This is a genomic window from Streptococcus mitis (assembly GCF_001579045.1).
Classification (GTDB): Bacteria; Bacillota; Bacilli; order Lactobacillales; family Streptococcaceae; genus Streptococcus; species Streptococcus mitis_D.
The window spans coordinates 57,184-111,855 of sequence record NZ_KQ970263.1 but is presented as its reverse complement, the minus strand read 5'-3'; the positions used below and the strand labels follow the sequence as shown (position 1 = coordinate 111,855).

Here is a 54,672-nt window from a genome sequence, read left to right as displayed (position 1 = left end):
TGATGAGACAGGCTGGGTGGAATATTCCTCTTCAGATTTTATCAATGAGTTAGAGAAAGAAGTCTCTTTTTTGATAAAAAATCAGATGAAGTTTTCTTTTGAACAAAATGTGAAAGGAACTGAAAACTATTATATAAATCCATCTCTTCTGATTCGTGCCATACAAAATATTTTAACAAATGCTTTGGAGTATGCAGATAAACAGAATCCTAAAATTAACATTAGGGTAGAGCAAGAGGGGAAAGAATTGAAAATAGGTATATGGAATAATGGTTCGGAATTTCCAGATGAAGTTTTAACTCATTTTGGAAAGCTATTTTATCGTATGGATAAAGCTAGATCGGTTAAAGAGCAACATTATGGTATTGGACTTAGTTTTGTATGTAGAGTTGCAAAACTACACAAAGGCCGAGTTGAGCTTAGAAATAGAGACGCGGGAGCAGAAGTTTTAATAACTGTGAATTGTATTAAGTCATAGTGATTTACTTGTTAATTTATGATTGAATAGTTTTTAGAATATTTAACTTTTTCGACTATAGTATAAGATGTAACGGTAGATAATAAAAACGAATGATGATATCTAGTTGATGAAAACTATTTATCATTCATTCGTTTTTTTTTAATTATTGGATAATAGACGCAGCTTTATCTCGAACGTTGTTTTCCAGCGTTTCGATTTTTGTGTTTTTTCTTGCTTGTGATAGCAGTTGGTTGTTCAGGGGTAACATCTTTTCGTCCACTTGGTGTAGAGAAAGAACTTGCTTTTGGTGGGTTCTTTGCCAGTTCTTCACGGACTTTTTTGCGAAGTTTTGGACGAACGATATAGTTGACGATAAACTGTTGGAGAATCATCATGAAACCACCGACAACCCAGTAAAGTGTGACACTGGCTGGTGAAATGAGGGAGAAGCCGACAATCGTGACTGGGCTCACGTAAGCCATTTTCTTGATTTGTTCTCTTTGCGTTTCGTCTTCTACTCCGTGAAGTGAAAGGAGTGATTGAAGATAGTAAAGGACACCAGCGCAGGCAGCTAAAATCATACTTGGAGAGCCTAGAGGAATTCCTAGGTAACTTGCTTGAGCAACACCTTCAGTATGTTGGGCAGCAAAGTAAATTGCAGAGAAGAAAGGCATTTGAAGGAGGATAGGGAAGCATCCTACACCACCAAACATGCTGATGCCGTGTTCTTTTTGAGCGGCAAAGAGAGCTTGTTGGGCTTCGAGTTTTTCTTCTTGAGTAGTCGCTTCCTTGAGACGAGTTTGATGTGGCTCAAGGACGTGCTTGAGAGCGTTCATCTTCTCAGAGTGAAGCGTTGCCTTCCATGATTGGTAGATACCAAGTGGCAAGATAATCAAGCGCACGATAATAGTTACGATGATGATAGCAACCCCAAAACCAAGTCCCTTGTCATTGGCGAAGTATTTAATGGCTTCAGCCATAGGCGCTCCGATAGTATTCCAAATAAATCCTATTGGCTGTCCTGTGGCTTTATCGACGCTAACACAGCCAGTCAAGACTAGCAACATAGCCGCTCCCATAGCTGAGAGTGCAAAACGTTTAATAGATTTCACTGTTTTTATTCCTTCTTTAAAAATTATACCTTTCTATTCTACTGTTTTTTTACAAAATATACAATAGTTCTAGAGACCTAATTTGCGATTTTGAAGTCAGGGTAAGGAGGAAAGTTGCTTAGTTTGACATCTAAGTAGCTGACTTTTGAAAAAGGTGTGGGTCCTTTTCGGATTTCTTGGATAAATTTTGCCATGGTAGCAGATGAATCTGCTTGGGCTAAGATTTCGACTGTGCCATCGTCGTTATTCCATACCCGACCTGTGATGCCACCAATTTCAAGTGCCAAGCTGTAAACACCCCAACGAAAGCCGACTCCCTGCACTCTACCTTGGGCAATCATTCTAACCTTTTGCATACCAAACTCCTTTGATTGTGTTATAATATTTCTATGACTATTATAACCTCAAAAGCCAATTCTGTGGTAAAAAATGCCAAGAAATTACACAAAAAAAATACCGCAAGTCTGCCTATTTGATTGAAGGCTGGCACTTGTTTGAAGAAGCTGTTCAAGCTGGAGTGACGATTGAGAAAATCTTTGCCCTAGAAACTTACCGAGATCAGTTAGTTGCTTTTCCGCAAACTGTCTGGGTGTCAGAGGATATTTTGCTAGATTTGGCGGATTCTAAGACTCCACAGGGCATTGTTGCTGTCGTTCAAAAAGTAGAAGTAGGGCAAGCTGACTTTAGTCAGGGTAAGTTCTTATTTTTGGAAGATGTGCAAGATCCTGGTAATGTGGGAACCATCATTCGAACTGCGGATGCAGCAGGTTTTACAGGAGTGATTGTTTCAGATAAGTCGGCAGACATCTATAGTCTTAAGACATTGCGTTCTATGCAAGGCAGTCATTTTCATCTGCCCATTTATCGGATGTCGAGCCAAGCGCTTCTCGAGGAAGCTAAAAAAGCGGGTATTTCAGTCCTAGCGACCACTCTTTCCAAGGATTCTAAAGACTATCGTGACTTGCCTCATTTTGACCAGTTTGTCTTGGTTATGGGAAATGAAGGTCAAGGAATTAGTCCCCTCACGGCTAAAAGTGCAGACCAGTTGGTCCATATTAGCATGAAGGGTCAGGCGGAGAGTCTCAATGTTGCAGTGGCAGCAGGTATTTTGATTTTCCATTTAAGCTAATTTTAATTTTCTTTGTTATAATCAAGGAAAGACATTCATAGAAAAGGAGAAAAGATGAATTATACTATTATACAAGACCGTACTGGTCTCAATCAATTTTACGCTAAGGTTTATGCCTTTGTTGGGCTAGGAATCGGGCTATCCGCTTTGGTATCTGGCCTCATGTTGACAGTCTTTCAGTCTCAGTTGGTTTACTTTTTGATGCAGGGGCGTCTCTGGTTGACCATTGCAACCTTTGCAGAGCTAGCACTAGTCTTCGTTGCTAGTAACATGGCCTTAAGGAATAGTCCAGCTGCTCTTCCAGTATTTTTACTTTACTCTGTTTTAAACGGCTTTACCCTCAGTTTTGTGGTGGCCTTCTATACTCCAGGTACAGTTTTATCAGCCTTTGTATCGAGCGCCCTTCTCTTCTTTGTCATGGCGGCAGTTGGTATCTTCACCAAGAAAGATTTGAGTGGCCTTGGTCGGGCTATGATGGCGGCTCTTATCGGTTTGCTGATTGCTATGGTAGTCAATATTTTCTTGGCTAGCGGTTTCTTTGATTATATGATTAGCGTAGCCATGGTTTTGGTTTTCTCAGGGTTGATTGCTTGGGACAATCAAAGAATTCGTCTCGCTTATGAACAATCACAAGGTCGTGTAGCGACAGGTTGGGTTGTGTCAATGGCTCTCAGTATCTATCTTGATTTTATCAATCTCTTCCTAAGTATTCTCCGTATTTTCGGTCGCAATGACTAAAAGGTCTATGAAATCAGTGTTTTGAGTAACACTGATTTTTTTAAATTTTCTCTTTTCTTTTCTTGAAAATAGGTGTATAATACGTTTATTAAATTTTTGAGGAGTAGCCTATGAAGAAAAGTTTTATTCATCAACAAGAAGAAATTTCCTTTGTCAAAAATACTTTTACCCAGTATTTGAAAGATAAGCTAGAAGTCGTCGAAGTTCAAGGTCCTATCTTGAGCAAGGTCGGTGACGGGATGCAGGACAACCTATCTGGTGTGGAAAATCCAGTATCTGTCAAGGTTTTGCAGATTCCTGATGAAACCTATGAAGTGGTTCATTCGCTTGCTAAATGGAAACGCCATACTCTAGCTCGTTTTGGTTTCGGTGAAGGTGAAGGTCTTTTCGTCCACATGAAGGCCCTTCGTCCAGACGAAGACTCGCTGGATGCAACCCACTCTGTCTTTGTGGATCAGTGGGACTGGGAAAAGGTCATTCCAAATGGTCAACGAAACATTGCTTACCTAAAAGAAACCGTTGAGAAGATTTACAAGGCTATTCGCCTGACTGAGCTAGCAGTAGAAGCCCGCTATGACATCGAGTCTATCTTGCCAAAACAAATCACTTTTATCCATACAGAAGAGTTAGTAGAGCGCTACCCAGACTTGACACCAAAAGAGCGTGAAAATGCGATCTGTAAAGAATTTGGCGCTGTCTTCTTGATCGGTATCGGTGGTGAATTACCAGACGGTAAACCGCACGATGGACGTGCACCAGACTACGATGACTGGACAAGCGAGTCTGAAAATGGCTACAAGGGTCTGAATGGCGATATTCTTGTTTGGAATGAGTCTTTAGGTGGAGCCTTTGAGTTGTCGTCTATGGGGATTCGCGTAGATGAAGAAACGCTTCGTCGTCAGGTTGCCATCACAGGTGATGAAGACCGCTTGGAATTGGAATGGCACAAGGCTCTATTGAATGGCCTATTCCCATTGACAATCGGTGGAGGAATTGGACAATCTCGGATGGCTATGTTCTTACTTCGTAAAAAACATATCGGAGAAGTGCAAACAAGTGTTTGGCCTCAAGAAGTCCGCGATACTTACGAAAATATTTTGTAGATAAGGATTTTAAAAGTTTCAAAATGATAAAAACGCATAATATCAGTTCAGTAAAGGTTGATATTATGCGTTTTATTGTGGGTAGATTTTACGAATCATATCCTCAGAATGAGTTTTTAGTTGGTTTCACTTGATTATAATTGGTAGTTTCAATTCGTTTAATATAATCGCTAATTATAGCTGGTAATTCTTCTTCTTGATAACCAAAGTGAGCCATGGAGAAAATGAAGTCCTTTAATTGTTTTTCTGCTAGTTATTTACGAGATTTAGAGATGAGTTCTTGATTTTCCGTTACAAAACGTCCAGCTGTTCGCTTACAAAAGACAAATCCTTCTTGTTCGAGGTTTGAAAAGGCTCTTTGGATGGTATTTGTATTGACCCCAATTTCGCTAGCTAGTTCTCTAACAGTAGGAAGTTGTTGATTGGCTTCTAGTTCATGGGAAATAATCTGAAACTTGATTTTTTCCATAATTTGTAAATAGATAGGTTTTTTATTGTCAAATGACCAGGACATCTTGTTCTCCTTTTTTTCTTATTTGTGTATTAGTTAAATAATACAACAAAACAAACAAAATGTCAAACACAATAAGTCTTGTTTAAGAAATATCTCAAAGAATGCTGGAAATTATGTTATCAATTAGTTGATTTGGGTTAAATACATTATTTTTTAGCAGATAAATAGAGATCTCTCATCAAAAATTAGTTACATAATCATATTTTTTGTGTTTGCTTTAAAAAACATAGTTTTTTACGATGATTTTCTTCAATGGCATAAGTAAAATACGAATATAAATCAATATTTTGAAAAAAATGTTATTTTTTTGAAGAAAACTCTTGACATAGATATAAAACATTGTATAATTAGAATGTAATCAAAGAGTTACAAAAAATTTGAGTTTTGCTGCACGTTATGGCTCTCAAGCAGTTCGTTGGGCTTGGGCTCATAAATGGGAACTGATAAATGCTGGAGATTTAGCATACCGTATGATTAGAGATCACTTCTCATGGTAGAAAGATAGTGTGGGATTCACTTGAATCCCACCTATTTCGTTTTTGAAAGGAAATGCCATTATATGTATATTAACCAGATTGCTCATGCTTATTCTAATTTTAGACTGCAGATTACTAACTTGAAATTACCAGAAGGAGAAATTATTGGTCTTTTAGGAGAAAATGGAGCTGGTAAAACAACCTTAATGAACATGCTGTCAGGATATTATGAAGCAAATCAAACTTTTGATGTTGAGGATTTTGATGTAGATAATATTTTATATATCCCTTCTGATTTAGAACCTTATCCATTTTTGACTGTTAGTGAGTTTGTAACTTTAATTATAAATCATACAGGGGGAATAAAAACTGCTGAGCAATTGATCAGTGAGTTGAATTTGAAGGGGAAAGAAGATACTAGGATTGAAGAATTGTCTCAAGGAATGAGAAAAAAATTATCTCTGATTAATCTATTTATTCGCGATATTGGTCTACTTATCTTAGATGAACCATTTAATAGTATTGATGTAACATATATCACACAACTTAAATCAATCTTGAAGACTTTCAAAGGTAAAACAACTATTCTAATTTCTTCTCACATTTTGGACACTTTAAACGATTTGTGTGATAGTTTTATTCTCTTAAAGAATGGAGAAGTTGCCAAAACATTTGCCAATACAGGTTCTATTCGTGAGTTGGAGGAGCAGCTCTATGACTAAACTATTTTTACTTAAATTAGAATTATTCCGAAAGAAGTTCGGGATATATGGATTGTGGAATATTTTGAGTTTGATAGCGGTTCTTTTAATTATATTTTTCTCATTAAAAATATTGTTTTTTAAGATATTACCATATGAAAATAGCATGCAATTGTTGACGTTATTACTTGTTTTATCTAATATTTTTGTAGTTACTAAAGAGAGAGAAGAATTGTCCAAGTTGGCTGTAAAATTTCAATCCTTTTTCCATAATTTTTCTCGAGTAGAAGTGTTGAAGTACTATACTTTTAGGAAATATATAATTTTGTGTATATTGTCGGTGTTGCTTCTATTTCCGTTAGATTTAGTCTTTAGATCACAAAAATACTTTCTATTTTATATGGTTCTTCTCCAAATTTTTAGTTTAGTAAGTAGCTTAGGTGGTTGTTTTTTTAAGAAAAAATATCAGGAGACTGTTAATTTAACGATTCGTATAGGGTTTGCTTTGTTTTTAGCTCTGAATGTACGAAAAGTGATGCCGTTTTATTTAAATCAAATCATTGAAGCTAGTTCTGTAAGTTTAATGTTAGTACTCTTACTCGCTTTGTGTTTAATCAATAGTTTAGTGCTTGTATTTAGTCGGGTGAAAATATGGTGAAAGTATTTTTTTTGACTGTTGTTAGGACTAAGTTAGCTTTGGAATTGTTATCTTTTTATGCATTGTCTATCATATCGTATATAGGTCAAGGTGATTTTAAAGATGTAAGTGTTTTTTCTTTTACGGTTTTATCCCTCCTCTATCTAGTGTATTATGGTATTTTAATGGTTCATGAAGGTCGTTATTACTTTTTTTATCATCCTAAGAAGATTTTAAAATTTCGTATAGATTTGATTAGATTTGCAATTGTATTTTCGCTTGTGTTTTTACCGTATTTATTATTTCTATCGATAGTGTCAGGTGTTTATTTTAACTATTTATTAGCTTATATATTTCCTGTATTGATTTTCTTTAGTGTAAACACACGCTTACCATTATATATAGAAAAAGGGAAAGATACGAAATTAGTAAATGTGAAGCAAATTTTTATGAGTTGCATTACCTCTATCGTATTATTATTTATCTTTTTAATTTTTGTTTAGATAACCACTAAAAACGCATAATATCAGGTGTAGTAAAGCTTGATGTTATGCGTTTTATTATAGACAGATTTTCTGAATTTTATCCTCGAATTTAGTACTAGCCAGCCTCTTCTTTCTCTTTTTGTCTATAATTTGGTATAATAAACGGTATGAAAATCATATCAGGAATCTATGGGGGACGTCCCCTCAAGACACTAGAGGGCAAGACGACAAGACCTACTTCAGATAAGGTTAGGGGAGCTATTTTTAACATGATTGGTCCCTACTTTGAAGGGGGGCGCGTCTTGGACCTTTATGCAGGTAGTGGTGGTTTATCTATTGAGGCAGTATCGCGTGGTATGTCCAGTGCTGTTTTAGTGGAGAGAGACCGTAAGGCTCAGACTATCGTAGCTGAAAATATCCAGATGACTAAGGAAGTTGGGAAATTTCAACTCCTCAAGATGGATGCAGAAAGGGCGTTGGAACAGCTATCTGGGGAATTTGACCTCATTTTCTTAGACCCTCCTTATGCCAAGGAACAAATCGTAGCAGATATTGAGAAAATGGCTGAGAGAGAGCTTTTTTCTGAAGATGTCATGGTCGTGTGTGAGACGGATAAGGCCGTTGAACTTCCAGAAGAAATTGCCTGTCTTGGCATCTGGAAGGAAAAAATTTATGGAATTAGTAAGGTGACAGTTTATGTCAGATAAGATTGGCTTATTTACAGGCTCATTTGATCCGATGACAAATGGGCATCTGGATATGATTGAACGGGCTAGCAAACTCTTTGATAAGCTCTATGTCGGTATTTTTTTTAATCCCCACAAGCAAGGATTTCTTCCTATCGAAAATCGTAAACGGGGGTTAGAAAAGGCTGTGAAACATTTGGGAAATGTTAAAGTCGTGTCTTCTCATGATGAATTGGTGGTCGATGTCGCAAAAAGACTGGGGGCTACTTGCCTAGTGCGAGGCTTGAGAAATGCGGCGGATTTGCAATATGAAGCCAGTTTTGATTACTACAACCATCAGCTGTCTCCTGATATAGAGACCATTTATTTACATAGCCGACCTGAACATCTCTATATTAGTTCATCAGGCGTTAGAGAGCTTTTGAAGTTTGGTCAGGATATTACCTGCTATGTTCCTGAGAGTATTTTGGAGGAAATAAGAAATGAAAAAAAAGATTAGATGGCCCTTATATGTCATTGCGGCCTTAATTGTGACTTTCTTGGCCTTTGTAGTGCCCTTGCCCTACTATATAGAAGTTCCAGGTGGTTCGGAAGATATTCGCCAAGTCCTTAAAGTCAATGACACAGAAGATAAGGAAGCTGGTGCCTATCAATTCGTTACAGTTGGTGTCCAACACGCAACTTTAGCTCATATGATTTATGCTTGGTTGACGCCTTTTACAGATATTCGCAGTGCCCAAGAGACTACAGGTGGCTCTTCCGATGTTGAATTTATGCGGATCAATCAATTCTACATGCAGACATCGCAAAATATGGCCAAGTATCAAGGACTAAAAACAGCTGGTAAGGATATTGAACTTAAATACCTTGGGGTTTATGTTTTGACTGTGACGGATAATTCGACCTTTAAAGGGATTCTCAATATCTCTGATACGGTCACCGCAGTCAATGATCAGACCTTTGATAGTTCCAAAGATTTGATTGATTACGTCAATTCTCAAAAATTAGGAGATTCCGTCAAGGTCACCTATGAAGAGGATGGGCAAACCAAGTCTGCAGAAGGTAAGATTATCACCTTGGAAAATGGCAAAAATGGGATTGGAATCGGTTTGATTGACCGTACGGAAGTGACCAGTGATGTCCCAATTCGCTTTTCAACAGCTGGTATCGGCGGACCAAGTGCTGGTCTCATGTTTAGTCTGGCCATCTATACCCAAATAGCTGACCCTGGCCTTCGTAATGGTCGTATCGTTGCCGGTACAGGAACCATTGACCGTGATGGTAATGTGGGGGACATTGGAGGTATTGATAAAAAAGTTGTAGCTTCGGCTAGAGCAGGTGCTACGATTTTCTTTGCCCCTGATAACCCTGTTAGCGAAGAAGAACAAAAAGCGCATCCAGATGCGAAAAACAACTACCAAACAGCCCTAGAAGCAGCCAAAACAATCAAGACAGATATGAAAATCGTGCCTGTTAAAACCCTACAAGATGCAATTGATTACTTGAAAAACAATCCCTAGTTTTAAGGTAAGTTTCCAAACTAGCGCACAAACAGAGAAGATGGTATAATAGTCAAATGGTTCAATTATTATTCACTCTAAGCAGTCATATGCTCTTTATTTATGTGAGTTTTTACCTTTTAAAGAATCTTGTTAGATGGGAAAAGGTTTTAAAAGTGACAGCTGAGAATACAGGAAAAGTTCGTTTATTAGTAGCCTTTTTCAGCATTGTCATGGGCTACATCATGAGTTCTTTCTTTATAAGTCTCTATCAGTTGTGGCAAGAAGCGCTTAGAGGATTATTATAAAATCAAATGTAAAGGAAATAAGTATGGAAAAAATTGTGGTTCAAGGTGGCGATAATCGTCTGGTAGGAAGTGTTACGATTGAAGGAGCAAAGAATGCAGTCTTGCCCTTGTTGGCAGCGACTATTCTAGCCAGTGAAGGAAAGACCGTCTTGCAGAATGTTCCTATCTTGTCAGATGTTTTCACTATGAATCAGGTGGTTCGTGGTTTAAATGCCAAGGTGGATTTTAATGAAGAAGACCATCTTGTTGAGGTGGACGCGACTGGCGATATCACTGAGGAAGCTCCCTACAAGTATGTCAGCAAGATGCGTGCATCTATCGTTGTCTTGGGACCAATTCTTGCCCGTGTAGGTCATGCCAAGGTATCCATGCCAGGTGGTTGTACGATTGGTAGTCGTCCTATTGATCTTCATTTGAAAGGTCTAGAAGCTATGGGGGTTAAGATTAGCCAGACAGCTGGTTATATCGAAGCCAAGGCTGATCGCTTACATGGAGCTCATATCTATATGGACTTCCCAAGTGTTGGTGCTACGCAGAACTTGATGATGGCGGCGACGCTGGCTGATGGGGTGACAGTGATTGAGAATGCTGCGCGTGAGCCTGAGATTGTGGACCTAGCCATTCTCCTCAATGAAATGGGAGCTAAGGTTAAGGGTGCTGGTACAGAGACCATTACCATTACCGGTGTTGAGAAACTTCATGGTACGACTCACAATGTAGTCCAAGACCGTATCGAAGCAGGAACCTTTATGGTAGCTGCTGCCATGACTGGTGGTGATATCTTGATTAAAGACGCTGTCTGGGAGCATAACCGTCCCTTGATTGCCAAATTGCTTGAAATGGGAGTGGAAGTGACAGAGGAGACTGAAGGAATTCGAGTTCGCTCTCAACTAGAAAATCTAAAAGCTGTTCATGTGAAAACCTTGCCTCACCCAGGATTTCCAACAGATATGCAGGCTCAATTTACAGCCTTGATGACTGTCGCAAAAGGGGAATCAACTATGGTGGAGACAGTTTTCGAAAATCGTTTCCAACATCTAGAAGAAATGCGTCGCATGGGCTTGCACTCTGAGATTATCCGTGATACAGCTCGTATTGTTGGTGGACAAGCTTTGCAGGGAGCAGAAGTTCTTTCAACTGACCTTCGTGCCAGCGCAGCCTTGATTTTGACAGGTTTGGTAGCGCAAGGAGAAACCGTTGTTGGTAAATTGGTTCACTTGGATAGAGGTTATTACCGTTTCCATGAGAAGTTGGCGCAGCTAGGTGCTAAGATTCAGCGGATTGAGGCAAGTGATGAAGATGAATAAGAAATCAGGCTACGTAGTCAAGCGTTTACTTTTAGTCATTCTAGTACTGATTTTAGGTGCACTAGCCCTAGGAATCGGTTTAATGGTCGGTTATGGAATTTTGGGCAAGGGTCAAGATCCATGGGCTATCCTGTCTCCAGCAAAATGGCAGGAATTAATTCATAAATTTACAGGAAATTAGGCTGGAAAACCAGCCTTTTTTAAAGATAAGGAGAAATATGAACAAAAAAATAAGACAGACACTGATTGGTTTACTAGTGTTATTGCTCTTATCTGCGGGGAGCTACTATATCAAGCAGATGCAGTCGACAGCTAATAGTCCTAAAACTAAGGTGAGTCAGAAAAAACAAGCGCCTGAAGCTCCTAGTCAAGCATTGGCAGAAAGTGTCTTAACAGATGCAGTTAAGAGTCAAATAAAAGGGAGTCTGGAGTGGAATGGATCCGGTGCTTTTATCGTCAATGGTAATAAAACTAATCTAGATGCCAAGGTTTCAAGTAAGCCTTACGCTGATAACAAAACAAAGACAGTTGGCAAGGAAACTGTGCCAACTGTAGCCAATGCCCTCTTGTCTAAGGCAACCCGACAGTACAAGAATCGTGAAGAAACTGGGAATGGTTCGACTTCATGGATTCCTCCAGGATGGCATCAGGTTAAGAATCTAAAGGGTACTTATACCCATGCGGTTGATAGAGGTCATTTGCTAGGCTATGCCTTAATCGGTGGTTTGGATGGTTTTGATGCCTCGACAAGCAATCCTAAAAACATTGCTGTTCAAACAGCCTGGGCAAATCAGGCGCAAGCTGAGGATTCGACAGGGCAAAACTACTATGAAAGCATGGTACGTAAGGCCTTGGATAAAAACAAGCGTGTCCGTTACCGTGTAACCCTTTATTACGCTACAAATGAGGATTTAGTTCCTTCAGCTTCACAGATTGAAGCTAAGTCTTCAGACGGAGAATTGGAATTTAATGTTCTAGTTCCCAATGTTCAAAAAGGACTTCAACTGGATTACCGAACTGGAGAAGTAACGGTTACTCAGTAAAAGATAACATAAACTCCTATGTCACTTGTGGATATAGGAGTTCTTTTTTGGACAATTTAAGTATAACTAGAATAGACACTGAGAAAAATAATATGTACTGAGCTAATTTTTGTGATATAATAAGTGACAAGATACTATTTTAGGAGAAGAACTATGGAAGACCCAAGTAGTCAGAATTTGTTGCTACAATTTGTTTTGTTGTTTATCTTGACAGTGTTAAATGCTTTTTTCTCAGCCACAGAAATGGCCATGGTTTCACTTAACCGTGCGCGGGTTGAACAAAAGGCAGAAGAAGGAGATAGACGCTATATCCGTCTGCTGAGGGTACTAGAAAATCCTAACCACTTTTTATCAACCATTCAAGTAGGGATTACCCTGATTACGATCTTATCAGGGGCGAGTTTGGCAGAAACTCTGGGACGAGAAATTGCATCTTGGCTTGGAAATGGCGAAACATCTTATGCCGTTGCAAGTTTTCTATCTTTAGCATTTTTGACTTATATTTCCATCGTTTTTGGGGAATTGTATCCTAAGAGAATCGCTCTTAATCTAAAGGATGCCTTGGCGATTCGTACAGCGCCAGTTATCATTGGGCTGGGGAAACTAGTTAGTCCTTTTGTTTGGCTTTTAGCTGCTTCGACCAATTTCTTGAGCCATTTGACTCCTATGTCATTCGATGATGCGGATGAAAAGATGACCCGTGATGAAATTGCCTATATGCTGACAAATAGTGAAGAAACACTAGATGCTGACGAAATTGAAATGTTACAAGGGATTTTTTCACTGGACGAATTAATGGCCAGAGAAGTCATGGTTCCTCGGACGGATGCCTTCATGGTCGATATTCAGGATGATAGTCAAACCATCATCCAAAGTATTTTAAAACAAAATTATTCTCGTATCCCTGTCTATGATGGGGATAAGGACAATGTGATTGGGATTATTCACACCAAGAGTCTCCTTAAGGCGGGCTTTGTGGACGGTTTTGACAATATTGTTTGGAAGAAAATCTTACAAGATCCACTTTTTGTTCCTGAAACCATTTTTGTGGATGACTTGCTAAAAGAATTGCGCAATACCCAAAGACAAATGGCAATCTTGCTGGATGAATACGGTGGGATGGCTGGTTTGGTGACCCTAGAAGACCTCTTAGAGGAAATCGTTGGCGAAATCGATGACGAAACAGATAAGGCTGAAATCGAAGTTCATCAAATTGGAGAAGATACTTATATCGTTCAAGGTACTATGAATCTCAATGATTTTAATGACTACTTTGATGTTGAACTGGCAAGTGATGACGTTGATACCATCGCTGGTTACTATTTGACAGGAGTTGGGACCATTCCAACGACTGAGAAACTTAGCTATGAATTGGTAAGCCAAAACAAACAGCTTATCCTAACCAATGATAAGGTGAAAAATGGACGTGTTACCAAGGTAAAAGTCCAAATTACCGAAGTTGAAATAGAAGAAGAAACAGAGTAAACTAGAGGCTTTTGTCACCAGGAGTGACGAAGCTTTTTCAGTTGATTTCATACTCTTCGAAAATCAAATTCAAACCGCGTCAACGTCGCCTTGCCGTACGCAAGTACAGCCTGCGGCTAGTTTCCTAGTTTGCTCTTTGATTTTCATTGAGTATCAAAAGATTGTCTCCTAAAAAGAAGTCTGTCCCAAATTCGCTCCAAAAATTTTTGTAAGTTATATGTATCCATTAGAAGAAAAAGAAAAAAGCCCTTTAAATTGGGCTTTCTGTTTAAATGAAACCTGATAAATCAAGTTATAGAAGGCGGTAGACGGATTTGAACCGACGATCAAGCTTTTGCAGAGCCGTGCCTTACCACTTGGCTATACCGCCTTAACGTTTATTATTATACCTTGAAAATCATTCTCAGTCAATAGTTTTTTCAGATTTTTTGTATCAATAAGCCTAAATATTCTGAAAATTCGTTTACTTTTCTTGAAATCTATGATATAATTGATGATGACCTATACTTTATTACGAGGAGTGAAGAAATGAAAAAAAGTCAAGTGCTTGCTGTAGCAGGAGCTACCTTATTAGCGTCAGGAGTTCTAGCTGCGTGTTCAAACACTAGTTCAAGTAATGCTAAACTAGCAAAAGATTACCAATATGTTTATCAAACAGATCCAGAAACCTTGGATTATATCGTCAGCAATATCGATTCAACATCTTTCATCACAACAAATGCTGTAGATGGTTTGTTGGCTAACGATAAATATGGTAATCTGGTTCCTTCTATTGCTGAATCATGGACAGTTTCAAAAGATGGTTTGACTTATACCTATAAAATCCGTAAGGATGCTAAATGGGTGACAGCAGAGGGTGAAGAATATGCTCCTGTCACTGCTAAAGACTTCGTTACTGGTTTGAAACATGCGGTAGATGGAAAATCAAAAGGACTTTCAATCGTTAGCTCTTCTATTAAGGGATTAGAAGCATATATCAAGGGTGAAACAAGCGATTTTTCAACCGTCGGAGTAAAAGCACTTGATGACCAAACACTAGAGTATACCTTGAACCAGCCAGAAACTTTCTGGAATGACAAGACCACTAGTGGTGTTTTGATGCCAGTTAATGAAGAATTCTTAGCTTCAAAAGGGGAAGGTTTTGGTTCTCCAACAGATGCTAACTCTATTCTTTATAACGGTCCATTTGTCTTGAAGGCTGTAACTCCTAAATCATCTATCGAGATGGCTAAAAATGACGCTTACTGGGACAAAGAAAATGTAAAAATTGAGAATGTTAAGTTCACTTTCTGGGATGGTAAGGATCAAGATGTAATTGCCAAAGGTTTTGCCGATGGTCAATATAGCAAGGCTCGTATCTTCCCTACAAGTTCTACATATGAAAAATATGCAGCTGACTTCAAAGATAACATTTACTTTAATGAACCAGGAGCGGGTGTTGCAACTGTCAGCTTGAACTATGGTCGTACAACCTATAACCACACTGCCAAAACAAGTGATGCTCAAAAGACATCTACTCAGAAAGCATTGCTAAACAAGGAATTCCGTCAAGCCTTGAACTTTGCTGTCGATCGCAATTCTTACTCAGCTCAAACAAATGGTACTGATGGAGCTGCAGTAGCCATCCGTAATACGTTTGCACCTTATAATCTTCAAGTTGGTAAGAAAACATTTGGTGAATTGGTACAAGATAGCTTGGCTAAGACAAATTCTTCTACTTGGTCAAACGTATCTCTAGCAGATTCTCAAAATGGACTCTACAATGAAGAAAAAGCTAAAGAAGTCTTTGCTAAAGCTAAATCAAGCCTACAAGCTGAGGGTGTTGAATTCCCAATCCACTTGGATGCCTTGGTTATCCAAGAATCAACAGCGGTTGTAAACCGTGTTCAATCATTGAAACAATCAATTGAAAAAGTATTGGGTTCAGATAATGTTGTTGTAGACTTACAACAAATGACTCAAGCAGAAGCTTTACCAATTTCATTTAGCGCTCCAACAGCTAAAGAGCAAGACTGGGATATCCATACCTTGCTAGGATGGAACCCTGACTATCAAGATCCTTCTACTTTCTTGGATCAATTCGTCCTTAAGGGAGGAAGCACTCGCCTTTACCTTGGTATTGACCAAAACACAGATGCATCAGTAGTAAGCAAACTTGGTTTAGCTGACTATGGAAAATTACTTGATGACGCAAACAGCGAAAACCAAGACGTTCAAAAACGTTATGAAAAATATGCAGTAGCACAAGCTTGGTTGACTGACAATGCTTTGACAATTCCAGTAATGGCTTCTCCTAAAGAAACAGCCGTTTCATATGTTTCAAAAGTTCTACCATTTAGCTCTTCATATTCAGTAGCCGGCCTTAAAGGTGAAAATGCAGGATACTTGAAGTACACTGAAGTTGGTGAAAAAGCAATCACCAAAGAAGAGTATGAAAAAGCTCGTGAAAAATGGTTGAAAGAAAAGACTGAGTCAAACGAGAAAGCTCAAAAAGAATTGGCAAGTCATGTGAAGTAAATAATTTTCAATAGAACTTTCTCTCCATGAGGAGAAGGTTCTTTTGGGATTTTTAAAGGAAATGATATGAAAAAATATATTTTTATGCGTGTTTTGCGGTCATTGGTTTCTATCTTCTTAGTAACAACCTTGACCTACACGATTATCTATACAATGGTTCCTCGAAAATTGATTTTCAAACAGGATACCAACTATAACAAGATTGCGACAACTGCTGATAAACGTGATAACTATGAGAATACCGTTTATGAGCGTATGGGTTATATCGAGTACTACGATACCAAAGAGTTGCAAGAAAAAGCTAGCCAGATGGATGCCTCTGTAACAGTTGAAGCTAATGATACCAACAAGGCTATCTATGAAAAATACATCAAACAAATCGGTCATGGTTGGACCTTGGGAGAATTTACTGAAAGCGGTCAATTCTATGCGACTCGTGAAATTCCAATTTTTGAACGTGTTTTTCACTTCTATGCTAACTTGATTGACATTGACCATACTAATAAAATTCAAGACCCTGAAAATCCAGACTTGAAACGTTACCTTCGTTTTGAAAACGATCCAGCGATCGGATGGTCATTGGTTGGTTCAGGAACTAAACATAAATATCTCTTGTACTTCAATAGTCAGTTCCCATTTGTGCATCAAAACTTTGTGAACATTAATTTAGGTGACTCTTATCCAACCTATGCTAATAGCCCTGTTTTACAGGTTATTACTCAAGGACAAGGGCAAACAAAAACATCTCAAGTTCAATTCCCAACAGGTAAGAAAACTTCTTCTGTAAATATTTACTCAAGAACCTATAAATCACCTAGTCAGGCTGATTCTCGTGAAGTAGCTAACTATGGGAAAGATGATCCTTATACAGCTACTGAAAGCAACTACCAATATCCTTCTATGATTACCAGCTCTGCTGTCGCTGGATTGATTGGTTTGGTGATTTCTTATGCGATTGCCGTGCCGCTTGGTTCAGCCATGGCTCGTTTCAAGAACACTTGGATTGATAGCTTTTCGACAGGTGCTTTGACCTTCTTGATGGCTCTTCCAACGATTGCCTTGGTTTACATCGTTCGTTTGATTGGATCATCAATTGGTCTTCCAGATTCATTCCCTATCCTGGGAGCTGGAGATTGGCGTTCTTACGTTTTACCAGCAGTTATCCTTGGTTTGTTGGGGGCTCCTTATACAGCTATTTGGATTCGTCGTTATATGATTGACTTACAGTCACAGGACTTTGTTCGTTTTGCTCGTGCAAAAGGTTTGTCTGAAAAAGAAATTTCAAACAAACACATCTTTAAAAATGCCATGGTTCCATTGGTTTCAGGAATTCCTGGTGCCGTTATCGGGGTTATCGGTGGTGCAACCCTTACTGAAACAGTCTTCGCTTTCCCGGGTATGGGTAAAATGTTGATTGACTCTGTAAAAGCATCTAATAACTCTATGGTCGTTGGTCTTGTCTTCATCTTTACATGTATTTCTATCTTCTCACTTCTTTTGGGAGATATTTGGATGACCATTATTGACCCACGTATTAAATTGACTGAGAAAGGAGGCAAATAATGTCTACAATCGATAAAGAAAAATTTCAGTTCGTAAAACGTGACGATTTTGCCTCTGAAGCCATTGATGCGCCAGCCTATTCTTACTGGAAATCAGTGTTTAGACAATTTATGAAGAAAAAATCAACTGTAGTCATGTTGGGAATCTTGGTAGCCATCATTTTGATGAGTTTCATCTACCCAATGTTTTCTAAGTTTGATTTCAATGATGTCAGCAAGGTAAACGACTTTAGTGCTCGTTATATCAAGCCAAATGCTGAGCATTGGTTCGGTACAGACAGTAATGGTAAATCTCTCTTTGACGGTGTCTGGTTCGGAGCTCGTAACTCTATCCTCATTTCTGTGATTGCGACAGTGATTAACTTGGTTATCGGTGTTTTTGTCGGTGGTATTTGGGGAATTTCAAAATCAGTTGACCGTGTGATGATGGAAGTTTATAACGTCATCTCAAACATCCCATCTCTCTTGATTGTCATTGTCTTGACTTACTCAATCGGAGCTGGATTCTGGAATCTGATTTTTGCCATGAGTGTAACAACATGGATTGGGATTGCCTTCATGATTCGTGTGCAAATCTTGCGTTATCGTGACTTGGAATACAACTTGGCGTCACGTACTCTGGGAACACCAACCTTGAAGATTGTTGCTAAAAACATCATGCCTCAATTGGTATCTGTTATTGTGACAACCATGACCCAAATGCTTCCAAGCTTTATCTCATACGAAGCCTTCTTGTCTTTCTTTGGTCTTGGATTACCGATTACAGTGCCAAGTTTGGGTCGTTTGATTTCGGATTATTCACAAAACGTAACAACCAATGCTTACTTGTTCTGGATTCCATTGACAACCCTTGTCTTGGTATCCTTATCCCTTTTCGTAGTTGGTCAAAACTTAGCGGATGCTAGTGATCCACGTACACATAGATAGGAGTAGAAATGACAAAAGAAAAAAATGTAATTTTGACTGCTCGCGATATTGTCGTGGAATTTGACGTTCGTGACAAAGTATTGACAGCCATTCGCGGTGTTTCTCTTGAACTAGTTGAAGGAGAAGTATTGGCCTTGGTAGGTGAGTCAGGATCAGGAAAATCTGTTTTGACAAAGACCTTCACAGGTATGCTTGAAGAAAATGGTCGCATTGCCCAAGGAAGCATTGACTACCGTGGTCAAGATTTGACAGCTTTATCTTCTCACAAGGATTGGGAACAAATTCGTGGTGCTAAGATTGCGACTATCTTCCAGGACCCAATGACTAGTTTGGACCCAATTAAAACAATTGGTAGTCAGATTACAGAAGTGATTGTAAAACACCAAGGCAAAACAGCTAAAGAAGCGAAAGAATTGGCCATTGACTACATGAATAAGGTTGGGATTCCAGATGCAGATAGACGTTTTGATGAATACCCATTCCAATATTCTGGAGGAATGCGTCAACGTATCGTTATTGCTATTGCTCTTGCCTGCCGACCTGATGTCTTGATCTGTGATGAGCCAACAACTGCCTTGGATGTGACTATTCAAGCTCAGATTATTGATTTGCTCAAATCTTTACAAAACGAGTATCATTTCACAACAATCTTTATCACCCACGACCTTGGTGTGGTAGCAAGTATTGCGGATAAGGTAGCGGTTATGTATGCAGGAGAAATCGTTGAGTATGGAACGGTTGAGGAAGTCTTCTATGACCCTCGCCATCCATATACATGGAGTCTCTTGTCTAGCTTGCCTCAGCTTGCTGATGATAAAGGGGATCTTTACTCAATCCCAGGAACACCTCCGTCACTTTATACTGACCTGAAAGGGGATGCCTTTGCCTTGCGTTCTGACTATGCAATGCAGATTGACTTCGAACAAAAAGCTCCTCAATTCTCAGTATCAGAGACACATTGGGCTAAAACTTGGCTTCTTCATGAGGATGCTCCAAAAGTAGAAAAACCAGCTGTGATTGCAAATCTCCATGATAAGATTCGTGAAAAAATGGGATTTGCCCATCTGGCTGACTAGGAGGAAGGAAATGTCTGAAAAATTAGTAGAAATCAAAGATTTAGAAATTTCCTTCGGTGAAGGAAGTAAGAAGTTTGTCGCGGTTAAAAATGCTAACTTCTTTATCAACAAGGGAGAAACGTTCTCGCTTGTAGGTGAGTCAGGAAGTGGGAAAACAACTATTGGTCGTGCGATAATCGGTCTCAATGATACAAGTAATGGAGATATCATTTTTGAAGGTCAAAAGATTAATGGTAAGAAATCGCGTGAACAAGCTGCGGAATTGATTCGTCGTATCCAGATGATTTTCCAAGATCCTGCGGCAAGTTTGAATGAACGTGCGACTGTTGATTATATTATTTCTGAAGGTCTTTATAATCATCATCTGTTCAAAGATGAAGAAGAACGTAAAGAGAAAGTTAAAAATATTATCCGTGAAGTGGGGCTTCTTGCTGAGCACTTGACTCGTTACCCTCATGAGTTCTCAGGTGGTCAACGTCAACGTATCGGTATTGCCCGTGCCTTGGTCATGCAACCAGATTTTGTTATTGCGGATGAGCCCATTTCAGCCTTGGACGTTTCTGTACGTGCCCAAGTCTTGAACTTGCTTAAAAAATTCCAAAAAGAGCTCGGTTTGACCTATCTCTTTATCGCCCATGACTTGTCTGTCGTTCGCTTTATTTCAGATCGTATCGCAGTTATTTACAAGGGTGTTATTGTAGAGGTTGCAGAAACAGAAGAACTGTTTAACAATCCAATTCACCCATATACTCAAGCCTTGCTTTCAGCAGTACCGATTCCAGACCCAATCTTGGAACGCAAGAAGGTCTTGAAGGTTTACGACCCAAGTCAACACGACTATGAGACTGATAAGCCATCTATGGTAGAAATCCGTCCAGGTCACTATGTTTGGGCTAACCAAGCTGAATTGGCACGTTATCAACAAGGATTAAACTAATATTGGTTTTATAATTTCCATGTCAACTTTTATGGAAATTATAAACCTTTTTTCTATCCTTAAAAGAGATAGGTTTAAAAATTTTAAAATGATAAAAACGGATAATATCAGATGTAGGTTAGCTTGATATTATCCGTTTTTATTATGTAAAGATTTGATGAATTTCTCCTAATACTCTTTGATTTTCATTGAGTATAAGCTTGAGTTTTTCTATAGCTTCAAACTTATGTATAGAGAATTTTAGAAATTGGAGTATGTTAGATTAGTGAAGTGAATATCAAATTCTAATAAGTTACTATCAATTGCTTATAATCATCTTATTTGATAATCTGTATCTGTTTCCAACTATTATACAATTGTTTATCCCATATTTTTATTTAAAATTGACCAATAACAACTGTACTAGTTTTCTCTAAGGAAATTGAAGAGAGCGCATCTAATAGTTCATTATAGTAGAATCCATTTTTCAAATCTGTTTTAGTAGCTAGAGCGAACACTTCTAGCGTATATCGATGATCTTTATCAGGAGGAGTTGGTCCAACAAACATAGAATCAATTTCAGAAAAATCAGTTTCCAATAGAGGACTTGCGAAACTATTTTTCCCTTGCGCAATAGAGTCTTTATAATCTAGACTGTAATTTTCAGGAATAATGACTGTATTATTTTTAACTTCTATATCCGTAGCAAGCCAGTGAATCCAAGGGAATGAACAAACTGGAATCGCATCATAATCAATTAAAGTAATAGCTATATATTTTGTCCCTTCTGGTAATTCGCTAATTTCAAAAGGGAAAGAGCGTATAGGATTTCCCTTAATAATGTCGGTACAATCTGCTTCTTTTCCAAATCGTTTAGGCAATAAGTTCTGGTTAAAAGGTATATTAATTTTCATCATATTGCTCCTTTCATGTAATCGAATAAATTATTCTTGATTCTATGATATAATAAATACTAACTTTTTAAAATTTGGAAAAAGTTAATAATTCATTAAATATTATTTTAGGAAGGAGAGGAGATAATGAATTTAGATTGGTATTATACATTCTTAGTATTATCTAAACACCTCAACTATCATAGAGCAAGCGAAGAATTATTTTTAACGGAACCAACACTTCACCAGCAAATAAAAAAACTCGAAAAACACTTGCAAGTAAATTTATTTGAAACAGTTGGAAGAAATTTAACTCTGACTCCAACAGGACGAGAATTTATCCCTATCGTAAAAAAAATAATTGCGACATATGAAGATGGGATTAAAAAAATACAGTTAAAAAATAAAAAGTTGGAAACACATTTAAACATCGCAGTTTCACCTTACATAGCTACCTATCTGTTACCGAAATTTCTTCCAGAATTTTTTGAAGAACAACCATCTGTAGGTATTTCAATTACAGTTTTACAAAATGATATTGCTCGAGAAATTGAAAATAATCAATTTGATATTGGGATAGCTAGGGAAGAACCTTATACTACAAAGATTAATTCAGAAAAAATTTGTGAGGGTAAAATTGCTCTTTTTTATCCCAAAAATGATTCTCAACTAACTGAGGTGGAGTTATTTCAAAAATATAAGATTTTATCAGATAATCATCCTGTTTATTGGAATAAAGTAAAACAAGAAATTTCTGAAATTGTTCCGGAATCTCAATTTGTTTCTATAAAGGATATAGCAGTAACTGAGAAATTGATTGAAATGGGACAAGGAATATCTTATCTTCCTCTATACCTTAAAATGACTTTAAATCCTAATATTGCTACTCGAATACCAGAAGAAATTTCTATTCCACTATCCTTTACTTACATAATGACTAGAAAAAATTCGGAAGCTATTGAACTTTTCAAAAATAAATTTAAGGAATTTATTGTTTTTGAACAAAATAAAGTAAATTTTTGACTCTTAAAAAGATGACTTGTGTATCTAGAAACTAGTTAGTATTAATGTATAAAATTGAAATTTCGCATCATACTTTCTGAGTTTAGACGGACTTTGTTATTAGTTTGAAACAGAGATAGAAAAACTTTGAAAGAATTTTCGAAAAATTTTAAAAAATTCTGAAATATTCTTGACAGCTAATGAAAAAGGTGGTAAGATAGGAAACATCAAAAAAGAAAGCAGAAAAAGAAATGAATAAGAAACAAGCTGTAACGATGAATCAAAACTTTTACTTTAGCTACTTTAGATAGTGTTTGTAGACATGTCACCATGGATGCAAACAGTTCAAGCAATTTGTTTGTATCTATGTGGCTAAGATTTTTGATTGTGGTCCATATAGATGAATATCTAAATGGACTAGCTAAGTTATAACTTGTTAGATTATTTCAAGCATCCGTTTAGGTATTATCTAGGCGGTTTTTTGTTTTATACTCTTCGAAAATCAAATTCAAACCACGTCAACGTCGCCTTGCCGTACTCAAGTACAGCCTGCGGCTAGTTTCCTAGTTTGCTCTTTGATTTTCATTGAGTATTATCTTTTCTGAGAAGGAGTTTCATTATGAAAGTTGTTCGAAAATTACTAGCCCCTCTCTTGGTAGTGGGAATCCTCTTGACCTCTCTGATCAGTTTGCATCAGTTGAAGGCAGATAAGAAAAAAGATGTTTTTCGTATCGGTATTTCGCAGTTTATTACTCATCAATCTTTGGACGCTACTAGAGAAGGTTTTGTGGATGAGCTGGCCAAGCAAGGCTATGTTGAAGGGAAAAATATCGAGATTGATTTGCAAAATGCACAGGGAGAACAACGAAATCTAAAAACCATTTCCCAGCAACTAGCAGAATCTAGTGATGTCGTTCTAGCCATCGCAACGCCTTCTGCTCAGAGCTTGGCCAATACAACACAAACGACACCTGTTATCTTTTCAGCGGTAACAGATCCTGTCAGTGCCAAGTTGGTTGAGTCAAGAGAGCATCCTGGGGGCAATGTAACTGGGACAAGCGATCAGTCATCAGATGCCATTTCAACCCAAATCAATTTGATAAAGAAAGTGTTGCCAAAAGCTAAAACAATTGGAATTCTTTATACTCAGAGTGAGCCCAATTCGGTTGTCCAAAAGGATGAAGCTAAGCGTCTTTTGGAAGAAAAAGGCTTTACCGTTGTTGAAAAAACAATCTTGGACAGTAACAACGTCAAGGCGGCTGCAGAAAGCTTGATGGCAGAGGTGGATATGGTTTTTGTACCAACGGATAATATCATTTCGTCAACCATGGAAACAGTCAAGCAGGTTTCTATTAAACACAAGGTTCCAGTATTTGGTGGTTCAACAGAAATGATTGCTGTGGGTGGCTTGTATAACTACGGAACCAATTATGAAGAATTGGGAAGACAGACAGCTCGCATGCTGATTCGTGTTTTAAAAGGTGAGAAGCCAGAAAATATAGCAGTTGAGTTGCCTGAAAAACTGGAATTGCATACCAATCAAGAAATGGCAGATGCATTGGGAATTGATATTAGTAAGTTAGAAGGCAAGGAATAAGGAGGTTTAAGATGAATTTTGTATTATCTAGTTTATCAGAAGGTTTGCTATGGTCGATTATGGCTATTGGGGTCTACTTGACTTTCCGTATTTTGGATATTGCGGATATGACTGCTGAAGGAGCCTTTCCACTGGGGGCGGCTGTCGTCGTATCTCAGATACAGGCAGGGACAAATCCTTGGATTGCGACCTTACTTGCTTTGTTTGCAGGTATGGTAGCAGGTCTTGTATCAGGAATGCTTCATACCAAGATGAAAATCCCTGCTCTCTTGACAGGGATTGTGACCTTGACAGGGCTTTATTCGATCAATATTAAAATCATGGGAAGTGTGCCCAATCTTTCCTTGGGAGATTCTTCAACTGTCTTTAAACAGTTGGCTAGCTTGGGAATGACAACTGAAGAAGCTGTTTTCTCATTCAGTTTAGTCTGTCTCTTACTTGTTTGTCTAGTCTTGACTCTTTTGATGAAAACAGAGATTGGTTTGGTCTTGCGTTCGACTGGGGACAATATTCCGATGAGTGAAGCTAACGGAGTCAATGTAGACACCATGAAGATTGTTGGTTACATGATTTCAAATGGTTTGATTGCCCTATGTGGTTCGTTATTTGCCCAAAATGATGGATTTTCGGATGTAACTTCTGGGACAGGAACTATCGTTGTTGGTTTGAGTGCAGTCATTATTGCGGAAGTCTTGATTCACGACTTGACCATTGGAGGTCGCCTGTTATCTATCGGAATTGGTGCTATTGTATACCGTTTGATTATTTTAAATATCTATGAAATTCCAAATCTAGATCAAAATCTGGTTCGTCTCTTTAATGCAATCTTGCTTGCCTTGGTTTTATTTGCGCCAGAATTGCAAAAGCGATTAAAGATTCGTGGTCTAAAATTGAGAAATGAATAGGAGGAGAAAGTTATGGCAAGTTTGTTAACACTTGAAAATATTCACAAAACATTTGAAGCAGGGACGGTCAATGAGAACCATGTCCTCAAAGGATTAGATTTAGAGGTTGAAGAGGGAGATTTTATCTCTGTGATTGGTGGAAATGGAGCAGGGAAATCCACTTTGATGAATATCTTGGCCGGCAATCTATCGGTGGACGAAGGGGACCTTCTACTGGCCGGCAAATCCATTAAAAATCTGAGTGTAAGAAAGAGAGCCAAGGATATCGCCCGTGTTTTTCAAGATCCTAAGATGGGAACAGCTTCTCGTTTGACGATTGAGGAGAATATGGCCATTGCCTTGAGACGCGGGCAGAAGAGAGGGCTTAGCTGGGGTGTGAAGGAGAAGGATAGAATCCAGTTCCAAGAGGCCTTGAAGGAGTTGAATATTGGTCTTGAAAACCGCTTAAAAGTAGATACTCAATATCTCTCAGGAGGACAAAGACAGGCTTTGACCCTAGTCATGGCAGCTCTGGTGAAACCCAAACTTTTGCTTTTGGATGAACATACTGCGGCACTTGACCCGAAAACGAGTCAAATGGTGATGGATTTGACGCAAAAGATTGTGGAACACCATCAGTTGACGACTTTGATGATTACCCACGATATGAACCATGCTATTGAGTACGGAAATCGTCTCATTATGCTCTATCAGGGCAAGATAGTGGTGGATGTCAAAGGAGAAGAGAAAAAGCATCTGACGGTTGAAGACCTCATGCATCTCTTCCAGAAAAATAGTGGCCAAAGTCTAGTTAGTGATGAATTGGTTTTGGGATAAAGAAAAAGGCTGAGATCTAGTGTCTCAGTCTTTTATTTCTTACGTTTTGCAAAATCTACAAATAGAAATTCTTGTGGGACACCTTATATCTATATGGGTAAGGAAATCGGGATGATTGCCCCAGACTATGATTCAATGGCTGATTATGTGGATGTCGAATCGCTCAATGCTTATCAGATGCTCTTGGAGGAAGGGAAGAGTCAGGAAGAAGCCTTCCTGATTATTCAGGCTAAGTCGCGTGATAATTCACGAATTCCCATGCAGTGGGATGTTTCTGAAAATGCAGGATTCACAGTAGGCACACCTTGGCTCAAGGCAGGAAAATCCTACCCTCACATCAACGTTGAAAATGAAATCCAAGGCCCGATTTTCACCTTCTATCAAGACTTGATTCGACTTCGCAAAGAAATGCCTATCATCTCAGAAGGAAGTTACAAACCAGCCTTTGAAGATAGCAAACAAGTCTATGCTTTTGAACGCCAGTATGAGGATCAAAAGTTGCTAGTGCTCAATAACTTTTATGCCACAGAAGTGGAAATCGACTTACCAGTAACCTACCAAAATGGACAAATTTTGCTTTCAAACTATGAAGATGCAGAAGTGTCTGAAAAAATTTTACTCAAACCTTATCAAACACTGGCTATCTATGTAAATTAAACTCAGTAAGGAGCCCTCTTTTTGCTATCTATTCCCTCCCTGAAAGTGTAGAACAAACTGGTCAGGGTGGCTAGTTTATGGTATAATGAAAGAGACTCAAAAAGAAACAGGAGAAAAATGATGGATTTACTATTAGCAATTGTATTGATTGTGCTAGCTTTTCTAGGAGGAGCTCTTGGAGGAATGTACTTGGTTCGTAAGCAAATTGAAAAAGAATTCGCTGACAACCCACGTTTGAATGCTGAAGCAGTTCGTACTCTTTTGAGTGCAAATGGTCAAAAACCAAGCGAAGCTAAGGTACAACAAGTTTACCACCAAATCATCCGCCAACAAAAAGCAGCCCTTGCTAACAATAAAAAGAAAAAATAAATAAGGAAAAGTCTGGGATGAAAGTTCCAGACTTCTCACTATGTTGGTTATGGTTTAGGGATGAGACTTTTTCCTTGCATTCTATTGATATTTGATTATGATTAAGAGAGATAGTTGTTGCTTAGGCTGCCATTCAGTTCATAGAGACAAGTAATCATAATGAGCTATCAATCAGAAAAAAGACTAGAAAGAAGACTGTATGGATAATCGACCGATTGGTTTTTTGGATTCGGGTGTCGGGGGCTTGACCGTTGTGCGCGAGCTCATGCGCCAGCTTCCCCATGAAGAAATCGTCTATATTGGAGATTCGGCACGGGCGCCTTATGGGCCCCGTCCTGCTGAGCAAATTCGTGAATATACTTGGCAGTTGGTCAACTTTCTTTTGACCAAGGATGTCAAAATGATTGTCATTGCTTGTAATACTGCGACTGCCGTCGTCTGGGAAGAAATTAAGGCTCAACTAGATATTCCTGTCCTAGGTGTTATTTTGCCAGGAGCTTCGGCAGCTATCAAGTCCAGTCAAGGTGGGAAAATCGGAGTGATTGGAACGCCTATGACGGTACAATCAGATATCTACCGTCAGAAAATCCATGATTTGGATCCTGACTTACAGGTGGAGAGTTTGGCTTGTCCCAAGTTTGCCCCCTTGGTCGAGTCAGGTGCCCTGTCAACCAGTGTTACCAAGAAAGTGGTCTATGAAACCCTGCGTCCCTTGGTTGGAAAGGTGGATAGCCTGATTTTGGGCTGTACCCATTATCCGCTCCTCAGACCCATTATTCAAAATGTCATGGGACCAAAGGTTCAACTCATTGATAGTGGAGCAGAGTGCGTACGAGATATCTCAGTCTTACTTAATTATTTTGAAATCAATCGTGGTCGCGATGCTGGACCACTCCAACACCGTTTTTACACAACAGCTAGCAGCCAAAGTTTTGCACAAATTGGTGAAGAATGGCTGGAAAAAGAAATTCATGTGGAGCATGTAGAATTATGACAAATAAAATTTATGAATATAAGGATGACCAGGACTGGTATGTCGGATCATATAGTATTTTTGGTGGTGTCCGGACATTGACTGATGAAGACTTGGATTTTCCTCTATTTGAGTTTGCCCAAAGATTTCGAGATGAGGATCGAGGTTTTCCTGTTTCTGTTACTGTTTTACGCTATGGTTCTCTCTACCGTTTATTGTCTTTTGTGGTAGATATCCTCAACCAAGAAATGGGACGAAATCTGGAAGTCATCCAACGTCAGGGAGCTTTTCTCTTGATTGAAAATGGGCAACTCCTGCATGTAGCATTGCCTAAAGAAGGGGTCAATGTTCATGATTTCTTTGAGACAAGCAAGGTCAGAGAAACCTTATTGATTGCGACTCGAAACGAAGGCAAGACCAAGGAGTTCCGAGCTATCTTTGATAAGTTAGGCTACGATGTGGAAAATCTTAATGACTATCCTGACCTGCCTGAAGTAGCTGAAACAGGCATGACCTTCGAAGAAAATGCCCATCTCAAGGCAGAAACCATTTCTCAATTAACGGGCAAGATGGTTTTGGCAGATGACTCAGGTCTCAAAGTCGATGTCCTTGGTGGCTTGCCAGGTGTCTGGTCAGCTCGTTTCGCAGGTGTGGGAGCTACTGACCGTGAAAACAATGCCAAACTCTTGCACGAATTGGCCATGGTCTTTGAACTCAAGGACCGCTCGGCTCAATTCCATACAACCCTAGTCGTAGCCAGTCCAAACAAGGAAAGTTTGGTTGTTGAAGCAGACTGGCCTGGCTACATTAACTTTGAACCCAAGGGTGAAAATGGATTTGGTTACGATCCTCTCTTCCTTGTAGGAGAGACAGGCAAGTCCTCAGCTGAGTTAACCCTTGAAGAAAAAAATAGTCAATCTCACCGTGCCTTAGCCGTTAAGAAACTTTTGGAGGTATTTCCATCATGGCAAAGCAAACCATCATTGTAATGAGCGATTCTCATGGCGATAGCTTGATTGTGGAAGAAATCCGTGATCGCTATGTAGGCAAAGTTGATGCCGTTTTTCATAATGGCGATTCTGAACTGCGTCCTGATTCTCCCTTTTGGGAAGGCATCCGCGTTGTTAAAGGGAACATGGACTTCTATGCCGGCTATCCAGAACGTTTGGTGACCGAGCTTGGTTCGACCAAGATTATCCAAACTCATGGCCACTTGTTTGACATTAATTTCAACTTTCAAAAGTTGGACTACTGGGCTCAGGAGGAAGAGGCCGATATCTGCCTTTATGGTCACTTGCATGTGCCAAGTGCTTGGATGGAAGGTAAGACTCTCTTTCTAAATCCAGGTTCCATCAGTCAACCACGTGGTACCGTCAGAGAATGTCTTTATGCTCGTGTGGAGATTGATGATAGTTACTTCAAAGTGGACTTTTTGACACGAGACCATGAGGTGTATCCGGGCTTGTCCAAGGAGTTTAGCCGATGATTGCCAAGGAGTTTGAGACTTTCTTGTTGGGGCAAGAAGAAACTTTTTTGACTCCTGCTGAAAATCTAGCTGTGTTGATTGATACCCACAATGCGGATCATGCAACCCTCTTGCTTAGTCAGATGACCTATACCCGTGTTCCCGTTGTGACAGATGAAAAACAGTTTGTTGGGACGATTGGGCTCAGAGATATTATGGCTTATCAGATGGAGCATGACTTGAGCCCAGAAATCATGGCGGATACGGATATCGTTCATATGACGAAAAGGGACGTAGCGGTTGTTTCGCCTGATTTTACCATTACGGAGGTCTTGCACAAGCTGGTAGATGAGTCTTTCTTACCAGTTGTGGACGCAGAAGGTATTTTCCAAGGGATTATTACGCGTAAGTCCATCCTCAAGGCTGTCAATGCTCTCTTGCATGACTTTAGTAAGGAATATGAGATTCGATGCAAATGAGAGACAGGATTTCAGCCTTTTTAGAGGAAAAGCAGGGCTTATCTGCCAATTCCAAGCAGTCCTATAAGTATGATTTGGAGCAATTTTTAGACATTGTAGGCGAGCGGATTTCTGAGACCAGTCTTAAGATTTACCAAGTCCAACTAGCCAATCTAAAAATCAGCGCCCAGAAGCGAAAGATTTCGGCCTGTAATCAATTTCTCTACTTTCTCTATCAAAAAGGAGAAGTGGATAGCTTTTACCGCTTGGAATTAACCAAACAAGCTGAAAAGAAGACAGCAAAGCCAGAATTGTTAAACCTAGACTCTTTTTGGCAGGAAAGTAATTATCCAGAGGGGCGTTTACTGGCTCTACTTATCTTGGAAATGGGGCTCTTGCCGAGTGAGATTTTAGCTCTCAAGGTTGCGGACATCAATCTGGACTTTCAGGTGTTGCGAATCCAGAAGGCTTCCCAACAGAGGATTGTCACCATTCCTACAACCTTGCTTTCAGAATTGGAACCATTGATGGGGCAGACCTATCTTTTTGAAAGGGGAGGGAAAGCCTATTCCCGTCAGTGGGCCTTTCGTCAGCTAGAGTCCTTTGTCAAGGAGAAAGGTTTTCCATCCTTATCAGCTCAAGCCCTACGGGAACAATTCATTCTACGACAAATTGAAAACAAGGTCGATTTGTACGAAATTGCAAAAAAATTAGGATTAAAAACAGTCCTGACCTTAGAAAAATATAGATAATGGATATTAAATTAAAGGATTTTGAAGGGCCCCTGGACTTGCTCTTGCATCTGGTTTCTAAGTACCAGATGGATATCTACGATGTGCCTATTACGGAAGTCATCGAACAGTACCTAGCCTATGTCTCAACCCTGCAGGCCATGCGTCTGGAAGTGACAGGGGAGTACATGGTTATGGCCAGTCAGCTAATGTTGATTAAAAGCCGCAAGCTCTTGCCAAAGGTAGCAGAAGTGACAGACTTGGAGGATGACCTGGAGCAGGACCTCCTCTCTCAAATCGAAGAATACCGCAAGTTCAAGCTCTTGGGGGAGCACTTGGAAGCCAAGCACCAAGAACGGGCCCAGCACTATTCCAAAGCGCCGACAGAGTTGATTTACGAAGATGCGGAGCTTGTTCATGACAAGACGACCATTGACCTCTTTTTGGCTTTTTCAAATATCCTAGCCAAGAAAAAAGAGGAGTTTGCACAGAATCACACGACTATCTTGCGGGATGAGTATAAGATTGAGGACATGATGGTTATCGTGAAAGAGTCCTTGACTGGACGAGATCAATTGCGCTTGCAGGATTTGTTTAAGGAAGCCCAGAATGTCCAAGAGGTCATCACCCTCTTTTTGGCAACCCTAGAGTTAATCAAAACCCAGGAGCTGATCCTTGTGCAAGAGGAGAGTTTCGGAGATATCTATCTCATGGAAAAGAAGGAAGAAAGTCAAGTGCCTCAAAGCTAGACTTGATAGAGAGGAAAGATGAGTACTTTAGCAAAAATAGAAGCGCTCTTGTTTGTAGCGGGTGAAGATGGGATTAGAGTCCGCCAGTTAGCTGAACTCCTCTCTCTGCCACCGACAGGTATCCAACAGAGTTTAGAAAAATTAGCCCAGAAGTATGAAAAGGACCCAGATTCCAGTTTGGATCTGATTGAGACTGGTGGAGCTTATAGATTGGTGACCAAGCCACAATTTGCAGAGATTTTGAAGGAATACTCTAAGGCACCTATCAACCAGAGTTTATCTCGGGCTGCCCTTGAAACTTTGTCCATCATTGCCTACAAACAACCCATCACACGGATAGAAATTGATGCCATCCGTGGGGTCAACTCGAGTGGGGCCTTGGCAAAGTTGCAGGCCTTTGACTTGATCCGAGAAGACGGGAAAAAAGAAGTGTTGGGTCGCCCCAACCTCTATGTGACAACAGATTATTTCCTAGATTACATGGGAATGAACCATTTGGAAGAATTACCAGTGATTGATGAGCTTGAGATTCAAGCCCAAGAAAGCCAATTATTTGGTGAAAGGATAGAAGAAGATGAGAATCAATAAGTATATTGCCCACGCAGGTGTGGCCAGTAGGAGAAAAGCAGAAGAGCTGATCAAGCAAGGTTTGGTGACGGTTAACGGCCAAGTGGTACGTGAACTCGCAACGACTATCAAGTCAGGCGACAAGGTCGAAGTTGAAGGTCAACCTATCTACAACGAAGAAAAGGTCTATTATCTGCTTAACAAACCACGCGGTGTCATTTCCAGTGTGACAGATGACAAGGGCCGCAAGACGGTTGTCGACCTCTTGCCCAACGTGAAAGAGCGCATCTACCCTGTAGGTCGTTTGGACTGGGATACATCAGGAGTCTTGATTTTGACCAATGATGGGGATTTTACGGATGAGATGATTCACCCTCGTAATGAGATTGACAAGGTTTATGTCGCGCGTGTTAAAGGTGTGGCCAATAAGGACAATCTTCGCCCCTTGACCCGTGGTCTTGAGATTGATGGCAAGAAAACCAAGCCAGCTGTTTATGAAATTCTCAAAGTGGACCCAGTTAAAAATCGCTCTGTGGTACAGTTGACCATTCATGAAGGACGTAACCATCAGGTTAAAAAGATGTTTGAAGCTGTTGGTCTTCAAGTGGACAAGTTGTCGCGGACACGTTTTGGACACCTAGACTTGACAGGACTCCGTCCAGGAGAATCTCGTCGTCTTAATAAAAAAGAAATCAGCCAACTACACACCATGGCTGTAACCAAGAAATAATGAAACGAATTTTAATAGCGCCTGTGCGCTTTTACCAACGTTTTATCTCACCCGCCTTTCCCCCCTCTTGTCGCTTTGAGCCAAGTTGTTCAAATTATATGATTCAGGCTGTTGAAAAACATGGCTTCAAGGGTGTTTTGATGGGCTTGGTTCGGATTTTACGTTGTCACCCCTGGTCGAAAACAGGTAAGGACCCCGTCCCAGACCATTTTTCTTTAAAGAGAAATTCAAAATAATACTCAATGAAAATCAAAGAGCAAACTAGGAAACTAGCCGCAGGCTGCTCAAAACAGTGTTTTGAGGTTGTGGATAGAACTGACGAAGTCAGCTCAAAATACTATTTTGAGGTTGCAGATAGAACTGACGAAGTCAGCTCAAAATACTATTTTGAGGTTGCAGATAGAACTGACGAAGTCAGTAACATCTATACGGCAAGGCAATGTTGACGTGCTTTGAAGAGATTTTCGAAGAGTATAAATTGGATTCTAATGTATAAAACACAGATAGATGATACTTGGTATTTATCAAGTGCCATCTATCTGTGTTTTTATTTATGATTGATGTTTCTGCTATTTATTCCAAAATGTTTTTACCTTCTTTAACCCGCCAATGATAATCCGATAAAATAATATCTTCGAGGGAGTAGCTAGCCTTCCAATCAAGATATTTTTTAGCTTTTGATGCGTCTGCTAGGACGCTAGCTGGGTCACCAGCACGGCGAGCAACAATTTCGTGTGGTATTTTTTGATTCAGTAATTCTTCAGCAGTTTTAAAGATTTCTTTGACGGTATAGCCTTTTTCAGTTCCTAAGTTAAAGATTTGAGAAGAACTGTTTTCTTGAAAGAGGTAGTTCATTCCTTTAACATGAGCCTGTGCAAGATCCAAGACATGAATGTAATCACGAATACATGAACCGTCACGCGTATCGTAGTCATCTCCAAATATTTTTAGGCTATCATTTTGTTCCAATGCGGTCTTGTTGATATTTGGAATGATGTGAGTTGGATTTTTCACTCGCAGACCGTTTGAAGCATCCATTTCAGCCCCAGCTACATTAAAGTAACGGAAAATGACATATTTCCAGTCGTAGCGATTGGCCATCCAATAAATCATTCGTTCACCCATCAGTTTTGTCTCTGCATAAGGATTGACAGGGTCGAGCAGGGTATCTTCAGTTGCTGGCTTGTCAATACAGTTATTACCATAGAGGGAAGCAGTCGAAGAGAACATGATTTTTTGAATGCCAACTTCAGATAAGACTTTGAGAACTTGGTTCATACCAGCAACATTGGCAGTGAAGTATTTACTTGGATTTTCAATACTTTCGCTCACAACAATCTCACCCGCACAATGGAGAACAGCGTCAATCTTGTTTTCTTCCAAATAAGTTTTGAAGGCGCTAGCATCATAAACATTCAGTTCTTTAAAGCTAGCACGACTATCTACAGCCGCTCGATTTCCTGTAGAGAGATTATCTAGAACATGTACCTGATAGCCAGCATTTAAAAGAGCTTTAACGGTATGGGAGCCAATGTAGCCAGCCCCACCTGTGACAAGAATTGTTTTGGTCATGATTTTTCCTTTTCCTAGTTTTGTACTATTTTAAAGAAAGAGGGAAGGAAAGTCAACTATTTTCTGTAAATTTCATGAAAAGTTGAACAAATATAGTATTGAATTGTTTTTTGTTTGGGAATTAATAGTTTGGGTGGTCTTGGAATAGTTCTTATATTTCACCTCACATGCAAGAAAATACAAGCTTTTTCTAAGATAGAGCAGGACTAAGATACTAATTTAGAAATCCACCTTCCCGCTATCCTTCTCCTATAAAAAGTGGTAAAATGGATGAAAGAAAGAAGGAACTGAAATGACAACATTATTTTCAAAAATCAAAGAAGTAACAGAACTTGCTGCTATCTCAGGTCATGAAGCGCCTGTCCGTGCTTATCTTCGTGAAAAGTTGACACCGCACGTGGATGAAGTAGTGACAGATGGCTTGGGCGGTATTTTTGGTATCAAACATTCAGAAGCTGCGGATGCACCGCGTGTCTTGGTCGCTTCTCACATGGATGAAGTTGGTTTTATGGTCAGCGAGATTAAGCCAGACGGTACCTTCCGTGTCGTAGAAATCGGTGGCTGGAACCCCATGGTAGTTAGCAGCCAACGTTTCAAACTCTTAACTCGTGATGGTCGTGAAATTCCAGTGATTTCAGGCTCTGTTCCGCCACATTTGACTCGTGGAAAGGGTGGACCAACCATGCCAGCCATTGCCGATATCGTTTTTGATGGTGGTTTTGCGGACAAGGCTGAGGCAGAAAGTTTTGGCATCCGTCCTGGTGATACCATTGTACCAGATAGTTCTGCAATCTTGACAGCCAATGAAAAAAATATCATCTCAAAAGCTTGGGACAACCGCTACGGTGTGCTCATGGTTAGCGAGTTGGCGGAAGCTCTGTCAGGTCAAAAACTTGGCAATGAACTCTATCTTGGCTCTAATGTCCAAGAAGAGGTTGGTCTCCGTGGTGCACATACTTCCACAACCAAGTTTGATCCAGAAGTCTTCTTAGCAGTTGATTGCTCACCTGCTGGTGATGTCTACGGTGGTCAAGGCAAAATTGGGGATGGAACCTTGATTCGTTTCTACGATCCGGGTCACTTGCTTCTCCCAGGAATGAAGGATTTCCTTTTGACAACTGCTGAAGAATCTGGTATCAAGTACCAATACTACTGTGGTAAAGGCGGAACAGACGCTGGCGCAGCTCATCTGAAAAATGGCGGTGTTCCATCTACAACAATCGGTGTTTGCGCTCGTTATATCCATTCTCACCAAACCCTCTACGCTATGGATGACTTCTTAGAAGCTCAAGCTTTCTTGCAAGCCTTGGTGAAAAAATTGGATCGTTCAACAGTTGATTTGATTAAAAATTATTAAACTTAAGGAGGTGGTAGGGATGGTAGAACCAAACCTAGAAAGCCTTGTAAAAGATCTTTACAATCATGCTCGACATGATTTGAGTGAAGATTTAGTTGCTGCTCTCCTAGAGACTGCTAAAAAACTGCCTACTACAAATGAGCAATTGCTGGCAGTTCGTCTCTCAGGTCTGGTCAATCGTGAATTGCTCAAGAATCCCAAACATCCGGCACCTGAGTTGCTCAACTTAGCTCGCTTTATCAAAAGAGAAGAAGCCAAGTACAGAGGAACCGCAGCTTCTGCGCTTATGTATGGGGAGCTCTTTAAAATGCTTTGATTCCATTGTGAATCAAAGCATTTTTCTATATGTTAGAAAAGCAATTCTTGGTGAGGAGAAGAAAAAGCCATCCCATTTATACTCTTCGAAAATCAAATTCGAACCACGTCAACGTCGCCTTGCCGTAGGTATGGTTACTGACTTCGTCAGTTCTATCCACAACCTCAAAACAGTGTTTTGAGCAGCCTGTGGCTAGTTTCCTAGTTTGCTCTTTGATTTTCATTGAGTATTAGGATAGCTTCTTGGATCTTAGATTTGTTCAGCGATGACCTTTTCAGCAAGGTTCATAGCATGGTCAGACACTCGAGTGTAGTGGGAAATGATGTCGATAAAGTTGACCCCAGCTTGTGTTGAACACTCGCCCTTGTTGAGGCGTTTGATGTGGGTTTTTCTGAGAACACGCTCTATATTGTTGATTTCTTTATGGCGTTCAATCAGACTTTGAGCTTTTTCAATATCATTGTTTTCCACGCTATCAAGGGCATCCTTGATAAAACCAGTGGTTTTTTGATAGATATCAGCCAATTCCTCCAAAGCAGCTTCAGAAAACTCAACATTTTTACGTTGAAGATAGTCGGTCAGATTGATTAGAGCTTCTGCGTGGTCCCCAATCCGTTCCAAATCACGGGATGAATCTAGGATGTTGGTCAGCACTTCACTTTCTTTCTGGCTAAGGGCTTCACTTGAAAGAGTAATAAGGTAACGAGTCAATTTTTCATCAATGGTATTGATGGCTTCTTCCGTCTTGTGGCCTTTTTCAGCAACCTTTTCATTGAGGTCAATGATGTAGTTGTATGAAAGGTCAAAGGCTTTAGAAGCGTAGTTTCCTAAGTGCAAGAGCTCTTTCTTAGCATTTCCGAGAGCGATAGATGGAGCTTGTTTGATGAAATGCTCATCAAGATAAAGTGGCTCGTACTTCACAACTTCATCTTCACCAGGGATGAGCTTGGTTACAAAGAAAGCCAAGGCTCCGATGAATGGAAACTGGATAATAGTATTTGTAATATTAAAGGTTCCGTGGGCGAAGGCAATGGTCATTTCTGGAGCCAGATTGAGTGTAGATTCAAACCATTGAATCAAGCCAGTGAAAGGTACAAGGAAGACAATACAGATAACCGTACCAATCACGTTAAAGGCGACATGGGCACCAGCAACACGTTTGGCGGCGATATTGGCTCCAAGAGAAGCAATAATAGCTGTAATAGTCGTTCCGATATTATCACCAAACAAGACTGGTAGGGCACCTTGTAGATCAATCAAACCACTTGCGTAAAGATTCTGTAGGATACCGATAGTTGCGGAAGAAGCTTGAATGAGTAGGGTTAGTCCAGTTCCGACAAAGACACCTAGAATAGGACTCTTACTTAGTTCGACCATGTAGTCTCTAAAGACTTGCAGGTCTTTTAGAGGCTCCATTGCACCGCTCATGAGATTGAGGGCAAAAAAGATACCACCGACACCAAAAATGATACGTCCGATGTTATTGATGGAGCGATTCTTGGTGAAGAAGAGAAAAATCGCTCCGATGAAAAGCATTGGTAAGGCGTAATCTCCTAGCTTAAAACCGATGATAAAGGATGTAACGGTAGTTCCAATATTGGCACCCATGACAATACCGATAGCTTGACGCAAGGTCAAAAGTCCTGCACTGACTAGTCCCACTGTAATGACTGTGACACCAGAACTTGACTGAATTAGCGCCGTCATACCGATACCAACTAGCACACCGAAGAACGGATTGCTGGTATATTTGTCAATGTAAAAACGAAGGCGATCCCCAGCAGCTTGTTGTAAACCGTCTCCCATGGTCTTAATACTATATAAGAATAGTCCCAGACCACCTAAAAAGTGAAATAAAATTTCCTGCCAATTAATGGACATTTCTTTTTCCTCCGAAAAATAATCGCGGAATATCTCCTATTCTATTTTAAAGGATAAAAGTAAATCTAACAAGTGTTAAGCTAAGATTTTAGGAAGAAAAATTGTCAGAAAAAGTAAAAATAATATACTCTAGCATGTCACAAAGATTAAATATCGAAAAATCTTGTGAAATCTTTCCTTATATTTCCAAAGTGTGATATAATAGTTTCGAATAAAATAAATAAAGGGGTTTTTGTAACATGGCAAAACTTACTGTTAAAGACGTTGACTTGAAAGGTAAAAAAGTCCTCGTTCGTGTTGACTTCAACGTACCATTGAAAGATGGCGTAATCACTAACGACAACCGTATCACAGCAGCTCTTCCAACTATTAAGTACATCATCGAACAAGGTGGACGTGCAATTCTTTTCTCTCACCTTGGACGTGTGAAAGAAGAAGCTGATAAAGCTGGTAAATCACTTGCTCCTGTAGCAGCTGACTTGGCAGCAAAACTTGGTCAAGACGTTGTTTTCCCAGGTGTCACTCGTGGTGCTGAATTGGAAGCAGCTATCAACGCTCTTGAAGATGGACAAGTTCTCTTGGTTGAAAACACTCGTTACGAAGATGTTGACGGCAAGAAAGAATCTAAAAACGATCCTGAACTTGGTAAATACTGGGCATCACTTGGAGATGGTATCTTCGTAAACGATGCATTCGGTACAGCTCACCGTGCACATGCATCTAACGTTGGTATCTCAGCAAATGTTGAAAAAGCAGTTGCTGGTTTCCTTCTTGAAAACGAAATTGCCTACATCCAAGAAGCAGTTGAAACTCCAGAACGTCCATTCGTGGCTATCCTTGGTGGTTCAAAAGTTTCAGACAAGATTGGTGTTATCGAAAACTTGCTTGAAAAAGCTGATAAAGTCCTTATCGGTGGTGGTATGACTTACACATTCTACAAAGCACAAGGTATTGAAATCGGTAACTCACTTGTAGAAGAAGACAAATTGGATGTTGCGAAAGCTCTTCTTGAAAAAGCAAACGGCAAATTGATCTTGCCAGTTGACTCAAAAGAAGCTAACGCATTTGCTGGCTACACTGAAGTGCGTGACACTGAAGGTGAAGCAGTTTCTGAAGGTTTCCTTGGTCTTGATATCGGTCCAAAATCTATCGCTAAATTTGACGAAGCTTTGACTGGTGCCAAAACAGTTGTATGGAACGGACCTATGGGTGTATTTGAAAACCCAGACTTCCAAGCTGGTACAATCGGTGTGATGGACGCTATCGTGAAACAACCAGGCGTTAAATCAATCATCGGTGGTGGTGACTCAGCTGCCGCAGCGATTAACCTTGGCCGTGCAGACAAGTTCTCATGGATCTCTACTGGTGGTGGAGCATCAATGGAACTTCTCGAAGGTAAAGTTCTTCCAGGACTTGCAGCCTTGACAGAAAAATAAGATTTCATAAATGAATCAAAGAAGAGAGGGATGAAAGTTCCTCTTTTCTTTTGTTTAAAATAAAAACGCTTCCTCTCAACTATTCCTCATAAAAATCACCGATTTATGATAAAATGGAAATAGAAAGTTGAGATTATGAGTTATTTTAAAAAATATAAATTCGATAAATCCCAGTTCAAACTTGGTATGCGAACTTTTAAAACAGGTATAGCTGTTTTTCTAGTTCTCTTGATTTTTGGCTTTTTTGGTTGGAAAGGTCTTCAAATAGGTGCTTTGACAGCTGTGTTTAGCCTGAGGGAGAGTTTTGATAAGAGTGTTCATTTTGGGACTTCGCGTATTCTAGGAAATAGTATCGGTGGCCTCTATGCCTTGGTTTTCTTCCTAATAAATAGTTTTTTCCACGAAGCCTTTTGGGTGACCTTGGTAGTTGTTCCAATCTGCACCATGTTAACCATTATGACAAATGTAGCCATGAATAACAAAGCAGGGGTTATTGGTGGTGTAGCAGCTATGTTAATCATTACCCTATCGATTCCGAGCGGTGAAACGATTTTGTACGTATTTGCGCGTGTATCAGAAACTTTCATGGGAGTTTTTGTTGCAATTCTCGTAAATTACGATATTGATCGTATTCGGCTCTTTTTAGAGAAAAAAGAAAAATAATGTTACATTTTATAACATTATCAATTGACGTTTGTCTTTTTTTAGACTATAATAGACAGAAAGAAGGAAATTGTAAATGAAGGAAAAAGAATTTCGCCGAAATATGGCTGTTTTTCCTATCGGCAGTGTTATGAAGTTGACCGATCTATCGGCGCGTCAGATTCGTTATTATGAAGATCAAGAGTTGATTAAGCCTGATCGAAACGAAGGGAACCGTCGCATGTATTCCTTGAATGACATGGATCGTCTGCTTGAAATCAAAGATTATATCTCTGAAGGTTATAATATCGCTGCCATTAAGAAAAAATATGCTGAACGTGAAGCGAAATCCAAGAAAGCGGTGAGTCAGACTGAGGTGCGTCGTGCACTTCACAATGAACTCCTCCAACAGGGTCGCTTTGCTTCAGTACGGTCACCTTTTGGTCGCGGTTAGGCAACCGCAAGTAGTCATACATTAAGGAGAAAACTCATGCCAATCACAGCTGCAGATATTCGTCGTGAAGTCAAGGAAAAAAATGTTACCTTTATCCGTCTCATGTTCTCAGATATTTTGGGAACCATGAAAAACGTCGAAATTCCTGCTACAGATGAACAGTTAGATAAAGTCTTGTCAAATAAGGCTATGTTTGATGGATCTTCTATCGAAGGTTTTGTACGTATCAATGAGTCAGATATGTACTTGTACCCTGACTTGGATACATGGACAGTCTTCCCTTGGGGAGATGAAAATGGAAGTGTTGCAGGTTTGATCTGTGATGTCTATACAACAGAAGGTGAACCATTTGCAGGAGACCCTCGTGGTAATTTGAAACGTGCTCTTCGTCACATGGAAGAAGTGGGATTCAAGTCCTTCAACCTTGGACCAGAGCCAGAATTCTTCCTATTTAAGTTGGATGAAAATGGGGACCCAACACTTGAAGTGAATGACAAGGGTGGCTATTTTGATTTGGCACCTACGGACCTTGCGGACAATACACGTCGTGAGATTGTGAATGTCTTGACCAAAATGGGATTTGAAGTAGAAGCCAGCCACCACGAGGTTGCTGTTGGACAACACGAGATTGACTTTAAGTACGATGAAGTTCTCCGTGCTTGTGATAAGATTCAAATCTTTAAACTTGTTGTTAAAACTATTGCTCGCAAACATGGTCTTTACGCAACCTTTATGGCCAAACCAAAATTTGGTATTGCTGGATCAGGTATGCACTGTAATATGTCCTTGTTTGATGCAGAAGGAAACAATGCCTTCTTTGATCCAAATGATCCAAAAGGAATGCAGTTGTCAGAAACTGCCTACCATTTCCTTGGCGGTTTGATCAAGCATGCCTACAACTATACTGCCATCATGAACCCAACGGTTAACTCATACAAACGTTTGGTTCCTGGTTATGAAGCACCTGTTTACATTGCTTGGGCTGGTCGTAACCGTTCGCCACTTGTGCGCGTTCCTGCTTCACGTGGTATGGGAACTCGTCTTGAGTTGCGTTCAGTGGATCCAATGGCGAACCCTTACATCGCTATGGCTGTTCTTTTGGAAGTTGGTTTGCATGGTATTGAAAATAAAATCGAAGCACCAGCTCCTATCGAAGAAAATATCTACATCATGACAGCAGAAGAGCGCAAGGAAGCTGGTATTACAGACCTTCCGTCAACCCTTCACAACGCTTTGAAGGCTTTGACAGAAGATGAGGTTGTCAGAGCAGCTCTTGGAGAACATATCTATACTAGTTTCCTTGAAGCCAAACGAATCGAATGGGCAAGTTATGCAACCTTCGTTTCACAATGGGAAATTGATAATTATTTAGACCTTTACTAATACTAATATAGAAGAAAGATTGCCTGTGGGTGATCTTTTTTCTTGTGTTTTATATCGAGGTGTGATATATTATATAACGAGGTGCGATATATCGAACTGAATAGGAGGTGAATGCAAATGGAATTAACGGATAAGATTCGTCGGGTCTATCTTCCGATGACGGAAACGGGTTTTTATATCTTGTTCTGTCTGCAAAAGGAAGGTCATGGGTACAGTATTACGCAAAAGGTCAAGGAGATGACGGATTCGCAAGTTTCGATTAGTCCTGGAACTATGTATGGAACCTTATCAAAAATGGAAAAGGATGGTTTGATTTCCTTTGTCCGAGAAGAGGAAAAACGGAAAATCTATCAGATTACAGACTTGGGACGCAAAGTCTTAGATATTGAATTGAAACGTATTGAACGGCTCTATAGAAACAGTCGGGAGGAAAGATGATGGAAAAGAAAGTTGTTTATCGAATTTTTACAATTGCGGATTATGAGAGGGAGGCTCTATATTTTAGAGAAATGCATGCTAAGGGCTGGAAACTTAGGAAAGTAAGCTATTCTATCTTATTGTTTGTAGTTAAGTATACCTTTGAAAAATGTCAGCCTGAGCAAGTATCTTATCAGTTGGATTTTTACCCAATGGAAAAATCAGAGAGAGCCTCCTATTTACAACTGTTTAAAGACTGTGACTGGGAGCATATTACAGACTTTAATAGTTTTTCCTATTTTAGAAAAGCACATTCTGAAATTGAATCGGATGCCGAGTTTGAAATTTATAATGACGCGGCAGGGAAGTTAGCTATGGTTAATCGCATTTTAAGACTGCGATTAGTACCTGTTTTACTTTTGCTAGCCATACATATACCATTCTTACTTAAATTGCTCAATAGAAGTAATGCGTATGGTCTATGGAGTTTACTTGCGGTCGGGCTAGATGTTTTTTTGTCTTTAATCCTTTTGTTAATAGTTGCCTATATTAGCTGGAAGTTATGGCATAAAAAGAAGGAATTATCAGATTTATGATAGGGTAGGTATGCGCAAAATTGGAGGGGAAGTCATGATAAATAAAAAGCAATTTCGGATTTTCACCATTGTTGATTTGGACAAGGAAGAAGAATATTTACATGAGATGCATTTGAAAGGCTGGAGATATAGAACGAGTCGTTTTGGTTTTTTCTATTTTGACCAATGTCAACCAGACGATGTCATCTACCGTATCTATGATTCTAGATTTCTTAAAAAGTATCAGCATGAACTGCAAGATTTTAGAAATAGAGGTTGGGAATTGATAGAAACAGGTTTTTGTTCAATTCTTCGTAAATCATCTTCTGATTTACTTACGGAGGATCAAGTCTATATGAGTAAGGATCTCAGATGGGAAGTTATGCGATATAGACTTCGTTCATGTACAGCTACTTTCTTAGGTGGTTTGGTTGTTTGTATGAGTTTATTTAAAGAAGAACTTCCTATGTCTTTCTTTGTCATTTTTGCTCTCTATGCCTTTATGATTTCTTATCTAATCTATGGTTTTTTAAGACTTAAAAGGAAATATCAAGTAGATGAACAGTAAGGTTCTAGGTCTTTAGACTGATTTTTAGCACTCTTGACAAAAGAGTGCTAATTTTTTGAGTTTTTATCTTGACATTCTCTTTTAAGGGTGTATAATAGAATCATAAGTTAGCACTTGAGTGTATCGAGTGCTAATTGATCAGACAGAGAGGAGTGATGAGATGGTTACAGAGCGTCAGCAGGATATTTTAAATCTGATTATTGACATCTTTACCAAAACGCACGAACCTGTCGGATCCAAAGCCTTACAAGAGTCTATTAACTCTAGCAGTGCAACCATTCGTAATGACATGGCGGCTCTAGAAAAGCAAGGTTTGCTTGAAAAGGCTCATACTTCAAGTGGTCGGATGCCAAGTGTTGCTGGTTTTCAATACTATGTGAAACATTCACTGGATTTTGATCGACTGGCTGAAAATGAGGTATATGAGATTGTTAAAGCCTTTGATCAGGAATTCTTCAAGCTAGAGGATATTCTGCAAGAAGCTGCTAATCTACTGACAGACCTGAGTGGTTGTACGGTAGTGGCACTGGATGTTGAGCCCAGCAGGCAACGTTTGACAGCCTTTGATATCGTTGTTTTGGGGCAACATACAGCCTTGGCAGTATTTACCCTAGATGGGTCGCGAACGGTTACTAGTCAGTTTCTGATTCCAAGGAACTTCTTGCAGGAGGATTTGCTGCAACTGAAGGCAATCATTCAGGAACGTTTCCTCGGTCACACTGTTCTAGATATTCACTACAAGATTCGGACGGAGATTCCGCAGATTATCCAGCGTTACTTCACAACAACGGACAATGTTATCGATCTCTTTGAACACATCTTTAAGGAAATGTTCGACGAAAATATTGTGGTGGCGGGCAAGGTCAATCTCTTGAATTTTGCCAATCTAGCAGCCTATCAGTTCTTTGATCAGCCGCAAAAGGTGGCCTTGGAGATTCGTGAGGGTCTGCATGAAGATCAGATGCAAAATGTCCGTGTTGCGGACAGTCAAGAGTCCTGTCTAGCTGACCTAGCGGTGATTAGTAGCAAGTTTCTCATTCCTTATCGGGGAGTTGGAATTCTAGCGATTATCGGTCCGGTCAATCTGGATTACCAGCAGTTAATCAATCAGGTCAATGTGGTCAACCGTGTTTTGACCATGAAGTTGACAGATTTTTACCGCTATCTCAGCAGTAATCATTACGAAGTACATTAAGATTGAAATCATTAAAGGAGGCGAAAATGGCCCAAGATATAAAAAATGAAGAAGTAGAAGAAGTTCAAGAAGAGGAAGTTGTGGAAACAGTTGAAGAAGCAACTCCTGAGAAGTCTGAATTGGACTTGGCAAATGAACGTGCGGATGAGTTCGAAAATAAATACCTTCGCGCTCATGCAGAAATGCAAAATATCCAACGCCGTGCCAATGAAGAGCGTCAAAACTTGCAACGTTATCGCAGCCAGGACTTGGCAAAAGCGATTCTCCCTTCTTTGGATAACCTTGAGCGTGCACTCGCAGTTGAAGGTTTGACAGATGATGTGAAGAAGGGCTTGGAAATGGTGCAAGAAAGCTTGATTCACGCTTTGAAAGAAGAAGGAATCGAAGAAATCGCAGCTGACGGTGAATTTGACCATAACTACCATATGGCTATTCAAACCATGCCAGCAGATGACGAACATCCAGCAGACACCATCGCACAAGTCTTCCAAAAAGGCTACAAACTCCATGACCGTATCCTAAGACCGGCTATGGTTGTGGTGTATAATTAGAAAGGAATAGATGGAACAAATAAGTTTATTAATCCAATTGATAAAGGAATATGGTCCAGTAACAGTAATAGTGCTAATAGCAGTAGTGTTATTATGGTTATTGATTGTTTACCCAGTTTTACGTCTTTTTTGGGGGCTCTTAAAAAATCTTTTTACGACTAGAAAACGAGCTTCAAAAAACAATTGGAATTATCAAAGTCAGAAAACAGTTTTTAAGTTTGAACGAACTGAGAAAAAAAGGCTGGAATATTTTGAAGGGCTTAAACAATGGGGTGAAATCACTCTAAATGGTGGTAGTGTTTATGAAATTAATTATAAAGCTTATCCAAATAGAACTTTGAAACAGAAGATTTTGGAGTGGGATAAAGTGGTGATTGTTATTACATTGACACCTAAAAAATAAGAACTTGTCCGAAACGACAATAAACTATGAAAGAAAGATAAAAAGTAGTTCAGCTTTGCAATAGTGAGCGAAGCGAACCAAAGACGATACTCTTCGCCGTGGCGCTATTTGCGTAAACTTTTAGACCTTAGGCTCAAAGTTTAGTCAAAGAGATTGACGAAGTCAAGCTCTGACGGCGCCGCCACTTAAGAAGAGTATCAAAAAGAAAAATAGAATATAAAATTTAAGGAGAAAAACACATGTCTAAAATTATCGGTATTGACTTAGGTACAACAAACTCAGCAGTAGCAGTTCTTGAAGGAACTGAAAGCAAAATCATCGCAAACCCAGAAGGAAACCGTACAACTCCATCTGTAGTCTCATTCAAAAACGGCGAAATCATCGTTGGTGATGCTGCAAAACGTCAAGCAGTTACAAACCCAGATACGGTTATCTCTATCAAATCTAAGATGGGAACTTCTGAAAAAGTTTCTGCTAACGGAAAAGAATACACTCCACAAGAAATCTCAGCTATGATCCTTCAATACTTGAAAGGCTACGCTGAAGACTACCTTGGTGAAAAAGTGACTAAAGCAGTTATCACAGTTCCAGCTTACTTCAACGACGCTCAACGTCAAGCAACAAAAGACGCTGGTAAAATCGCTGGTCTTGAAGTAGAACGTATCGTCAACGAACCAACAGCAGCAGCTCTTGCTTACGGTTTGGACAAGACTAACAAAGAAGAAAAAATCTTGGTATTTGACCTTGGTGGTGGTACATTCGACGTCTCTATCCTTGAATTGGGTGACGGTGTCTTCGACGTATTGTCAACTGCAGGGGACAATAAACTTGGTGGTGACGACTTTGACCAAAAAATCATTGACCACTTGGTAGCAGAATTCAAGAAAGAAAACGGTATTGACTTGTCTACTGACAAGATGGCAATGCAACGTTTGAAAGATGCAGCTGAAAAAGCGAAGAAAGACCTTTCTGGTGTAACTTCAACTCAAATCAGCTTGCCATTTATCACTGCTGGTGAGGCTGGACCTCTTCACTTGGAAATGACTTTGACTCGTGCTAAATTTGACGATTTGACTCGTGACCTTGTTGAACGTACGAAAACTCCAGTTCGTCAAGCCCTTTCAGATGCAGGTTTGAGCTTGTCAGAAATCGACGAAGTGATCCTTGTTGGTGGTTCAACTCGTATCCCAGCCGTTGTTGAAGCTGTTAAGGCTGAAACTGGTAAAGAACCAAACAAATCAGTAAACCCTGACGAAGTAGTTGCTATGGGTGCGGCTATCCAAGGTGGTGTCATTACTGGCGATGTCAAAGACGTTGTCCTTCTTGACGTAACACCATTGTCACTTGGTATCGAAACAATGGGTGGAGTATTTACAAAACTCATCGACCGCAACACAACAATTCCAACATCTAAATCACAAGTCTTCTCAACAGCAGCAGACAACCAACCAGCCGTTGATATCCACGTTCTTCAAGGGGAACGCCCAATGGCAGCAGATAACAAGACGCTTGGACGTTTCCAATTGACAGATATCCCAGCTGCACCTCGTGGTATCCCACAAATCGAAGTAACATTTGACATTGATAAAAATGGTATCGTATCTGTTAAGGCCAAAGACCTTGGAACTCAAAAAGAACAAACTATTGTGATCCAATCGAACTCAGGTTTGACTGACGAAGAAATCGACCGCATGATGAAAGATGCAGAAGCTAACGCTGAAGCAGATAAGAAACGTAAAGAAGAAGTTGACCTTCGTAACGAAGTAGACCAAGCAATCTTTGCGACTGAAAAGACAATCAAGGAAACTGAAGGCAAAGGCTTCGACGCAGAACGCGACGCTGCCCAAGCTGCTCTTGATGATCTTAAGAAAGCTCAAGAATCAGGTAACCTTGAAGACATGAAAGCTAAATTGGAAGCTCTTAACGAAAAAGCTCAAGGACTTGCTGTTAAACTCTACGAACAAGCCGCAGCAGCCCAACAAGCTCAAGCAGGAGCAGAAGGTGCACAAGCAACAGGAAACGCAGGCGATGACGTCGTAGACGGAGAGTTTACTGAAAAGTAAGATGAAAAGCCCGTTAAAACCTCACAGTGAAAATAGGAAATCTGACGCAGAAACTTTAGTTTCTAGGAAGATTTGTCTTTTTCACCAAGAGGTTAGGGAGTGCTCGATTTAGCATTACTAGTTTGATTTTTAAAACTCGAACGTCGTAATGATAGGAAGAAATCCAGAGGTTGCAACCCAGCCTCTGTTTTTCGATAAAATAGAGGATGTTGCGTATGAAAAAAGTACTTTGTATCATTTATCCTAATTTTTCTCTTTATGAGATAACCACTTTAACGAGTACTTTAGCTCTGTCTTTTGATATCACGATTGATTATGTAGCTTCTGAGAATTCGATGGTGGTCTCTGAGGATGGTTTGTCCTGTCAACCGATGAAAACATTGGATCAGATCCGTATAGAAGATTATTCTTGTGTGATTTTGCCAGGAATGGTAAGTATAGGTCCTACTCTACAAGATGAGAAATTGATCTCGTTTTTGAGAAGTCTTAATGAGCAAGATATCCTAATTGCAGCCATTTCTTCAGCGCCTCTTTTATTGGCGAAAGCAGGCTTGTTGAACGACACGAAATTTACAGGTGGAATTTGGCAAAACTTCTTTGACTATTTTGAATTTCTTCCACGTGAGAATTTCCAACCGAAAGTTCTTGTCCAAGATAAACAAATCATTACGGCTATTGGTTTTGCACATCAAGAGTTTGCAAGAAAAGTGATTTTCGGTTTAGGGTTGGCAGAGAATACGGACAACTATTTTAAAGAACAGAACGAGTATGCTGAAGAGGATTTGATATTTACTCTATCAGATGAAGAGTTTAATCAAGTGAAGCAGAGTATAGAAAACAACCTCTAAATATTTACATGAAAATTATAGAAAGGAACAAAGAGTGTTCGCAACTGAACACGGGTTCCCAAATTTTTGACTCAATATAAAAGAAAGGAATTGAACCCGACCTAAATTCTCGGAAAAAAGATAAATCTGCCTAGGAGCATCGCTCCAGCGTCAGATTTCCTATTTTTCAGTCGAATTTTACGGTCTTGGTATCTTGTATGAACAATACTGAATTTTATGATCGTCTGGGGGTGTCAAAAAACGCTTCGGCAGACGAGATCAAAAAGGCTTATCGTAAGCTTTCGAAAAAATATCACCCAGATATCAACAAGGAGCCTGGTGCTGAGGAAAAGTACAAGGAAGTTCAAGAAGCATATGAAACTTTGAGTGACGATCAAAAACGGGCTGCCTATGACCAATATGGTGCGGCTGGTGCCAATGGTGGCTTTGGAGGCTTCGGTGGTGGAGCTGGCGGTTTCAATGGGGCAGGTGGCTTCGGTGGTTTTGAGGACATTTTCTCAAGCTTCTTCGGTGGAGGCGGTACTTCACGCAATCCAAATGCTCCTCGTCAGGGGGATGACCTCCAATACCGTGTGAATTTGACCTTTGAAGAAGCTATTTTTGGAGCTGAAAAAGAAGTTAAGTACAATCGTGAAGCAAGCTGTCGTACATGTAATGGCTCTGGTGCTAAACCAGGAACAAGTCCAGTCACTTGTGGACGCTGTCATGGTGCTGGTGTCATTAACGTTGATACACAAACTCCTCTTGGTATGATGCGTCGCCAAGTAACCTGTGATGTCTGTCACGGTCGTGGAAAAGAAATCAAAGATCCATGTACAACCTGTCACGGAACAGGGCATGAAAAACAAGCTCATAGCGTACATGTGAAAATCCCTGCTGGTGTGGAAACAGGTCAACAAATTCGTCTAGCTGGTCAGGGTGAAGCAGGCTTTAACGGTGGACCATACGGTGACTTGTATGTAGTAGTTTCTGTGGAAGCCAGCGACAAGTTTGAACGTGAAGGAACCACTATCTTCTACAATCTCAACCTCAACTTTGTCCAAGCGGCTCTTGGTGATACAGTTGATATCCCAACGGTTCACGGTGATGTTGAATTGATTATCCCAGAGGGAACTCAGACTGGTAAGAAATTCCGTCTACGTGGTAAAGGAGCTCCAAGTCTTCGTGGCGGTGCAGTTGGTGACCAATACGTTACCGTTAATGTTGTGACTCCGACAGGCTTGAACGACCGCCAAAAAGCAGCCTTGAAAGAATTCGCAGCTGCTGGTGATTTAAAAGTCAATCCAAAGAAAAAGGGCTTCTTTGACCATATTAAAGATGCCTTTGAAGGAGAATAAAAGTAAAAAGAGCCGTTGGGCTCTTTTTGTTTATAGATTTTTTAAGACTTTCCTTAAGTAATGACGGACGGTAGCGACCTTTTCCGAAGTTCCATACCTAAACTTTGGGCCTAGGTCTCAAAGTTTCCGAACACCTGAAACCAAGCTGTTTCAGGTGTTTTCATTACGGCGGAAAGTCTTCGATTTAGTTGTGACATGGTGAATGAGTTGCCTAAATTATGATGTATAGTTGATGGGATATAACTTGTTTACCTTTTAAAAAAGAGCTGAGTGGCTCTTTTTACTTATCTTCAATTTCCTGTGTTTCTTTGATGACAGCTAGTCTGGTCTGGATATCCTTTTCCAAGACCTTAAACTTGTAAGTTAGGTCTTCTTGGTATTCCTTGATGAGTTCTTTTTGCTGGTCAATGATTTGCAGGCTGTTTTGGATAATATCCACATCGTCCTTGATAGCTTGAACGCGGTCAGTGGTATTCAAGACTTCATCTGTGATGGTTTGGCGATTTTTTGTGACCAGATAACTTCCGACTGCAGCTCCTGCAAATAGCAGTAGATTGGATAATTTCATGGCAACTCCTTAGGCGTTTTTGATGGTTTCAGCGACTTGAGCAAGTTTGTCAAAGTCTGGTTCGTGGGCGATAAAATCAATCTTGAGGTCATCGTCAGCACTGTAGCGAGGTACAAGGTGAACGTGGGTATGAAAGACGGTTTGTCCTGCGACTTCTTCACAGTTGGCAATGATATTCATACCAGCAGCCTTGGTAGCTTTCATGACTTTTTGAGCTACTTTTGGTACTTGGGCAAAGAGTTGGCTAGCGCTGGTAGCGTCCATTTCTAAAAGATTGCGATAGTGTTCTCTTGGTACGACCAAGGTGTGTCCTGGTGTCACTTGAGAGATATCAAGAAAGGCAAGAACCTGCTCATCTTCATATACTTTTGAAGCAGGAATTTCCCCTGCGATGATTTTACAAAAAATGCAATCTGACATAAAATCTACCTCTACTGTATTGAATTTTGATATAATATAGCTACATTATACCAGATTTGGAGAAAATATGTTAGAAATTAAAAACCTGACAGGTGGCTATGTCCATGTCCCTGTCTTGAAAGATGTGTCCTTTACTGTTGAAAGTGGGCAGTTGGTCGGTTTGATTGGTCTCAATGGTGCTGGAAAATCAACGACAATCAATGAGATTATCGGTCTGTTGACACCTTATAGTGGCTCCATCAATATCAATGGCCTGACCCTGCAAGAAGATGCGACTAGCTACCGCAAGCAGATTGGTTACATTCCCGAGACACCTAGCCTGTATGAGGAATTAACCCTCAGAGAGCATATTGAAACGGTTGCCATGGCTTATGGTATTGAGCAGAAAGTAGCTTTTGATCGAGTAGAGCCCTTGCTAAAAATGTTCCGTCTGGATCAGAAATTGGACTGGTTCCCTGTTCATTTTTCCAAAGGGATGAAGCAGAAGGTCATGATTATCTGTGCTTTTGTGGTGGATCCAAGTCTTTTCATCGTGGATGAGCCTTTCCTTGGTCTTGATCCGTTGGCTATTGCAGACTTGATTCAGCTTTTGGAAGTGGAAAAGCAAAAGGGCAAGTCCATTCTCATGAGTACCCACGTGCTGGATTCGGCGGAGAAGATGTGTGATGCCTTTGTCATTCTCCACAAGGGAGAGGTGCGTGCCAAGGGGAATCTCCTGCAACTGCGCGAAGCCTTTGACATGCCTGAGGCTAGTTTGAATGATATTTACTTGGCTCTGACCAAAGAGGAGGGGCTATGAAAGACTTGTTTTTAAAGAGAAAGCAGGCTTTTCGTAAGGAGTGTATTGGTTATCTGCGCTATGTTCTCAATGACCACTTTGTCTTGTTCCTGCTTGTCCTGCTGGGCTTTCTAGCCTACCAGTACAGCCAACTCCTGCAACATTTTCCTGAAAATCATTGGCCTATCCTTTTGTTTGTAGGAATTACGTCTGTTTTACTTTTGCTTTGGGGAGGAATTGCCACCTATATGGAGGCTCCAGACAAGCTCTTTCTCTTAGTTGGAGAAGAGGAAATCAAGCTCCACCTCAAGCGTCAAACTGGCATTGCCCTAGTCTTTTGGCTCTTTGTCCAGACCCTTTTCTTGCTTTTATTTGCGCCCTTATTTTTAGCCATGGGTTATGGCTTGCCTGTTTTTCTGGTCTATGTGCTTTTATTGGGGGTAGGAAAATATTTCCTCTTTCGTCAAAAGGCCAGCAAATTTTTCACTGAAAATAGACTGGACTGGGACTATGTTATTTCCCAAGAAAGCAAGCGTAAGCAAGTCTTGCTTCGTTTCTTTGCCCTCTTTACGCAGGTAAAGGGAATTTCAAACAGCGTCAAGCGTCGTGCCTATCTGGACTTTATCCTAAAGGTTGTTCAGAAGGTACCTGGAAAGATTTGGCAAAATCTCTATCTGCGTTCTTATCTGCGAAATGGAGACCTCTTTGCCCTCAATCTCCGTCTGCTCCTACTTTCCTTGCTGGCGCAGGTCTTTATCGAGCAAGCCTGGATTGCGACAGCAGTGGTAGTGTTCTTTAACTACCTTTTGCTCTTCCAGTTGCTGGCCCTCTATCACGCCTTTGACTACCAGTATTTGACCCAACTCTTTCCACTGGACAAGGGGCAAAAGGAAAAAGGTTTGCAGGCGGTAGTCCGAGGATTGACCAGTTTTGTTTTACTTGTGGAATTAGTTGTTGGGTTGATTACCTTCCGAGAAAAACTAGCCCTTCTAGCCTTACTAGGAGCTGGTTTGGTTTTATTAGTCTTGTATTTGCCTTATCAGGTCAAACGTCAGATGCAGGACTAACATTGCCTATATGACACTAAAAAAGAAGTTGAGTTCAGTTTGTCTCAACTTCTTTTATTTTCTACAGGATAATGGTTGGTCCGTAGAGACTCAATTTGGTCTTGACCTGGTCAAAGTGGAAGCGGTCATAGGCCCGCCAAGCGGCGCGGGTAGGGGCATCTGGATCAAGAGTGCTGAGTCCCATGAGAAGACTGGAAGTCTGGTAAAATTTTTCCAGTTCAATCAAGACTCGATTATCCACTGTCTCAGCCTTGGCTAGAAAGCCAAGAATAGAGTTTAATTGCTCCTGAAAGCGGACGTCGTCAGCGGTTGCCTGTCTGCATGCTTGGTAGGCTTTGTTTAAGTCAGTTATCAGTGCCTGAGCAGTTTTAATTGGGTCTGTCATTTACGTGACCTCCTATATAATTTATGTTTTAAGGTAAGGGATTGTGTAAATCTCCTAGTGAGGCACCTATATTATTAGCAACATTGCCAACTATGTTGCCCCAATCAATGATACATTTACCATTATCAAGATTAGCTTTATTATATGAATATCCATTTCTACATAGTACATTATCGCTAATCATATGAAACGGAGAATACCATCCATATGGAATACTACCGCCATTTATATGAGAAAGTTCGATTGATGTTAATTGTTTTGTTTTATTTGACTTGGCCATAATTTTCTCCTTGTTATATTTACGTCAATTGCAATAGAGTATATTTATAGGGTGTTAATCATGGTGGATGTGAATAAATCATATGCACCCCTCCTTTTTTGATGATTTTTAAAGTTGTTGCAAACATAGTCTTTCTATAATCATAGTCTATCACTTTTATCTCCTTTTTCACCTTCAAATCTTTAATTGTCCTTGAAATGTCTTGAATTGCGCTGAGTGAATTTTATGATAAAATAGTTGTAAGCTCATCATGATGTTGTAGAAAAATAGTCCTTTTAGGAGTTTTCAAAGACTGTTTAGGATCGGGTGCGCTTGTGTGAGAACTTTTCTGTTATTCTTTTCTTAGGAGGAGAATCCAATGAAACATATGATTATTCAGACACAGAAAACAGTCTATAAAGTAAACGTCGACGATATCTACTATATCCAAGCACATCCAACTAAAGCCCATACCGTACAGATTGTTACAAAAGAAGCTAGTTTTAATATGGTTCAAAATTTAAGTAATCTTGAGAACCAATATGGGGAAACCTTGATGAGATGTCATCGAAATTGTTTGGTTAATCTTGATAAATTAAAATCGATTGATTTTCAAGAAAGAATCCTTTTTCTTGGAGAAGAAGGTCAATACGCTGTCAAGTATGCCAGACGTCGCTATAGAGAAATTCGTCAAAAATGGTTGAAAGAAGGAGAGTAAGAAGATGAGAATATTTGTTTTAGAAGATGATTTTTCCCAACAGACTAGGATTGAAACGACGATTGAGAAACTTTTGAAGGAACATCATATCATTCCTAGCTCTTTTGAGGTCTTTGGCAAGCCAGATCAACTGCTAGCAGAGGTGCATGAGAAGGGAGCTCATCAGCTATTCTTTTTGGATATTGAGATTCGAAATGAGGAGATGAAGGGTCTGGAAGTGGCTAGAAAGATTCGGGATCGAGACCCCTATGCCCTGATTGTCTTTGTGACGACTCACTCGGAGTTTATGCCCCTGTCCTTTCGCTATCAGGTGTCTGCTCTGGACTACATTGATAAGGCCCTTTCAGCAGAGGAGTTTGAATCTCGTATTGAGACAGCCCTTCTCTATGCCAATGGTCAAGATAGTAAAAGTCTGGCGGAAGATTGCTTTTACTTTAAATCAAAATTTGCCCAATTCCAGTATCCTTTTAAAGAGGTTTACTATCTCGAAACGTCTCCCAGAGCCCATCGTGTTATTCTCTATACCAAGACAGACAGGCTGGAATTTACAGCGAGTTTAGAGGAGGTTTTTAAGCAGGAACCCCGTCTCTTGCAGTGCCACCGCTCCTTTCTCATCAATCCTGCAAATGTGGTGCATTTGGATAAGAAAGAAAAACTCCTTTTCTTTCCCAATGGTGGAAGTTGTCTGATCGCGCGTTATAAGGTCAGGGAAGTGTCTGAAGCCATCAATAAATTACACTGAGCTAGGAGAGTTTATGAATATTGCTTGGATATTATTATATATACTTATTACTAATGGGCTAGAAATTGTCATTTTCTTTAAGGTAGATGGAATTGGTCTCACTTTTGAGAGGATTTTTAAGGCCTTTCTTTTTAGGATACTGTT

65 protein-coding genes, 1 tRNA gene and 3 pseudogenes (2 of these 69 cut by a window edge) are annotated in these 54,672 nt (G+C 39.9%); 57 read left to right on the top strand and 12 right to left on the bottom strand.

The features are described from left to right. Positions 1-478, top strand: partial view of a sensor histidine kinase gene (locus SMIDD28_RS06765; RefSeq protein WP_061425377.1) — the 3' portion only. The gene continues 611 nt to the left of window position 1, outside the view; the window shows 478 of its 1,089 coding nt (coding positions 612-1,089); its start codon lies off the left edge, out of view; it ends in the stop codon at positions 476-478. Between the two features lie 167 nt (positions 479-645). Here SMIDD28_RS06765 and yidC read toward each other — a convergent pair whose 3' ends face one another. Together yidC and SMIDD28_RS06755 are read right to left on the bottom strand one after the other, a co-directional pair. Further along, complete coding sequence (yidC, locus tag SMIDD28_RS06760; RefSeq protein WP_061425376.1) at positions 646-1,572, bottom strand: membrane protein insertase YidC; 927 nt, start codon at positions 1,570-1,572, stop codon at positions 646-648. Between the two features lie 77 nt (positions 1,573-1,649). After that, positions 1,650-1,928: an acylphosphatase gene (locus tag SMIDD28_RS06755; protein WP_001174616.1), complete on the bottom strand. Its 279-nt coding sequence runs from the start codon at positions 1,926-1,928 to the stop codon at positions 1,650-1,652. A gap of 33 nt (positions 1,929-1,961) precedes the next feature. Between SMIDD28_RS06755 and SMIDD28_RS06750 the strand changes: the two are divergent. The 3 genes and pseudogenes from SMIDD28_RS06750 (at position 1,962) to asnA (ending at position 4,542) form a co-directional block, all read left to right on the top strand. Beyond that, positions 1,962-2,701: pseudogene (locus tag SMIDD28_RS06750) on the top strand (TrmH family RNA methyltransferase). A 54-nt stretch (positions 2,702-2,755) separates the two neighbouring features. After that, positions 2,756-3,439: a Bax inhibitor-1/YccA family protein gene (locus tag SMIDD28_RS06745; protein ID WP_061425375.1), complete on the top strand. Its 684-nt coding sequence runs from the start codon at positions 2,756-2,758 to the stop codon at positions 3,437-3,439. 110 nt (positions 3,440-3,549) lie between these two features. Then, positions 3,550-4,542 (top strand): aspartate--ammonia ligase, encoded by a 993-nt coding sequence (gene asnA / locus SMIDD28_RS06740; RefSeq protein WP_061425374.1) that lies wholly within the window; start codon positions 3,550-3,552, stop codon positions 4,540-4,542. A gap of 103 nt (positions 4,543-4,645) precedes the next feature. Here asnA and SMIDD28_RS06735 read toward each other — a convergent pair. Continuing rightward, positions 4,646-5,056, bottom strand: a pseudogene (locus SMIDD28_RS06735) (GntR family transcriptional regulator). Between the two features lie 377 nt (positions 5,057-5,433). Here SMIDD28_RS06735 and SMIDD28_RS11675 point away from each other — a divergent pair. The 12 genes from SMIDD28_RS11675 (at position 5,434) to SMIDD28_RS06680 (ending at position 13,683) form a co-directional block, all read left to right on the top strand. Further along, positions 5,434-5,553, top strand: a complete 120-nt coding sequence (locus SMIDD28_RS11675; protein ID WP_150923075.1) for an aureocin A53 family class IId bacteriocin — start codon at positions 5,434-5,436, stop codon at positions 5,551-5,553. A 119-nt stretch (positions 5,554-5,672) separates the two neighbouring features. Next, positions 5,673-6,254, top strand: coding sequence for an ATP-binding cassette domain-containing protein (locus SMIDD28_RS06730; RefSeq protein WP_231075161.1), 582 nt, complete (start codon positions 5,673-5,675; stop codon positions 6,252-6,254). After that, complete coding sequence (locus tag SMIDD28_RS06725) at positions 6,247-6,891, top strand: hypothetical protein (RefSeq protein WP_061425372.1); 645 nt, start codon at positions 6,247-6,249, stop codon at positions 6,889-6,891. Before SMIDD28_RS06730 ends, SMIDD28_RS06725 begins: the two co-directional genes overlap by 8 nt. Beyond that, positions 6,885-7,373 (top strand): hypothetical protein, encoded by a 489-nt coding sequence (locus SMIDD28_RS06720; protein WP_061425371.1) that lies wholly within the window; start codon positions 6,885-6,887, stop codon positions 7,371-7,373. Before SMIDD28_RS06725 ends, SMIDD28_RS06720 begins: the two co-directional genes overlap by 7 nt. Before the next feature lie 149 nt (positions 7,374-7,522). Continuing rightward, entirely contained in the window at positions 7,523-8,062 is a 540-nt protein-coding gene (gene rsmD / locus SMIDD28_RS06715; protein WP_061425370.1) for a 16S rRNA (guanine(966)-N(2))-methyltransferase RsmD, read from the top strand. Continuing rightward, on the top strand, positions 8,052-8,540 hold the full coding sequence (gene coaD, locus SMIDD28_RS06710; RefSeq protein WP_061425369.1) for a pantetheine-phosphate adenylyltransferase: 489 nt from the start codon (positions 8,052-8,054) through the stop codon (positions 8,538-8,540). The genes rsmD and coaD overlap by 11 nt, the downstream gene beginning before the upstream one ends. Next, positions 8,524-9,561: a SepM family pheromone-processing serine protease gene (locus SMIDD28_RS06705; protein WP_061425368.1), complete on the top strand. Its 1,038-nt coding sequence runs from the start codon at positions 8,524-8,526 to the stop codon at positions 9,559-9,561. Before coaD ends, SMIDD28_RS06705 begins: the two co-directional genes overlap by 17 nt. 56 nt (positions 9,562-9,617) lie before the next feature. Then, on the top strand, positions 9,618-9,848 hold the full coding sequence (locus SMIDD28_RS06700) for a DUF1146 family protein (RefSeq protein WP_000250399.1): 231 nt from the start codon (positions 9,618-9,620) through the stop codon (positions 9,846-9,848). 23 nt (positions 9,849-9,871) lie between these two features. Next, positions 9,872-11,155, top strand: a complete 1,284-nt coding sequence (murA, locus tag SMIDD28_RS06695) for a UDP-N-acetylglucosamine 1-carboxyvinyltransferase (RefSeq protein ID WP_061425367.1) — start codon at positions 9,872-9,874, stop codon at positions 11,153-11,155. Then, positions 11,148-11,336 (top strand): DNA-directed RNA polymerase subunit beta, encoded by a 189-nt coding sequence (locus tag SMIDD28_RS06690; protein WP_025169885.1) that lies wholly within the window; start codon positions 11,148-11,150, stop codon positions 11,334-11,336. The genes murA and SMIDD28_RS06690 overlap by 8 nt, the downstream gene beginning before the upstream one ends. A 37-nt stretch (positions 11,337-11,373) precedes the next feature. Further along, positions 11,374-12,198: a DNA-entry nuclease EndA gene (endA, locus tag SMIDD28_RS06685; protein ID WP_061425366.1), complete on the top strand. Its 825-nt coding sequence runs from the start codon at positions 11,374-11,376 to the stop codon at positions 12,196-12,198. Positions 12,199-12,351: 153 nt separating this feature from the next. Continuing rightward, complete coding sequence (locus SMIDD28_RS06680) at positions 12,352-13,683, top strand: hemolysin family protein (RefSeq protein WP_061425365.1); 1,332 nt, start codon at positions 12,352-12,354, stop codon at positions 13,681-13,683. 299 nt (positions 13,684-13,982) lie between these two features. On the opposite strand, the gene SMIDD28_RS06675 is transcribed toward SMIDD28_RS06680, so the two are convergent. Continuing rightward, a tRNA-Cys gene (locus SMIDD28_RS06675) sits at positions 13,983-14,053 on the bottom strand. A 158-nt stretch (positions 14,054-14,211) separates the two neighbouring features. Between SMIDD28_RS06675 and SMIDD28_RS06670 the strand changes: the two genes are divergently transcribed. From SMIDD28_RS06670 to SMIDD28_RS06650, 5 genes are all read left to right on the top strand, one after another. Continuing rightward, the gene (locus SMIDD28_RS06670; RefSeq protein WP_061425364.1) at positions 14,212-16,200 is read left to right on the top strand and encodes a peptide ABC transporter substrate-binding protein; all 1,989 of its coding nucleotides are present in this window, start codon (positions 14,212-14,214) and stop codon (positions 16,198-16,200) included. Positions 16,201-16,266: 66 nt separating this feature from the next. Continuing rightward, on the top strand, positions 16,267-17,763 hold the full coding sequence (locus tag SMIDD28_RS06665) for an ABC transporter permease (protein ID WP_061425363.1): 1,497 nt from the start codon (positions 16,267-16,269) through the stop codon (positions 17,761-17,763). Beyond that, positions 17,763-18,689: an oligopeptide ABC transporter permease OppC gene (oppC, locus tag SMIDD28_RS06660; protein ID WP_061425362.1), complete on the top strand. Its 927-nt coding sequence runs from the start codon at positions 17,763-17,765 to the stop codon at positions 18,687-18,689. Before SMIDD28_RS06665 ends, oppC begins: the two co-directional genes overlap by 1 nt. Before the next feature lie 8 nt (positions 18,690-18,697). Next, positions 18,698-19,765 (top strand): ABC transporter ATP-binding protein, encoded by a 1,068-nt coding sequence (locus SMIDD28_RS06655; protein ID WP_000159550.1) that lies wholly within the window; start codon positions 18,698-18,700, stop codon positions 19,763-19,765. Positions 19,766-19,775: 10 nt separating this feature from the next. Further along, the gene (locus SMIDD28_RS06650) at positions 19,776-20,702 is read left to right on the top strand and encodes an ATP-binding cassette domain-containing protein (RefSeq protein WP_042900321.1); all 927 of its coding nucleotides are present in this window, start codon (positions 19,776-19,778) and stop codon (positions 20,700-20,702) included. Between the two features lie 377 nt (positions 20,703-21,079). Here SMIDD28_RS06650 and SMIDD28_RS06645 read toward each other — a convergent pair whose 3' ends face one another. Beyond that, positions 21,080-21,595: a YbhB/YbcL family Raf kinase inhibitor-like protein gene (locus tag SMIDD28_RS06645; RefSeq protein ID WP_061425361.1), complete on the bottom strand. Its 516-nt coding sequence runs from the start codon at positions 21,593-21,595 to the stop codon at positions 21,080-21,082. A gap of 126 nt (positions 21,596-21,721) precedes the next feature. On the opposite strand from SMIDD28_RS06645, the gene SMIDD28_RS06640 reads away from it, so the two are divergent. The 16 genes and pseudogenes from SMIDD28_RS06640 to SMIDD28_RS12220 all read left to right on the top strand — a co-directional run bounded on the left by SMIDD28_RS06640 (position 21,722) and on the right by SMIDD28_RS12220 (position 33,039). Next, on the top strand, positions 21,722-22,597 hold the full coding sequence (locus SMIDD28_RS06640; RefSeq protein ID WP_001047055.1) for a LysR family transcriptional regulator: 876 nt from the start codon (positions 21,722-21,724) through the stop codon (positions 22,595-22,597). Between the two features lie 598 nt (positions 22,598-23,195). Beyond that, positions 23,196-24,173 (top strand): ABC transporter substrate-binding protein, encoded by a 978-nt coding sequence (locus SMIDD28_RS06635; RefSeq protein WP_000869838.1) that lies wholly within the window; start codon positions 23,196-23,198, stop codon positions 24,171-24,173. 11 nt (positions 24,174-24,184) lie between these two features. Continuing rightward, complete coding sequence (locus tag SMIDD28_RS06630) at positions 24,185-25,078, top strand: ABC transporter permease (protein ID WP_061425360.1); 894 nt, start codon at positions 24,185-24,187, stop codon at positions 25,076-25,078. A 12-nt stretch (positions 25,079-25,090) separates the two neighbouring features. Then, on the top strand, positions 25,091-25,894 hold the full coding sequence (locus SMIDD28_RS06625; protein ID WP_061425359.1) for an ABC transporter ATP-binding protein: 804 nt from the start codon (positions 25,091-25,093) through the stop codon (positions 25,892-25,894). Positions 25,895-25,963: 69 nt separating this feature from the next. After that, a pseudogene (locus tag SMIDD28_RS06620) lies at positions 25,964-26,551 on the top strand (alpha-glucosidase C-terminal domain-containing protein); the annotation flags it as partial. A gap of 120 nt (positions 26,552-26,671) precedes the next feature. Beyond that, the gene (locus SMIDD28_RS06615; RefSeq protein WP_000364990.1) at positions 26,672-26,920 is read left to right on the top strand and encodes a YneF family protein; all 249 of its coding nucleotides are present in this window, start codon (positions 26,672-26,674) and stop codon (positions 26,918-26,920) included. Positions 26,921-27,119: 199 nt separating this feature from the next. After that, positions 27,120-27,914: a glutamate racemase gene (gene racE / locus SMIDD28_RS06610; protein ID WP_020901104.1), complete on the top strand. Its 795-nt coding sequence runs from the start codon at positions 27,120-27,122 to the stop codon at positions 27,912-27,914. Beyond that, entirely contained in the window at positions 27,911-28,882 is a 972-nt protein-coding gene (locus SMIDD28_RS06605; RefSeq protein WP_061425358.1) for a nucleoside-triphosphate diphosphatase, read from the top strand. The genes racE and SMIDD28_RS06605 overlap by 4 nt, the downstream gene beginning before the upstream one ends. Next, positions 28,858-29,379, top strand: coding sequence for a metallophosphoesterase (locus SMIDD28_RS06600; RefSeq protein WP_061425357.1), 522 nt, complete (start codon positions 28,858-28,860; stop codon positions 29,377-29,379). Before SMIDD28_RS06605 ends, SMIDD28_RS06600 begins: the two co-directional genes overlap by 25 nt. Continuing rightward, positions 29,376-29,837 carry a cyclic-di-AMP-binding protein CbpB gene (cbpB, locus tag SMIDD28_RS06595; RefSeq protein ID WP_061425356.1) on the top strand — a complete coding sequence of 154 codons (462 nt, stop codon included), beginning with the start codon at positions 29,376-29,378 and terminating at the stop codon, positions 29,835-29,837. The genes SMIDD28_RS06600 and cbpB overlap by 4 nt, the downstream gene beginning before the upstream one ends. Further along, positions 29,834-30,568, top strand: coding sequence for a site-specific tyrosine recombinase XerD (xerD, locus tag SMIDD28_RS06590; RefSeq protein WP_322108915.1), 735 nt, complete (start codon positions 29,834-29,836; stop codon positions 30,566-30,568). Before cbpB ends, xerD begins: the two co-directional genes overlap by 4 nt. After that, positions 30,568-31,296, top strand: a complete 729-nt coding sequence (locus tag SMIDD28_RS06585; RefSeq protein ID WP_061425354.1) for a segregation/condensation protein A — start codon at positions 30,568-30,570, stop codon at positions 31,294-31,296. The genes xerD and SMIDD28_RS06585 overlap by 1 nt, the downstream gene beginning before the upstream one ends. Before the next feature lie 18 nt (positions 31,297-31,314). Then, the gene (gene scpB, locus SMIDD28_RS06580; protein ID WP_061425353.1) at positions 31,315-31,884 is read left to right on the top strand and encodes an SMC-Scp complex subunit ScpB; all 570 of its coding nucleotides are present in this window, start codon (positions 31,315-31,317) and stop codon (positions 31,882-31,884) included. Further along, entirely contained in the window at positions 31,871-32,593 is a 723-nt protein-coding gene (locus SMIDD28_RS06575; protein ID WP_001222228.1) for a pseudouridine synthase, read from the top strand. The genes scpB and SMIDD28_RS06575 overlap by 14 nt, the downstream gene beginning before the upstream one ends. Next, the gene (gene yidD, locus SMIDD28_RS06570; RefSeq protein ID WP_061425352.1) at positions 32,593-32,829 is read left to right on the top strand and encodes a membrane protein insertion efficiency factor YidD; all 237 of its coding nucleotides are present in this window, start codon (positions 32,593-32,595) and stop codon (positions 32,827-32,829) included. The genes SMIDD28_RS06575 and yidD overlap by 1 nt, the downstream gene beginning before the upstream one ends. A 6-nt stretch (positions 32,830-32,835) precedes the next feature. Further along, positions 32,836-33,039, top strand: coding sequence for a hypothetical protein (locus SMIDD28_RS12220; RefSeq protein WP_061425351.1), 204 nt, complete (start codon positions 32,836-32,838; stop codon positions 33,037-33,039). Positions 33,040-33,166: 127 nt separating this feature from the next. Here SMIDD28_RS12220 and galE read toward each other — a convergent pair whose 3' ends face one another. Further along, positions 33,167-34,165, bottom strand: a complete 999-nt coding sequence (galE, locus tag SMIDD28_RS06560) for a UDP-glucose 4-epimerase GalE (RefSeq protein WP_081103243.1) — start codon at positions 34,163-34,165, stop codon at positions 33,167-33,169. 292 nt (positions 34,166-34,457) lie between these two features. Between galE and pepA the strand changes: the two genes are divergently transcribed. Both pepA and SMIDD28_RS06550 read left to right on the top strand, forming a co-directional pair. Beyond that, entirely contained in the window at positions 34,458-35,522 is a 1,065-nt protein-coding gene (gene pepA / locus SMIDD28_RS06555; RefSeq protein ID WP_061425350.1) for a glutamyl aminopeptidase, read from the top strand. Positions 35,523-35,541: 19 nt separating this feature from the next. Then, positions 35,542-35,838: a bacteriocin immunity family protein gene (locus tag SMIDD28_RS06550; RefSeq protein WP_061425349.1), complete on the top strand. Its 297-nt coding sequence runs from the start codon at positions 35,542-35,544 to the stop codon at positions 35,836-35,838. Between the two features lie 76 nt (positions 35,839-35,914). Here SMIDD28_RS06550 and SMIDD28_RS12215 read toward each other — a convergent pair whose 3' ends face one another. Both SMIDD28_RS12215 and SMIDD28_RS06540 read right to left on the bottom strand, forming a co-directional pair. Next, entirely contained in the window at positions 35,915-36,061 is a 147-nt protein-coding gene (locus tag SMIDD28_RS12215) for a hypothetical protein (RefSeq protein ID WP_061425348.1), read from the bottom strand. Positions 36,062-36,087: 26 nt separating this feature from the next. Then, positions 36,088-37,719 carry a Na/Pi cotransporter family protein gene (locus SMIDD28_RS06540; protein ID WP_061425347.1) on the bottom strand — a complete coding sequence of 544 codons (1,632 nt, stop codon included), beginning with the start codon at positions 37,717-37,719 and terminating at the stop codon, positions 36,088-36,090. A gap of 239 nt (positions 37,720-37,958) precedes the next feature. Here SMIDD28_RS06540 and SMIDD28_RS06535 point away from each other — a divergent pair, with 239 nt between their 5' ends. The 13 genes from SMIDD28_RS06535 (at position 37,959) to dnaJ (ending at position 49,591) form a co-directional block, all read left to right on the top strand. Then, the gene (locus tag SMIDD28_RS06535; protein WP_001096743.1) at positions 37,959-39,155 is read left to right on the top strand and encodes a phosphoglycerate kinase; all 1,197 of its coding nucleotides are present in this window, start codon (positions 37,959-37,961) and stop codon (positions 39,153-39,155) included. A gap of 135 nt (positions 39,156-39,290) precedes the next feature. Continuing rightward, positions 39,291-39,818, top strand: coding sequence for an FUSC family protein (locus SMIDD28_RS06530; RefSeq protein ID WP_000119914.1), 528 nt, complete (start codon positions 39,291-39,293; stop codon positions 39,816-39,818). 76 nt (positions 39,819-39,894) lie between these two features. Continuing rightward, positions 39,895-40,251 (top strand): transcriptional repressor GlnR, encoded by a 357-nt coding sequence (glnR, locus tag SMIDD28_RS06525; protein WP_000659548.1) that lies wholly within the window; start codon positions 39,895-39,897, stop codon positions 40,249-40,251. A gap of 36 nt (positions 40,252-40,287) precedes the next feature. Next, on the top strand, positions 40,288-41,634 hold the full coding sequence (glnA, locus tag SMIDD28_RS06520; RefSeq protein ID WP_001122886.1) for a type I glutamate--ammonia ligase: 1,347 nt from the start codon (positions 40,288-40,290) through the stop codon (positions 41,632-41,634). A gap of 117 nt (positions 41,635-41,751) precedes the next feature. Further along, the gene (locus SMIDD28_RS06515; RefSeq protein WP_061425586.1) at positions 41,752-42,072 is read left to right on the top strand and encodes a PadR family transcriptional regulator; all 321 of its coding nucleotides are present in this window, start codon (positions 41,752-41,754) and stop codon (positions 42,070-42,072) included. Continuing rightward, positions 42,072-42,647, top strand: coding sequence for a DUF2812 domain-containing protein (locus tag SMIDD28_RS06510; protein ID WP_061425346.1), 576 nt, complete (start codon positions 42,072-42,074; stop codon positions 42,645-42,647). The genes SMIDD28_RS06515 and SMIDD28_RS06510 overlap by 1 nt, the downstream gene beginning before the upstream one ends. 34 nt (positions 42,648-42,681) lie before the next feature. Next, on the top strand, positions 42,682-43,194 hold the full coding sequence (locus tag SMIDD28_RS06505) for a DUF2812 domain-containing protein (protein WP_061425585.1): 513 nt from the start codon (positions 42,682-42,684) through the stop codon (positions 43,192-43,194). A gap of 160 nt (positions 43,195-43,354) precedes the next feature. Then, on the top strand, positions 43,355-44,389 hold the full coding sequence (gene hrcA, locus SMIDD28_RS06500) for a heat-inducible transcriptional repressor HrcA (RefSeq protein ID WP_061425345.1): 1,035 nt from the start codon (positions 43,355-43,357) through the stop codon (positions 44,387-44,389). A 26-nt stretch (positions 44,390-44,415) separates the two neighbouring features. After that, a complete protein-coding gene (gene grpE, locus SMIDD28_RS06495; RefSeq protein WP_061425344.1) occupies positions 44,416-44,940 on the top strand; it encodes a nucleotide exchange factor GrpE in 525 nt (174 codons plus the stop codon). A 10-nt stretch (positions 44,941-44,950) separates the two neighbouring features. Continuing rightward, positions 44,951-45,343 (top strand): hypothetical protein, encoded by a 393-nt coding sequence (locus SMIDD28_RS06490; protein WP_061425343.1) that lies wholly within the window; start codon positions 44,951-44,953, stop codon positions 45,341-45,343. Between the two features lie 239 nt (positions 45,344-45,582). Beyond that, complete coding sequence (gene dnaK / locus SMIDD28_RS06485; RefSeq protein ID WP_061425342.1) at positions 45,583-47,406, top strand: molecular chaperone DnaK; 1,824 nt, start codon at positions 45,583-45,585, stop codon at positions 47,404-47,406. 215 nt (positions 47,407-47,621) lie between these two features. Then, positions 47,622-48,254, top strand: coding sequence for a DJ-1/PfpI family protein (locus SMIDD28_RS06480; protein WP_061425341.1), 633 nt, complete (start codon positions 47,622-47,624; stop codon positions 48,252-48,254). Between the two features lie 197 nt (positions 48,255-48,451). Continuing rightward, positions 48,452-49,591 carry a molecular chaperone DnaJ gene (gene dnaJ, locus SMIDD28_RS06475; RefSeq protein ID WP_061425340.1) on the top strand — a complete coding sequence of 380 codons (1,140 nt, stop codon included), beginning with the start codon at positions 48,452-48,454 and terminating at the stop codon, positions 49,589-49,591. 280 nt (positions 49,592-49,871) lie between these two features. Here dnaJ and SMIDD28_RS06470 read toward each other — a convergent pair whose 3' ends face one another. Both SMIDD28_RS06470 and SMIDD28_RS06465 read right to left on the bottom strand, forming a co-directional pair. Further along, positions 49,872-50,159, bottom strand: coding sequence for a hypothetical protein (locus SMIDD28_RS06470; protein WP_061425339.1), 288 nt, complete (start codon positions 50,157-50,159; stop codon positions 49,872-49,874). A gap of 9 nt (positions 50,160-50,168) precedes the next feature. Continuing rightward, on the bottom strand, positions 50,169-50,579 hold the full coding sequence (locus SMIDD28_RS06465; protein WP_061425338.1) for an HIT family protein: 411 nt from the start codon (positions 50,577-50,579) through the stop codon (positions 50,169-50,171). Between the two features lie 67 nt (positions 50,580-50,646). Here SMIDD28_RS06465 and SMIDD28_RS06460 point away from each other — a divergent pair, with 67 nt between their 5' ends. Both SMIDD28_RS06460 and SMIDD28_RS06455 read left to right on the top strand, forming a co-directional pair. Further along, on the top strand, positions 50,647-51,378 hold the full coding sequence (locus tag SMIDD28_RS06460) for an ABC transporter ATP-binding protein (RefSeq protein ID WP_061425337.1): 732 nt from the start codon (positions 50,647-50,649) through the stop codon (positions 51,376-51,378). Beyond that, complete coding sequence (locus tag SMIDD28_RS06455) at positions 51,375-52,424, top strand: ABC transporter permease (RefSeq protein ID WP_061425336.1); 1,050 nt, start codon at positions 51,375-51,377, stop codon at positions 52,422-52,424. Before SMIDD28_RS06460 ends, SMIDD28_RS06455 begins: the two co-directional genes overlap by 4 nt. Positions 52,425-52,485: 61 nt before the next feature. Here the strand turns inward: SMIDD28_RS06455 and SMIDD28_RS06450 are convergent, their stop codons facing one another. Both SMIDD28_RS06450 and SMIDD28_RS06445 read right to left on the bottom strand, forming a co-directional pair. Further along, the gene (locus SMIDD28_RS06450; RefSeq protein WP_061425335.1) at positions 52,486-52,809 is read right to left on the bottom strand and encodes a hypothetical protein; all 324 of its coding nucleotides are present in this window, start codon (positions 52,807-52,809) and stop codon (positions 52,486-52,488) included. A 28-nt stretch (positions 52,810-52,837) separates the two neighbouring features. Next, positions 52,838-53,089 (bottom strand): hypothetical protein, encoded by a 252-nt coding sequence (locus tag SMIDD28_RS06445; protein WP_001130045.1) that lies wholly within the window; start codon positions 53,087-53,089, stop codon positions 52,838-52,840. 358 nt (positions 53,090-53,447) lie between these two features. Between SMIDD28_RS06445 and SMIDD28_RS06440 the strand changes: the two genes are divergently transcribed. The 3 genes in view from SMIDD28_RS06440 to SMIDD28_RS06430 are tightly spaced (at most 13 nt apart) and all read left to right on the top strand, a layout consistent with a single transcriptional unit that may run on beyond the window. Then, positions 53,448-53,786 carry a LytTR family DNA-binding domain-containing protein gene (locus tag SMIDD28_RS06440; RefSeq protein WP_061425334.1) on the top strand — a complete coding sequence of 113 codons (339 nt, stop codon included), beginning with the start codon at positions 53,448-53,450 and terminating at the stop codon, positions 53,784-53,786. 4 nt (positions 53,787-53,790) lie between these two features. Further along, positions 53,791-54,528 (top strand): response regulator transcription factor, encoded by a 738-nt coding sequence (locus SMIDD28_RS06435; protein WP_061425333.1) that lies wholly within the window; start codon positions 53,791-53,793, stop codon positions 54,526-54,528. A gap of 13 nt (positions 54,529-54,541) precedes the next feature. Continuing rightward, positions 54,542-54,672 carry the beginning of a sensor histidine kinase gene (locus SMIDD28_RS06430; RefSeq protein WP_061425332.1) on the top strand. The gene runs 1,210 nt beyond the window's last position, so only the first 131 of its 1,341 coding nucleotides appear in the window; its start codon is at positions 54,542-54,544; its stop codon lies off the right edge, out of view.

Bases quoted from the DNA above. Each gene is read 5' to 3' on its own strand.
- SMIDD28_RS06755 (WP_001174616.1), bottom strand. From the start codon at position 1,928: ATGCAAAAGGTTAGAATGATTGCCCAAGGTAGAGTGCAGGGAGTCGGC.
- SMIDD28_RS06745 (WP_061425375.1), top strand. From the start codon at position 2,756: ATGAATTATACTATTATACAAGACCGTACTGGTCTCAATCAATTTTAC.
- asnA (WP_061425374.1), top strand. From the start codon at position 3,550: ATGAAGAAAAGTTTTATTCATCAACAAGAAGAAATTTCCTTTGTCAAA.
- SMIDD28_RS06725 (WP_061425372.1), top strand. From the start codon at position 6,247: ATGACTAAACTATTTTTACTTAAATTAGAATTATTCCGAAAGAAGTTC.
- SMIDD28_RS06720 (WP_061425371.1), top strand. From the start codon at position 6,885: ATGGTGAAAGTATTTTTTTTGACTGTTGTTAGGACTAAGTTAGCTTTG.
- rsmD (WP_061425370.1), top strand. From the start codon at position 7,523: ATGAAAATCATATCAGGAATCTATGGGGGACGTCCCCTCAAGACACTA.
- coaD (WP_061425369.1), top strand. From the start codon at position 8,052: ATGTCAGATAAGATTGGCTTATTTACAGGCTCATTTGATCCGATGACA.
- SMIDD28_RS06705 (WP_061425368.1), top strand. From the start codon at position 8,524: ATGAAAAAAAAGATTAGATGGCCCTTATATGTCATTGCGGCCTTAATT.
- SMIDD28_RS06700 (WP_000250399.1), top strand. From the start codon at position 9,618: ATGGTTCAATTATTATTCACTCTAAGCAGTCATATGCTCTTTATTTAT.
- murA (WP_061425367.1), top strand. From the start codon at position 9,872: ATGGAAAAAATTGTGGTTCAAGGTGGCGATAATCGTCTGGTAGGAAGT.
- SMIDD28_RS06690 (WP_025169885.1), top strand. From the start codon at position 11,148: ATGAATAAGAAATCAGGCTACGTAGTCAAGCGTTTACTTTTAGTCATT.
- endA (WP_061425366.1), top strand. From the start codon at position 11,374: ATGAACAAAAAAATAAGACAGACACTGATTGGTTTACTAGTGTTATTG.
- SMIDD28_RS06680 (WP_061425365.1), top strand. From the start codon at position 12,352: ATGGAAGACCCAAGTAGTCAGAATTTGTTGCTACAATTTGTTTTGTTG.
- SMIDD28_RS06670 (WP_061425364.1), top strand. From the start codon at position 14,212: ATGAAAAAAAGTCAAGTGCTTGCTGTAGCAGGAGCTACCTTATTAGCG.
- SMIDD28_RS06665 (WP_061425363.1), top strand. From the start codon at position 16,267: ATGAAAAAATATATTTTTATGCGTGTTTTGCGGTCATTGGTTTCTATC.
- oppC (WP_061425362.1), top strand. From the start codon at position 17,763: ATGTCTACAATCGATAAAGAAAAATTTCAGTTCGTAAAACGTGACGAT.
- SMIDD28_RS06655 (WP_000159550.1), top strand. From the start codon at position 18,698: ATGACAAAAGAAAAAAATGTAATTTTGACTGCTCGCGATATTGTCGTG.
- SMIDD28_RS06650 (WP_042900321.1), top strand. From the start codon at position 19,776: ATGTCTGAAAAATTAGTAGAAATCAAAGATTTAGAAATTTCCTTCGGT.
- SMIDD28_RS06645 (WP_061425361.1), bottom strand. From the start codon at position 21,595: ATGAAAATTAATATACCTTTTAACCAGAACTTATTGCCTAAACGATTT.
- SMIDD28_RS06640 (WP_001047055.1), top strand. From the start codon at position 21,722: ATGAATTTAGATTGGTATTATACATTCTTAGTATTATCTAAACACCTC.
- SMIDD28_RS06635 (WP_000869838.1), top strand. From the start codon at position 23,196: ATGAAAGTTGTTCGAAAATTACTAGCCCCTCTCTTGGTAGTGGGAATC.
- SMIDD28_RS06630 (WP_061425360.1), top strand. From the start codon at position 24,185: ATGAATTTTGTATTATCTAGTTTATCAGAAGGTTTGCTATGGTCGATT.
- SMIDD28_RS06625 (WP_061425359.1), top strand. From the start codon at position 25,091: ATGGCAAGTTTGTTAACACTTGAAAATATTCACAAAACATTTGAAGCA.
- SMIDD28_RS06615 (WP_000364990.1), top strand. From the start codon at position 26,672: ATGGATTTACTATTAGCAATTGTATTGATTGTGCTAGCTTTTCTAGGA.
- racE (WP_020901104.1), top strand. From the start codon at position 27,120: ATGGATAATCGACCGATTGGTTTTTTGGATTCGGGTGTCGGGGGCTTG.
- SMIDD28_RS06605 (WP_061425358.1), top strand. From the start codon at position 27,911: ATGACAAATAAAATTTATGAATATAAGGATGACCAGGACTGGTATGTC.
- SMIDD28_RS06600 (WP_061425357.1), top strand. From the start codon at position 28,858: ATGGCAAAGCAAACCATCATTGTAATGAGCGATTCTCATGGCGATAGC.
- cbpB (WP_061425356.1), top strand. From the start codon at position 29,376: ATGATTGCCAAGGAGTTTGAGACTTTCTTGTTGGGGCAAGAAGAAACT.
- xerD (WP_322108915.1), top strand. From the start codon at position 29,834: ATGAGAGACAGGATTTCAGCCTTTTTAGAGGAAAAGCAGGGCTTATCT.
- SMIDD28_RS06585 (WP_061425354.1), top strand. From the start codon at position 30,568: ATGGATATTAAATTAAAGGATTTTGAAGGGCCCCTGGACTTGCTCTTG.
- scpB (WP_061425353.1), top strand. From the start codon at position 31,315: ATGAGTACTTTAGCAAAAATAGAAGCGCTCTTGTTTGTAGCGGGTGAA.
- SMIDD28_RS06575 (WP_001222228.1), top strand. From the start codon at position 31,871: ATGAGAATCAATAAGTATATTGCCCACGCAGGTGTGGCCAGTAGGAGA.
- yidD (WP_061425352.1), top strand. From the start codon at position 32,593: ATGAAACGAATTTTAATAGCGCCTGTGCGCTTTTACCAACGTTTTATC.
- SMIDD28_RS12220 (WP_061425351.1), top strand. From the start codon at position 32,836: ATGAAAATCAAAGAGCAAACTAGGAAACTAGCCGCAGGCTGCTCAAAA.
- galE (WP_081103243.1), bottom strand. From the start codon at position 34,165: ATGACCAAAACAATTCTTGTCACAGGTGGGGCTGGCTACATTGGCTCC.
- pepA (WP_061425350.1), top strand. From the start codon at position 34,458: ATGACAACATTATTTTCAAAAATCAAAGAAGTAACAGAACTTGCTGCT.
- SMIDD28_RS06550 (WP_061425349.1), top strand. From the start codon at position 35,542: ATGGTAGAACCAAACCTAGAAAGCCTTGTAAAAGATCTTTACAATCAT.
- SMIDD28_RS12215 (WP_061425348.1), bottom strand. From the start codon at position 36,061: ATGAAAATCAAAGAGCAAACTAGGAAACTAGCCACAGGCTGCTCAAAA.
- SMIDD28_RS06540 (WP_061425347.1), bottom strand. From the start codon at position 37,719: ATGTCCATTAATTGGCAGGAAATTTTATTTCACTTTTTAGGTGGTCTG.
- SMIDD28_RS06535 (WP_001096743.1), top strand. From the start codon at position 37,959: ATGGCAAAACTTACTGTTAAAGACGTTGACTTGAAAGGTAAAAAAGTC.
- SMIDD28_RS06530 (WP_000119914.1), top strand. From the start codon at position 39,291: ATGAGTTATTTTAAAAAATATAAATTCGATAAATCCCAGTTCAAACTT.
- glnR (WP_000659548.1), top strand. From the start codon at position 39,895: ATGAAGGAAAAAGAATTTCGCCGAAATATGGCTGTTTTTCCTATCGGC.
- glnA (WP_001122886.1), top strand. From the start codon at position 40,288: ATGCCAATCACAGCTGCAGATATTCGTCGTGAAGTCAAGGAAAAAAAT.
- SMIDD28_RS06515 (WP_061425586.1), top strand. From the start codon at position 41,752: ATGGAATTAACGGATAAGATTCGTCGGGTCTATCTTCCGATGACGGAA.
- SMIDD28_RS06510 (WP_061425346.1), top strand. From the start codon at position 42,072: ATGGAAAAGAAAGTTGTTTATCGAATTTTTACAATTGCGGATTATGAG.
- SMIDD28_RS06505 (WP_061425585.1), top strand. From the start codon at position 42,682: ATGATAAATAAAAAGCAATTTCGGATTTTCACCATTGTTGATTTGGAC.
- hrcA (WP_061425345.1), top strand. From the start codon at position 43,355: ATGGTTACAGAGCGTCAGCAGGATATTTTAAATCTGATTATTGACATC.
- grpE (WP_061425344.1), top strand. From the start codon at position 44,416: ATGGCCCAAGATATAAAAAATGAAGAAGTAGAAGAAGTTCAAGAAGAG.
- SMIDD28_RS06490 (WP_061425343.1), top strand. From the start codon at position 44,951: ATGGAACAAATAAGTTTATTAATCCAATTGATAAAGGAATATGGTCCA.
- dnaK (WP_061425342.1), top strand. From the start codon at position 45,583: ATGTCTAAAATTATCGGTATTGACTTAGGTACAACAAACTCAGCAGTA.
- SMIDD28_RS06480 (WP_061425341.1), top strand. From the start codon at position 47,622: ATGAAAAAAGTACTTTGTATCATTTATCCTAATTTTTCTCTTTATGAG.
- dnaJ (WP_061425340.1), top strand. From the start codon at position 48,452: ATGAACAATACTGAATTTTATGATCGTCTGGGGGTGTCAAAAAACGCT.
- SMIDD28_RS06470 (WP_061425339.1), bottom strand. From the start codon at position 50,159: ATGAAATTATCCAATCTACTGCTATTTGCAGGAGCTGCAGTCGGAAGT.
- SMIDD28_RS06465 (WP_061425338.1), bottom strand. From the start codon at position 50,579: ATGTCAGATTGCATTTTTTGTAAAATCATCGCAGGGGAAATTCCTGCT.
- SMIDD28_RS06460 (WP_061425337.1), top strand. From the start codon at position 50,647: ATGTTAGAAATTAAAAACCTGACAGGTGGCTATGTCCATGTCCCTGTC.
- SMIDD28_RS06455 (WP_061425336.1), top strand. From the start codon at position 51,375: ATGAAAGACTTGTTTTTAAAGAGAAAGCAGGCTTTTCGTAAGGAGTGT.
- SMIDD28_RS06450 (WP_061425335.1), bottom strand. From the start codon at position 52,809: ATGACAGACCCAATTAAAACTGCTCAGGCACTGATAACTGACTTAAAC.
- SMIDD28_RS06445 (WP_001130045.1), bottom strand. From the start codon at position 53,089: ATGGCCAAGTCAAATAAAACAAAACAATTAACATCAATCGAACTTTCT.
- SMIDD28_RS06440 (WP_061425334.1), top strand. From the start codon at position 53,448: ATGAAACATATGATTATTCAGACACAGAAAACAGTCTATAAAGTAAAC.
- SMIDD28_RS06435 (WP_061425333.1), top strand. From the start codon at position 53,791: ATGAGAATATTTGTTTTAGAAGATGATTTTTCCCAACAGACTAGGATT.